The organism is Sinomonas sp. R1AF57 (assembly GCF_002224485.1).
In the GTDB taxonomy this organism is placed as follows: Bacteria; Actinomycetota; Actinomycetes; order Actinomycetales; family Micrococcaceae; genus Sinomonas; species Sinomonas flava.
The window spans coordinates 2,493,990-2,548,842 of the sequence record NZ_CP022463.1 but is presented as its reverse complement, the minus strand read 5'-3'; the positions used below and the strand labels follow the sequence as shown (position 1 = coordinate 2,548,842).

Below are 54,853 nucleotides of genomic sequence, written 5' to 3'. Positions count from 1 at the left end.
CGATGACCAGCGCCTCGAGTTCAGGCAGGCAGGAGAGCGCATGCAGCACAACGTCGGCCACGGAGGCGAACCGGCTCCCAAAATCGCCGGTGACCCAGGACTGCCGGTGCACCACGGCCCGCTCCGACACGAGACGCCCGTCCGTCCGGAGCAGATGCACGCGCTCAGGCCTCTGCAGAACCCAGAGGCCGTGGCCCTCGGCTGCGGAGACACAGGTCAGGAGGGAATTGGTCGTCAGGCATCGCACGAGCAGCGGATCGGCTCCGGGAAGCATGACGACGCCCCTCGCCGGCCGCTCGACCGTCCCCTTCGCGATGGCCGCCTGCAGCTGACGCCGACCGATCCCAGCCGCGAAGAGCTCCCCCGTCCGGGCAACACCGTTCCTCGCGCTCAGCTCTTGGGTCAGATCCGCCATGCCTCATCGTGGCCAGCCCTGACCTGGGACTGAAGCTTCGGCTTCTCCTATGTGGACGGTCGGCCCCAGATGGCCCTCTGTGGAGGAGTAATCGGTGTCGTCCACGCGAGCAGCCGTCCCCGTCTGGCGACGTCGGTTCCCGTACGTTCCTCCCCAGTTCTTGGCGGCCGGGTCGCTCAGAGCGGACGGCATCCCCAGTGACCGTGAGGGTTGCTGCTGAAAGCTGGGGAGGAACTGCGCGAAAGCTGGGGACGACCGCCCGCGCGGCGTCGCGCGCGGTGGGGCCTAGGCAGCCCGATCGCTGGAGCTAACGGCCCTCGTCTCCAGCCCGGCCACCGGTGCCGAGGTCCTCACTGACCGCGTCCACCATGGCGTCCTCATCGGGCACCACACCGTGGTTGATGAAGATTCCGCCGAACTTGGCGATCAAGGCCCGGTAGACGTCGACCCGGCGCTGGTCCACGTCGGGGATCGGCGCCGAGCTGTACTTGAACACGAGCTGCGAGCTGGGATTGAGGAACAGCGTCAAGCCCTTGCCTTCCTGGCCGGCGGCAAGCCACATCGGCTTCCCATCCAGGAGGCGTTCGAGGACCGCCCCCTGCACCTGCCTGAGCTCGACGTCGTCGATGGCGTCGAGGGTGAAGCCCAGCCCGTACTCGATCGATCCCATGATTCCCCGCTTCGTCTCCGGTGTGGCCCGGCCCATACTACGGAGGAGCCGGCGCCCCTACTAGGTCTCGAGCAGGCGGGAGGCGCGCTCCACGTACGCGTGCTTCTCGTCCCGCCCGAGCGAGTACGGCGTCCCCACGAGCGCGTCCCGCAGCATGTCACCGAACTTGCCGTACCCGGCGTCGCTGTAGGTCTTGCCGGGGACGTGCTTGCGCACGAGGGAGCCGGCGGTGGCAAGGGGCATCCGCGTCGCCGCATCCACGGCGGCGGACATCGGGCCGCTGAGGAAGAGCCGGCGGACGGCTCGGAGATACGCGGCGCGCTCGGCGGACGACGGCGGCGTGGTCGCCTTCGCGGGCGCCGTCGCCTTCGGCTGGGGTGCTTCAGCGACCGGTGGTTGCGCCTGAGATGCCGCGACTGGGGGGGTGACTTCGGCAGCCTTGGCTGGCGCGGGACGATCGACTGTCAGCCCGCAGTGCTGCTCCACGAAGTTGCCGAGGGTCGCGGACCCGAAGTCCTTGAAGGTCGTTCCAGGCCACTTCTGCCGCAGGTGCACACCCAGGGGCCGGCGTTGACGGCCTCCCCGACGCGCATGCCGGGGTTGGCCTTCACGGCGGCCTTGATCTCGTCCCGGTACTGGGCGAGGGTCCTCGGTGGCAGAGATCCAGTGCCCATCGAGTTCCCTCTGTATGACGCGCGTAGGCACACAGTAGTCCTCCAGCGACCGCGGCGGCTGGCCCGCCGAGCGCACCGTGTACCATGGGCGGATTTAACTTCCGGCCCGCACTGGCGTACAGTTGTGTGTTGGCTGTCGGCCCAGCTATGCCCTTTTGAGGGCTGGGGCCGGTCCAGTCGTCAACCATACACGTCCGCCGGGGGCCCAGCGCGCCCAGCGGCACTGACAGTTAGCGGAGGCTATGGCCAAGAAGGACGGTGTCATCGAGATCGAGGGCGTCGTGACTGAAGCGCTGCCCAACGCGATGTTCCGCGTTGAGCTGACGAACAAGCACGTCGTACTCGCTCATATCTCTGGGAAGATGCGCCAGCACTACATCCGCATCCTCCCTGAGGATCGCGTGGTGGTGGAACTCAGCCCGTACGACCTGACCCGCGGCCGGATCGTCTACCGCTACAAGTAAGCAGCGCGCCCGGGGGCACCCGGGCGTTCATGCTGACCACCTGCTATCAACACGCAAAGGAACGCCATGAAGGTCAAGCCGAGCGTCAAGCAGATCTGCGACAAGTGCAAGGTGATCCGCCGTAACGGCCGGGTCATGGTGATCTGCGAGAACCCGCGCCACAAGCAGCGCCAGGGCTGATTCTCCCGGGACGGGACCCCGTAACGAACGGGACGGGACCCCGCAACGAGGATCAGGCCGGGCGACGCCCACGCAACAACTGAAGAAGGCAGCACAAGCTGCGCTGGGACGACATACAGGGCCCGGACAGCTAACCCCCGGCCCGGAGGCTGGGGCCGCTACAGCAAGAGCGGGTGTACTGCCTACCACCTCCGGAATACACAAGGAGAACCGCCACTATGGCTCGTCTCGCTGGCGTTGACATTCCCCGCGAAAAGCGGCTGGAAATCGCGCTTACCTACATCTACGGCGTGGGCCGCACCCGTGCGAAGGAGACGCTCGCTGCCACTGGCATCAGCGCCGACGTTCGTGTGAAGGACCTGACGGACGCCGAGCTGGTCCAGCTCCGCGACTACATCGAGGGCAACTACAAGGTTGAGGGTGACCTCCGCCGCGAGGTGGCCGCCGACATCCGCCGCAAGGTCGAGATCGGCAGCTACGAGGGTCTTCGCCACCGCAGGGGCCTCCCGGTCCGCGGTCAGCGCACCAAGACCAACGCTCGTACCCGCAAGGGTCCGAAGCGCACCGTCGCCGGCAAGAAGAAGGCCGGCCGCTGATAGCGGCCAGGTCACCCAGGACTTAGGTAGGAGATAGCACATGCCCCCAAAGACTCGTGCGACGTCGGTCCGCAAGCCGCGCCGCAAGGACAAGAAGAACATCGCGCTCGGTCAGGCGCACATCAAGAGCACCTTCAACAACACCATCGTGTCCATCACGGACCCGTCCGGTGCTGTGATCTCGTGGGCTTCCGCCGGTGAGGTCGGCTTCAAGGGCTCCCGCAAGTCCACCCCGTACGCCGCGCAGCAGGCCGCCGAGTCCGCCGCGAAGCGTGCCCAGGAGCACGGCCTCCGCAAGGTCGACGTGTTCGTGAAGGGTCCGGGCTCCGGCCGCGAGACCGCGATCCGCGCCCTGCAGGCCGCTGGCCTCGAGGTCGGGTCCATTCAGGACGTCACCCCGTCCGCCCACAACGGCTGCCGCCCGCCGAAGCGCCGCCGCGTCTAACAAGGTTGCCGGGGCCGGCGTGCCCGCTCGAGGCGAGCAGTCGCCGTCGTGCGTCGTCAAGGCGCACGACGGCGGCGACCCGCCTCACGTGGGCACGCCCGGCTTCATTACTTAGTTCAGACCCTTATCCATCTGTGTTGCGTCATATAGCGGATGCTTCCTGAAAGGAAAACCACGTGCTCATTGCACAGCGCCCCACCCTGTCTGAAGAAGTAGTATCCGAGAACCGCTCCCGCTTCGTCATCGAGCCGCTGGAGCCGGGCTTCGGCTACACCCTCGGCAACTCGCTGCGCCGCACCCTGCTGTCCTCGATTCCGGGGGCGGCGGTCACCAGCATCCGGATTGACGGCGTGCTGCACGAATTCACCACGGTTCAGGGGGTCAAGGAGGATGTCACCGAGATCATCCTGAACCTCAAGAGCCTGTCCATCTCCTCCGACCAGGACGAGCCTGTCGTCGCCTACCTGCGCAAGCAGGGCCCGGGCGTCGTGACGGCGGCGGACATCGCTCCGCCGGCGGGCGTGGAGATCCACAACCCGGATCTGCACATCGCCACCCTGAACTCCAAGGGCAAGTTCGAGCTCGAGCTGACCATCGAGCGCGGCCGCGGCTACGTGTCCGCGGCGCAGAACAAGTCCGCGGACGCGGAGATCGGCCGCATCCCGGTCGACTCGATCTACTCGCCCGTGCTGAAGGTGACCTTCCGCGTCGAGGCGACCCGTGTTGAGCAGCGCACCGACTTCGACAAGCTCATTGTCGACGTCGAGACGAAGCCGGCCATCAAGCCGCGCGACGCCGTTGCCTCCGCCGGCACCACCCTGGTGGAGCTGTTCGGCCTCGCCCGCGAGCTGAACACCGCCGCCGAGGGCATCGAGATCGGCCCGTCCCCGACGGACGCCGCTCTCGCCGCGGACATGGCGCTGCCGATCGAGGACCTGGACCTGACCGTGCGCTCGTACAACTGCCTCAAGCGCGAGGGCATCCACACCGTGGGTGAGCTCGTGGCCCGCTCCGAGGCGGACCTGATGGACATCCGGAACTTCGGCGCCAAGTCCATCGACGAGGTCAAGGCCAAGCTCCTCGAGCTGGGCCTGTCCCTCAAGGACTCGCCTCCCGGGTTCGACCTCGCCGCTCGCGCTGCAGCGATCGACGAGGACGAGGCGCCGTACGGCGACGACGAGCTCTAAGAACATCCTGCCTGCGGCCGGCTAGCGCCGGCAGCGGTTCCCACGAGGAGATAGAACAATGCCTGCACCCACCAAGGGTCCGCGTCTGGGCGGTGGCCCGGCGCACGAGCGCCTCATGCTCAACAACATGGCCGCTGCGCTCTTCGAGCACAAGCGGATCACCACGACCGTGACGAAGGCCAAGCGCCTCCGCCCGGTCGCCGAGCGCCTCATCACGTTCGCGAAGCGCGGCGACCTCGCCTCGCGCCGTCGTGTCCAGGCGGCCATCTCGGCCCGCACGAACACCAACAAGGGCATCATCCACGAGCTCTTCACCGAGATCGCCCCGCAGCTCGCGGAGCGCAACGGTGGCTACACCCGCATCACCAAGATCGGCAACCGCAAGGGCGACAACGCTCCCATGGCTGTCATCGAGCTCGTGCTCGAGCCGGTCTCGGCGAAGCAGGCTGTGGTGAAGGAAGCCGAGAAGGCGACCTCGAAGGCTGCGCCGGCCGCCGAGGCTCCGGCCGAGACCCCGGCCGAGGCCGAGGTCGTCGAGGAGACCCAGGCCGAGGAGACCCCGGCTGAGGCCGAGGCCGCTGAGGCTCCCGAGGCTGAGGCCGCTGAGGCCCCCGCCGAGGAGAAGAAGGCCGACGACGCCAAGTAAGGCGCGCTGAGCACGCCCCTTGGGCGCGCCTCACCCCGTCACGCGAAGGCCCCCGTTCCCGCAAGGGATGGGGGCCTTCGCCGTGCCACGGGGCCGTTCGGGAGGGCAGTGGCTCTCTGGCGGAGCCGCCCTACCCCGCGGCGGCCGGGATCCTGAACGTGAATGTGCTGCCGGCTCCGGGCGTGCTCACGCACGCGAGCTCGCCGCCGTGGCGCTCGGCGATGGTCTTGGTGATCGCGAGGCCCAGCCCGACCCCGGGGATGTGGGCCCGGCGGGCGTCGTCGCTGCGGAAGAAGCGCTCGAAGACCATCGGGCGGTCCTCGGGGCGGATGCCCATGCCCGTGTCTGCCACGCCGATGGTGATCCACCCGTCCTCGGCGCGGGCGCTGAGCGTGACGGTGCCGCCCGAGGGTGAGTACTTGATGGCGTTGGAGAGCAGGTTGTCCACGGCCTGGCCCACCCGGAAGGGATCGGCGCGGGCGGGGAGGGGCTGGTCGACGTCGAGGTCGATCGCGATGTCCGCCCTGGCCGCCGCCGGCAGTGCCGACTCGGCGCGCTCCCTGACCACCTGGCCGACGTCGACCCGGGAGGGCGAGAGGGGGAGGAGCTCGGCGGAGGACGTGAGCAGGTCGGAGGCGATCCGCAGGAGCCGCTCGGCGCCCGCCTGGGCCAGGCCGATCCGGCGGCCGAGGCCGGCGGGAAGGTCCGGCGCCTCGAGGGCGAGGTCGAGGTGCCCCAGCACCGCCGTCAGCGGGGTCCGGAACTCGTGGGCGACGGTCCGCACGAGATCGGTCTTCGCCTCGACATCCTCGAGCAGCTGGGTCACGTCGCCGAACGCGAGGACGGCGCCGCCGCCGTCGCCCTCGAGCGGACGCGCTCGGACGGAGAGCGCGCGGGCGCGTCCTGCGGCCCCGAGCCACATGACCTCGCCGTCGATGTGCTCCCCGGCGGCGGCACGCGCGATGGGCTGATGGTCGGGGGGAACCGGAGTGCGGCCGTCGCGCTCGCGCAGCGGGAGCCGGTCCAGCGACGTGGGCGCGCCCTCGGAGGCGAGGCCCGCGTCGTCGAGCATCTGCCGGAAGCGCCGGTTGCACCGGGCGGTGGCACCGTCGGGCGAGACGGCGACGATGCCGATCTCGGCCGTGTCGAGGATGCCGGTCAGGAGCCGCTCCGACTCCTCGGCGCGCTCGAGGAGCCGGTGCAGGTGCCCCTGCGCCGCGCGGAGCTGGCGCTCCTGCACCCGCAGGCCCGCCCCGGCGATCCGGATCGCGACGGCCGTGGCGAGCATGATGAGGGGCAGGGAGGCGAAGACCGTCCACTCGCTGGGCGAGGGCGAGGGGAGCGCGTTGAGGAGCGTGGGCAGGACGATGGCCAGCGGGCCGACCGCGCACAGGACGAGGACCCAGCCGGACGCGAGCGTCGAGGCGGCGATCCAGATGACGGGGAACGCCGCCAGGGATCCGAGCCCGGTGACTTCTGCTCCGCCGCCGTTGCGCAGGAACCAGAGGGAGACGAAGTCCACGATGGGAATTGCCAGCGGCGCGTTCTCCCCGAGGCGCCACCACGGCACGGCGAAGCACAGCACGGCGAGGACGAGCTGGAGGAGGAGTCCGAGGAGGAAGCCCGGCCGCAGGCGCATCTCGGACGAGGCCGGCCCGGCTGTGAAGACCACCGCGAGGGCGAGGACCAGGGGCAGCTGGGACAGCACGACCCGCGAACGCGGGCCCAGCTCCTGCAGGAGGCGCGCGGCACGCCGCACCAGCAGCTGGTCACTGACAGTCACGGAGTCTCCTACCCTTGTCGCAGATTGTCACGGTGTTTTGAGAACTGCGTCATGGGAAATATGGAATGAGTCATCTCAAAAGACAAAAATAGGCATATTGTCAAGGCATGTCGAGAGGGGCCATCGTGGACGAACTGGGGACGGCCCTCGTCGTCGAGGACGACGACGACGTGCGGCAGCTGCTGCAGGAGGTCCTCGCGCAGGCGGGGTTCGACGTCGTGGCCGCCTCGTCGGGACGTGAAGGGGCTGCGCTTGCCCGCGACCGGGCTCCCGTGGTGGTGACGCTCGACGTCAACCTGCCCGACATCGACGGGTTCGAGGTGCTCCGGCGCATCCGGTCGACGACCGACGCCTACGTCGTCATGCTCACGGCCCGCGCCGAGGAGATGGACACGCTCCTGGCCCTCCAGTCCGGCGCGGACGACTACATGACCAAGCCCTTCAGGCCGCGGGAGCTCCGTGCGAGGCTCGCCGCGATGCTGCGCCGGCCGAGGGTGGGTCAGCCGCAGCCCGCCGCTCCGGCCGATGCTGCCACGCCGGCCATCCCCCAGCCAGCTGCCCGGCCAGCCGCGCAGACAGCCGGGAGTGCCCCGCCGGCGTCGCCCGAAGCGGCCACCCGCCCCCCGCAGCTCCTAGCGCACAACGGGCTGGACCTCGATCCGACCACGCGTACCGCCTCCCTCGAGGGGGAGCCTCTGGACCTCACGCGCAGCGAGTTCGAGCTCCTGCGGGCGCTGCTCAAGGCGGGCGGCAGGGTGCTGACGCGCGCTGACCTGGTCCGGATCGCCCGCGGGGACAGGTTCAGGATGGACGCCTACGTCAGCGAGGCGGACGAGCGCGCCGTCGAGGTCCACATCGGGAACCTGCGGCGGAAGCTCGGCGACGATCCGCGCGCCCCGCGCTGGCTCGTGACCGTCCGGGGCGTCGGCTACCGCCTGGCGCGGTCCCGCCAGCAGCAGTGAGGCGTCACAGGGCGAATTGAGGCGTCACCAGGGATGGTGGCCCGACTCGCTCTGCGCCGACAGGACGTGCGCCGTCTCTTCGCCGCAGTGCTCGACGTCCTCGACGTACGGCGCAGCCCCGGCCAGCCCCCGGGTGCGCAGGCTTGTCTCGAGCTGTGCAGCGAGCTCCTCGAGCCGGCGGGCTCCCACCATGGCGGAGGAGACCCGCATGCTCAGGACGGCTTCCATGGCCCCGTCGGCGTCGTCGTGCGCGAGGGCACGCGCGAGGGCTGTGCGGCGGCGCGGCCACATCCCGGCGAACTCGCGGGCGAAGGAAGCCGCGGCGGGCGCCCCCACGTCCTCCGCGAGCTCCCTGAGAACCCGGGGATCCAGGAGGGGGCTGCCGGGTGGGGGGTGCTTATGGTCGCCCTCGGACACGGTCATGAGTGACTCCTTGAAGTGCATCCGAGACCTACCTTGAGAATATGGCAATTGTATTGATAACGGCAGGCCCGAGAATGGCGATGAACAGCACCGGGAAGATGAAGAACAGCAGGGGGAAGAGGACCTTCACGGGCAGCTTCATCGCCTGCTGCTCGGCACGCTGACGGCGCCGCAGCCGCAGCGACTTGGCCTGGACGCGCAGCACGCGTCCGATCGCGATGCCGTACTCGTCGGCCTGGATGACGGCCTGGACGAAGCTGCGCACTTCCGGGACCGTGGTCCGCTCGGCCAGGCCCAGGTATGCGTCTCGCCGGTTCCGGCCGACCTGCATGTCCTGCAGGGTCCGCACGAATTCCTCGGCCACGGGCCCCTTGCCCGTGCCTCCGGCCCGGGCGAGCGCGGCCTCGAAGCCGAGGCCCGCCTCGACCGAGATGAGGAGCTGGTCCATGATGTTGGGCAGCTCGCGCTGGATGACCTTCTGGCGCTCGGTCCCGCGGCTGTAGAGCAGGAGGTCCGGGACGAAGTAGCCGAGCACGAGGAGGAAGAGCGCGAGGAGGCGCAGGATCGGCGCGGGGCCGACGCTCATCATGAGGCCGCCGGCGGCAGCGCCGGCCAGGGCGAGTGCCGGCTTCGCCGCGAGCACACGGCCGAGCGGAAGGGATGCAGGACGGCCCGCGAGGGCCAGCATCCGGTCGAGCCGGCGGATGTAGGAGGCCGGCGTGAGGCGGCGGGTGATCCCCTCGAGCAGCTGGGCGCCGCCCGCGGCACCTGTCTGGCCCGCGGGGGAGGCGGCGATCCCGCGGGTCAGGTTCGCGCGCACTGCGCGGGCGCCGCCCCGGTCTGCCGAGAGCGCCCACCAGCTGACGGCGGCGGCGGGGACTGCCACGAGGAGGGCAGCGGTCACGATGATCATGGGAGTGTCCTAGAACCGGATCGAGATGAGCTTGCGCAGCCACAGGCCGCCGATGGTCATGAGCACGGCCGACGCTGCGATCATGCCCCAGCCCAGCGGAGTCGTGAACAGGGGAGTCATGTAGGCGGGGTTGACGACCATGAGCATGGCGATGATGCCCACGGGCAGCGCCATGAGGATGTAGGCGGAGAACTTCCCCTCGGCGGCGAGGGCGGCGACGTGCCCCTTGATCTCGGCGCGCTCGCGGATGGTCTCGTTGACCTGGTCGAGCACCTCCGCGAGGTTCCCGCCGACCTGCCGGTTGATCTGGATCGCCTGGGCCACCCATACGAAGTCCTCGTTGGCCATCCGCTCGGAGGTCTCCTGGAGGCACTCGAGGAGGTCACGGCCGAGGGAGGCGTCCCGGACCACGCGGCGCATCTCGTTCCCGGAGGGCTCGGGGCTCTCCGCCGCTGCGGCGTCGATCGCGCGCAGGATGCTGTGGCCCGCGCGCAGGCTTCCCGAGAGCAGGTCGATCAGAGAGTCGAGCTGGTTGCCGAACGCCTTGCGCCGCTTGGCGATGCGCTGGCTGACGAGGAGGCGGGGAGCGGCAAGCGCGATCACCGCGAGCAGCAGCCCGAGGGGCAGGCTGCCCACGACGGCGCCCACGGCCACGGCGGCGAGCGCGGCAGAGCCGACCATGACGGCGAGCTCGGCCTGGCCGATCCGCAGCCCGGCGAGCTCGAGCTTCTCGGGGGAGACCAGCCGGAAGCCGCTGCGGCTGAACCAGCCCTGGAGCGTGGCCGTGGCCCCGGTGGCGGTGCGCGAGAGCAGCGAGCTCTTGGCGGCCTCCGGGCGCCTGCGGGAGAGCGGAAGGCTCGCCTCGCCGGGACGTGCGGCGAGGACCGCGAGGACGAGCCCCGCCACGAGCACGAGGGCGGCGCCGGCCATCACCATGACGCCCCCTGCCCCACGGGCATGCCGCCGAACACGCTCGAGCGGACGTGGATGCCGAGGTCCTCGAAGCGCTCCAGGAAGCGGGGGCGGACCCCGGTCGGGATCGGCTTGCCCAGGAACCTGCCGTTGGCGTCCACGCCGGCGGCGAAGTCGAACACGAACGCGTCCTGCAGGGTCACCACGTCGCCCTCCATGCCCTGCACCTCGGTGATGTGCGTGATCCGGCGGGAGCCGTCCCGGAGGCGGGAGATCTGGACGATGAGGTCCACGGCGGAGGCGATCTGCTCGCGGATGGCGCGCAGCGGCAGGTCCATGCCGGCCATGAGCACGAGGGTCTCGAGGCGCGCGATCGCATCGCGCGGCGAGTTCGAGTGCACGGTCGAGAGAGAGCCGTCGTGGCCGGTGTTCATCGCCTGGAGCATGTCGAGGGACTCGCCGCCGCGGACCTCGCCGACCACGATGCGGTCGGGCCGCATGCGGAGGGAGTTCTTCACGAGGTCGCGGATGGTGACCTCGCCCTTGCCCTCCGTGTTGGACGGGCGGCTCTCGAGGCGCACCACGTGGTCCTGCTGGATCTGGAGCTCGACGGCGTCCTCGATCGTGACGATCCGGTCCCCGGCGGGGATGAAGGAGGAGAGCACATTGAGCAGGGTCGTCTTGCCGGTGCCGGTGCCGCCGGAGACGATGATGTTCAGCTTCGCCTCGACGCACGCGCGCAGGAGCTCGGCCATGTCCGGGGTGAACGTGCCGAAGCCGATGAGGTCCTTCACGGTGAGCGGGACCTTGCCGAACTTCCGGATGGTCAGGGACGAGCCGCCCACGGCGAGCGGCGGGATCACGGCGTTGACGCGGGAGCCGTCCTCGAGGCGGGCGTCGACCAGGGGCGAGGACTCGTCGATGCGGCGGCCCACGCGGGAGACGATCCGCTCGATCACGGTGCGCAGCTGCGCCTCCGAGGAGAACCGCAGCGGGGAGAGGGTCAGGCGGCCCTTCTGCTCGATGTAGATCTGGTCGTGGCGGTTGACCATGATCTCGGTGACCGTGTCGTCGTCGAGCAGGCGCTGGAGCGGGCCGTACCCGAGCACGTCGTCCTCGACGTCGCGCAGGAGCCGGGCACGCTCGGGCGTGCTGAGGGGGACGTGCTCCTCGTCGATGACATGGACGAGCTCCTCGCGGGCGGCGGCCCGGAGCTCCTTCTCGGTCGCGCCCGTGTCGGAGAACCGGGCCCCCATCCGCTCGAACAGGGCGCTCGCGGCGCGCTGCTTGATGCCGGCGAGAGCGTCGGCCGGCGTCGCGGCGTCGTGCGCGGGGGCGGCCGGCGGCTCGAGGACGGCCACGGACGACGCCGGCGCTGGCGCCGCCGCCGGGGCGACGGCACCTGCGGGCGCGCCGCCGAGCGGGCGGACGGTGCCGGGGGCGCCGGCGGAGGCAAGGCGTTCGGAGAGCTTCACGAGAGGACAACCCGTCGGTGTGAGCGCCGAGCGGCGCGGGACTTGTCGGAGGGGGAGAGGCGTTCGACCACGTGGCCGAGCGCGGCCGTGGCCTTGTCGCCGCGGCGCGGGGCCTGCAGGACCGGGATGCCGCGGTTCGTCGAGTAGGCGACGGCGCGGGAGCGGGGCACGCTCACGTCGACCGGCAGGCCGAGGGTCACCTCGATGTCCTTGACGGAGAGCCCGACGTTCGGATCCGCCATGTTCAGCACGAGGTGCCGCGATTCAGGCATGAGGCCCAGGTGTGCCAGAACCTCGAGGCTCGAGCGCAGGCCGCGCACGCCGGGGACGTCCATGCCGGTCACCCACACGGCGTCGGTGCAGGCCTCGAGGCCGGCGAGGGTGCACTCGCCGAGGCCTGGGGCGGTGTCGAGGACCACGTAGTCGAACTGCTCGGCGAGCTGTCCGATGAGGTGGGCCACCTGTTCGGGGGTCACCGAGTCGGCCTCGGCGGGGGTGCGCGGGGCGCACAGGGCGTAGAAGCCGCCGGCGTGGAGAGTCAGGAACGCCTTGAGCACGAGGGAGTCCCGCGCCGCGGCCGGGGTCACGGCGTCGGTGAGGGTGTGCTCGGGCTCGAGGTCCAGGCCCGAGGCCACGTCGCCGAACTGCAGGTCGAGGTCCACGACGACGACCCGCAGCGGCGCGGCCTTGCCCAGCCCGACGGCGATGTTGGTCGCGAGCGTCGTCTTGCCGACGCCGCCCTTGGGCGAGAAGACGCCGATGATGCGTCCGCGCGGCGCGGTGCTCGCCGGCCCGGCTGCGGCCGTCGAGCGGCCGCGGCTCTCGGAGGCCTGGGCGCCGCGCTGGAGCACGACGCGCAGCTGCTCCGGGTCGATGCCGGGGGATACGACGTCGCGCACGCCGGCCCGCATGGCCTGGAGGGTGAGCTCGGCGTCGGCCTCGGCGGCCAGCAGGATCGTCACGCTGGGGAAGCTGATGTCCATGACCGTTGCGAAGCGCAGGGCGCCCTCGAGCGCGATGCCCGGGCCGAGGACGAGCACGTCGGGCAGGGCGCCCCCCAGCGCCGCGAAGAGGTCCTCGGGCTGTCCCGGGAGCTCGTCGGTGGCGAACGTGCTGATGCTGCCCGGCAGGTGGCCCTCCGCGGCCGTGCCCATGCGCAGGGCGAAGTCGGTGTCGGGGGAGAGGAGGACGAAGAGGCTCACTGGTAGACCTTTCCGCGGTCGACGGGGCCGGAGTTGGAGTCGGCGGCGGTCTTGGGCTCCTTGCTGAGCCAGACCTTGCCGAACTCGTTGGCGAAGACGATCTTCGTGGCCTGGACGTCGGTCACCGCGACGGTCAGCGTGAGCGCGCCGGCTGCGGGCTTGCCCGAGTCCGAGCTCTCGGAGGACTGCGCGCCGTCGACCGCTGTGAGCAGGACCTTGTGCAGCGTGAGGTCGGTCGACTCGGGGCCCTGACTGGCGGGGACGGCGCCCTTGTCGAACGAGAGGAACATCCCGACCGTGTCCCCGGCCTGGAGGTGGCCGCCGACGGCGCGCGCCGGGTCGAGCTGGAAGGAGACCTCCTGGAAACCGGCGGGGACCGGGACCGTGCCGGGCCGCACGAGCGACGCCGGGCTCGCGAGCCGGCCCGCGAGGAGCTGCTCGCCGGGGGCGAGTTCAGTCGTCGTGACCTTGCCGGAGGTGCCCTCGAGCGAGGTCAGCGCGGTGGGCGCGACGGCATCCGCGGGGAGGGTGCGCAGCTCCAGCGATCCGGCGAGCTGGTCCGCGGCGGTGCCCTGGGCGACGGGCTTCGCGACGACGAGCACCTGGGTGGGCTGCAGGCCCGCCATGGCGCGGCTGTCCGCGCCGTTGGCGTAGGAGATGACGAGGACGACGCCGATGATGGCCGCGACGAGCGCGGCGGCGCCGGCGAGGAGTCGTGACTTCATGCGGGGCTCCCGGGTCTACTGGCTGAGGCGCACGATGGTGGCGCCGAAGGTGGTGGATGGGCCGACCTCGTACTTGTTGTCGAGGGCGACATAGGTGACGAAGCGGCCGATGATCCCCTTGCAGTTGTTGCTGCAGGTGAGCGAAGCGTCGCCGCCGGGGGCCGTGTTGTTGTAGTAGTTCGGCACGTTTCCGCCGAAGTTCCAGCCCTTGACGCTGAAGGCCGCGAATCCGGCGAGCGTGTACACGGCGCCCTTGCCGGTCCCGGTGACTGCGGTGAACACGGGCAGGAGCACGACGACGCGCTGGCCGGCCTGGAGGGCTGCGATCCACCCCTTCAGGAGGGAGTCGCAGTAGTCGGGCCCGCTGGCGCCGGGCTGGCTGCCGCCGATGGAGGCGGAGACGTTGATCGAGGCGCCGCACTGGTTCGGGTTTTGCTGGAGCCAGCCGAAGCCCCCGGGGACCACCTGGCTTGGCTGGCCGGGGGTGCCGTAGGTGCAGGCGGGGTTCACGCCTGAGCCGAAGGACTGGATGAGCTGCAGGCTGCCGTCGATCGCCTTTCCTTGCAGCTGGCACACGGAGAAGGCGAGCGGGAAGGCCGCAAGCCCGGTGCTGGGGCTGCCCCAGGAGGCCTGGGCTCGGGCCCCGACGACCGCGCTGTTGATGCCCATGACCCGGGCGAAGTACAGCGCCACCCACCCCGGCTGGGAGCCGGGCTCGAGCGGCTGGGTCGTCGCGGTCACGGTCCGGGAGGTCCCGTTGACCGTGAGCGAGGCGATGCCGCCCCGGCCGAGGGCCGTGTTCGACTGCGCGAGGGAGGACGCCAGGGAGGACGTGCTCGAGCAGAGCGGGTCCGTGAGCGAGGCCGCGCACTTCTGCGCGACGGCGATCGCGGCCGCGTCCGCACCGTTCTGCAGCTCGCCGCGTTTGGCGTAGAGCATGCCGCCGTCCACCGCGAGGGCCGCGAAGCCGAGCAGCACGACCATGAGGATCGCCGTGACGACGGCGACGGCCCCGCGCTCGCGGTGAGCCGCGGCGTCGTGCGTCCGGGACGGCCGGGTCTGGGTCAGCCGCCGCACAGCATGACCCCCTTGCCCTGGAGGGGGAAGCTGCCGAAGAACCCGGTGCCAGTGAACGTGTAGTTCACGGTGAAGGTCACCTGGGTGCCGGCGGTGCAGGTGGAGGGGGAGACGGCGAAGGACGAGGCCGGGATCGAGCCGAGGTCGGACGCCGTGTTCTGCGCCGCGGTGATCGCCGCGGAGGTGCTGTTCTGCAGGACCATGACGCGTGCCCCTGAGCGGGCCGCGTAGGTGAGGGTCTGCTGGGCGTTGAACAGCCGGCCGTAGTCGACGATGCCGAGGAGGAGCAGGATGAGCACCGGCAGCACGAGCGCGAACTCGACGGCGGCGGCTCCGCGCTCGCGGTCCTGGCTGGACATCTCTCTCCTTCCGGCGGCTGTGTTCGGGGCGGGGTGGGTGGGTCGGACATGGGCCGTCCCGGGCCGGTGTGCGACCCGGGCCCGGGACGGTTCCGCGTCGGTCAGCCTGCGGTGGTGGGGGCCTTCGCCGGCATCTTGCCGTTGATCGTGGTGAAGGCGTCGTTGAGGCTGCCGCCGAGGGTGGCGACGGCGGCGATGATCACGACCGCGATGAGGGCGACCATGATGCCGTACTCGACGGCGGTGGCACCCTTCTCGCCCGAGAGGACGCGCTCCTTGAGCTTGAGGCCGGCGGTGTGCAGGGTGGCGATGATGGAAAGCATTCTGTGCTCCTGAGGGGGTGTGGTGTGGTTGTCGGCTGGTTCCGATCACCAGCTCCACCATCGAAGTTACGGACCCGGGATGGCCCTGGCAGCTGATCTGGGGTGAAGCTCGGGGAACCCTTGGGAAGCGGGCGGAACCTGTGCTTTCGGTGCGGTGTTCCTGCGGGAATCCTTAGACTTGGGGGCATGATTCCTGAGCCCGACGCCGTGCGCGTGCGCCTCGATCTCGCGTACGACGGCGGGCCGTTCAGCGGGTGGGCCGTGCAGCCCGGGCTCCTCACGGCCCAGGGCGCGCTCGAGGAGGCGCTCGCCCTGATCCTGCGGCGGCCGGTGCGCGTCGTCGTGGCGGGCCGGACCGACGCGGGGGTCCACGCGCGCGGGCAGGTAGTGCACCTGGACCTCGCCCCCGGGGAGTGGGAGGGACTGGCGCGGAGGTCGCCGGACGCCCCGGAGGGCGTGCTTGTGCGCAGGCTCCGGGGGGCGCTGAGCCGGGTCCTCGGGGCGGAGACCGGCGCGCTCGAGGTGCGCTCCGCCGTCGTGCCTCCGCCGGGGTTCGACGCGCGGTTCTCCGCGCTGTGGAGGCGGTACTCGTACCGGATCGCGGACCGGCCGGAGCACTGGGACCCGGTGCTGCGCGGAATCACGCTGTGGCACAGGGCGCCGCTGGACGTGGGACGCATGAACGGGGCCGCGGCGCAGCTGCTGGGGCTGCAGGACTTCCTCGCGTTCTGCAAGCCGCGCGAGGGGTCCACGACCGTGCGGGAGCTGCAGGAGTTCTCCTTCGAGCGGACGCACGACGGCGTGGTGCTCGCCCACGTGCGCGCGGACGCCTTCTGCCACAACATGGTCAGGGCCCTTGTCGGGTCGGCGTTGCGGGTAGGGGAGGGGCTCGAGCGGACCGAGTGGCTGCACGAGCGGATGCTCGCGCGGGTGCGGGACGCGAAGACGCGGCTCGCGCCGGCGCACCCGCTTGTGCTCGAGGAGGTCGGGTACCCCGAGACGGCCGAGGAGATGGCGGCCCGGGCCGAGCAGACGCGGGCGCTGCGGGACGAGATCGCGGGGTGATCTCCTCCCAGGATGTCGGAGGCCTCCGCTATGGTCGGTGGAAGGGGCGAGGGAGCCTCTGGAATTGGGGGGAACGATGGAGGCGAAGGCTTCAGCGCGGTACGCGGCGCTGGTTCGATGGGCAGAGGCAGCCGCGGAGGCCGGGCACGAGGTGCCCGCCGTCGAAGTATTGGAAGTACTGGCTGTGACACGGTCGTTCGATGCGCCCGAGGCGCAGCACGCTGCCGTGGGGCCATGGGCAGAGACAATCCGTTGGATCATGATGCAGGCCTCGATGGGTGTGGTGGACCCGTACTCGCAGCTCCCGCCCGAGCTGGCCGTCCCTGCCGCAGCGTCCCCCTCCGGGACGCCGGACGCGGCGGACGGCGTGGGAGCGCTGCCCGAACCGGAGCCGTCGGCCGACGAGGGAGCGATCGGCTCGGCCGCCATTCTCGGAGAGGACGGAGCCGAGCCCGGTGAAGCCGAACCCGGCGGGAAGGCGCCCGCTGCGAGGCCCCGCCTGAAGGTGCCCCGCTGGGAGGAAGCGGCGCGCGAGCAGACCCTCGCGGCGGTCCGGAAGTTCGCAGAGCCGCTGCGGGCGCTGTTGGAGCGCGACGCGAACGAAGGCGACACCCGCCTCCTGATCACCGACCTGCTCTGCGAAGGCCTGGGGTACGACAAGTACGCCGACCTGACGACGGAGTACATGGTCCGCCAGGACTTCGCGGACTACGGCGTACGCATCGACCGGCAGCTCGTGGCGTTCATCGAGGTCAAGCGCATCAGCCAGAAGCTCAACGAGCGCCACCTCCGGCAGGTGCAGATGTACGCCGTGAACGAGGGCATCGAATGGATGGTCCTGACCAACGGGCAGATCTGGCAGGTCTACCACCTCACCGGCGGGCTTCCCGTCGTGGTGGATCTCGTCTTCGAAGTGGACCTGCTCGGACCCGAGCCGGACGAGAGCAAGGCCTCCCGGCTGTTCTACCTGCACCACGATTCCCTCAAGCGTCGCCAGATCGAGGAGGTCTGGCGGCACAGCGCGGCCACGGCTCCCGAGCTGCTGCTCGAGGTCATCCTCTCGGAGCCGGTGCTGGACCTCGTCCGGCGTGAGGTGAGGAAGAGGACGGGGACCGCGACAAGCACCGACGTCCTGCGGCAGGTCATCCGGACCGACCTGGCCCAGCCGAAGCTGCTCGACAGGATCTCCTTATAGCCGTTCCCGGCGATGGCCGGATGCGGCCGGGCGCAGGACGGTTCCTGAGTACAGGCTCCCCGGCCACAGGTGGTGGCCGGGGAGAATTCTTTTGGATTCGAGTACAAAGTCCTCATCACAGCGCACCCTCCCGGCTGTCACAGTGGGACCACTGGATCAGCGGAAGGATGGGGGCAGGGCAATGGTGGGCGTTGATGATCTAGTGCGAGTCTGGACGCTGACGGGCACTCCGATGGGCGCTGAGCGCCTCGGCCGGTACGCGCGGGCTCTGGTTGCCGAGCGTCCTATTGGCCCCTACCGGGCCTTGGACGACGACCAGGAGGATCTGGCGATCCTCTCCCTGGTCCGTGTGGACCGCCCGCATGCGACCATCGAGGACCTCCACCAGATGCCCCCGCTGGCCCTGTCGGGCTACCACCAGATGATCCACGATCTGGCGCGCGAGGGACTCGGGCCGGTCCCGGCCGGTCGCTGAGGAACGCTCAGGCCACCGGACGGCCCAGCCACTGCGGCTCGATCACGCGCCGCTGGACCCTAGAGGCCCCGACCCAGAACTCCGTGGCGGCCACGTAGTACTCCTTCCGCCAGAGCACCTGCACCTCCACGGCGTCGCGGGTCCAGGCGAGGGCGAAGCCCGCGGTGCGGGTCTCCCCGCCGTCGTCGGTGGGGACGTCCACCCAGACCGGGCGCGCCTTCAGGGCGCGGGTGATGTTCCCTGAGGGCGACGGGGAGGGGACGGGCCGCGGAACGCGGCGGCTCGGCATGGTCGCGGTGTGCATGGACGCATTGTGCGCCCGGGGTCCGACAGTGGGAACGGCTGCCGGTGCGGCACCGGGCCTAGCGTCCGGCGCCCTCGGCAACCTCGGCCAGGGACTCAAGCTGGACGATCGCGGCGAGGGCATCCCGCGCCTTGGCGCAGGCGCCTGCGGCGGCGAAGCTCGTGTGGGCCTCGTGGAACAGCTCCAGTGCCTCGCCGGGGGAGTCGAGGTGCTGGGCGATGGTCGCATGCAGCATCGACGCGTCCCCCGCGGCCCGGAGTCCGAGGTCTGCGCGGCGGCGGCGTCCGTGGTCGAGCCGGAGGGCTGCGTCGTAGATCTTGCCCTCGAGGTAGAGCCAGTGGGCGCGGTTCAGGTCGGCCAGGGCGCGGTCGCGGTCGGTGCCGCCCGCAATGGCGAGTGCGATCTCTGCGTGCTCGATCATGCCCTGCGTGTCGGCGTCGGCGACCCCGGCGGAGAGACGCGCGGAGGCGGCGTCGAGGTTGAACTGCGCCCAGAGCCGCATGTCCTCGAGCGGGAGCAGGAGCTCGGATGCCTGGCGGTGCTGGTTTCTCCCCGCCTGGTTGTCGCCGGTGAGGAAGGCGGTGTTCCCGATGCTCCAGTGCGCTTCGCCCGCGGCCTGGGGAGGCAGCTCGGTGATGAGGGGCTCGAGCTCGGCGCAGCGTGCTCGCGCCTCGTCGAGCCGTCCCGCCTCCGTCAGGGCCGCGACAAGTTCCCGCAGCGCCCTGCCACGGTCTGCCGCGTCGGCGGAGGCGCGCGAGGCGACGGTGACGGCGTCGGAGGAGTGCTCGATCGCCGTCGTGAGTTCGCCGAGTGCCCTGAACACCTGGGCGAGGAGGATCTGGACCGCGGCGCTTTCCCGGCCGGCGTCGGAATCCAGGAGGAGGAGCTGCAGGACGTCCCTCGCCTCGCTGAAGCGTCCCTCGGCTGCGAGGGACTCGGACTGGAGGACGGTCATCTCGAGCCAGAGCCGCTGGTCGCCGGAGTCGAGGGCGAGACGGGCGGCGGACTGGGCGTACAGGGCGCAGTCGGCGTAGTCGCGGACGTCCCAGGCCGCCTCGGCAAGCAGCGAGGGCAGGAGCTGCTGGACGGGCGCCAGCTCGCCGGCGAGGCTCTGGACGAGACGGTCGGTGGGCTCCTGCTGCCCGGCCTCCAGCAGGGAAAGCTGCTTGGGGGTGCAGAGGCCGCGGCTGAGCTGGTCAACGCTCAGTGCCAGCCGGCGCCGTTCAGCTGAGAGCCTTTGGCCGAATCGGAGACCCATGGCTGCCTTCCTGTCTGGTCGAGGGTGTGGAGTGCTGCAGTCCGCAGAGGATGCGCAGCTGGTCCATCAGCTCGCTGCGCTCCGTGGGGCCCGGGGCAATCGGACGCCTGGGAACGACGGCGAGTGGTGCTGGAAGCCGTGCTGGGGACGACGGGAGGCGGAGGACGAGGTCCTGGACGCCAGTCCGTTCGATCACCGTGCAGTGTGACGCCGGCGTCGGCCCGCACGAGCCGGGCCGTTGCCCGGGCACGCTTCCCATGAAGTCATGGGAGTATGCCCGAGCAATCGTCGGCACCTTCACGGCCCCAGCCGCCATGTGGTGTGTCACAAGGTCAAGCATGGAGGTAGAACGAGCGTTCTGTCTACATGACACGAAGCTGAATATGTTATGGCGTCTTTTGTAACATCCCTCGCAGGGTCGGAAGGGCTCGCGTCGCAGTGTGTCGCGGAAGCCGTGCAGGGTCAGGAGGCCAGGTCCTGCCCCTGCGGATGTGGTTCAGCGGCACGGTGCTGGCGCATCAGCAGCTCGGCGAGCCGGCGCCCGTGCTCGGCGGCATCCGGGTCCCCTTCGCGGTCTGCGACGATCGACCCCTGGATGATGGCGTGGCAGGACCAGGCAAACCCTTCGGGGTCGTGGAGGCCGGCGGCGGCCGCTGCTTCTTGAAGTCCCATCCTCGTCTGCGAGAGGTAGGCGGCGCTCGCCTGCCCGAGTGGGTGCTCGGGCCCCATCTCGATGAGGACCTGGAGGAGCCCGACGACTTCGGGCGAGCGCTGCCGGAACCATCCGTCGAACACGTCGAAGACGGTCAGCACCAGGTTCTCGAGGTCGTCGCGGTGATTGAGGGCGGCGCTGATGGCGGCCTGGCGCTCTGTGAAGCGGTGCCCGAGGTAGGCGAGGACGAGGTCGTCCTTGGAGCGGAAGTGCCGGTAGAAGGTCGAGATGGCGACTCCCGAGGCAGCGATGAGGTCGTCTACGCCGACCCCTCGGACGCCCTGGCGGGAGAAGAGCTCATAGGCGGTGTTGATGATGTGGTCCCGCACGCCGCTAGCGCCAGTGGGACGATGCCGGGGGCCAGGGATGTGCGGGTCCACTCTCGAATCATAGGCCTAACGTGTGTGCAAAATGCTAGGCCAGCGTCGACACGAGTGACGCGCGCAGGTCCGGCCGGGCACGCCAGTCGCCGAACGAGTATGCGAGGGTGTCCCCGACGCGTTCCAGCGCCTGCCCGACTGTGGCGAGGTGCGCGCCGTCGGCCGAGATCCTGGCGCAGGGCGCGGCGCTCTGGGGGTGGACGAGCACTAGGGGTATGACTTCGATGTCTGGGCCGAGGAGCGCCCGGAACTCGTCGGCCGCGGAGTGGAGGGTGCTCGACTGGCTCGGACGACGCTGCGCTTCGAGGAGGAAGACGATGTTGCCGCGCACGACGGCGTGGTCCGCGCTCGCGGGGGCGGCCCCGCCGAGGCGGAGCGAGTGGAAGATTTCGGTGCCCGGGATCGACAGGAGCGACTCGAGGAGGGCGGCGACGGTGGCGGTCTCCGGCGTCGCATCGCCCAGGATCCGCTCAGCACGTGCGCATCGGGAAGCCGCCGTCACGTTCCGGCGTCGCGCGCGGACGGCCGTTACTCCCAAGCTCGCGAGGCAGGCGGGGACGACAGCGAGGACAAGCCAGCCAAGAGCCAGCTCTACAAGCGGGTCGATGACGCCGAGGACTGTCAGGAGGACCGAAACGACGACTGCGGCACCCGCCAGAGCGAGCAACGCGCCACCGCGAAACACCGCCTTACGGGCGATTCGTCGGTTCCGGCGGCGAGTGCCGACGGGCACGGCGGGGAGCCCACCGAATTCCCGGTACCAGGCCCATTGCGTGGGGTCGAGCGCGGACGCGGCCGTCGGAGATCTGCCGTTCATGGTGGTTCCTGGTTCAGGTCTGGGGGTGAGCGCAGGACGGGTGGTAGGAGCCTCCTCCCGGTTCTGGGTGCCGGGAGGAGGCTCCGGTCTGTGGGGCCTCTCGAGGAGGTCAGTGAGCGAACATCTTGACGATGTTCAAGAAGGCAGGTCCCATCACGACTATGAAGAGGGCCGGGAGGATCGTGAGCATCAGCGGGAAGAGGATCTTTACAGGGATCTTCATGGCGTGTTCTTCAGCACGCTGGCGCCTCTTTGTGCGCATTTCCTTCGCCTGTGCTCGGAGGACATTGGCGATCGCGATACCGTACTGGTCCGCTTGGACCACGGCCCTGATGAAAGACCGCAGGTCGGCAAACGGAGCGCGTTCGGCGAGGGCGAGAAATGCTTCGCGTCGCGGACGCCCGATCTGGATGTCCTGCAGCGTGCGAATGAATTCATCGGCCAGCGGTCCTGATCCGTTTTCGGCTGCACGGCCCATGGCCGCTTCGAACCCGACTCCAGCCTCAACCGAAATGAGCATCTGATCGAGCATGTTCGGCATAGCCCGCTGCATGTCCTCCCGCCGCTTGATGGCGGTGTTGTAGAGCAGGATGTCCGGGAGGAAGTAGCCGAGCGCGATGAGTGCAAGGCCGACCAACAGAACCCAGGCGGCACTGTTGCTGAGGTACATCCATACGGTTAGCGCGAAGGTCGTCAGACCTAGCACTGGCTTGGCGATGAGGACGCGATCCAGCGGCCAGGCGCGCGGTCGGCCAGCCTCGGCGAGGCGGCGGTCCAGCTTTGCCGCGTAGCCGACAGGGGTCACCTTGCGGGACAGCGCTGCAAGCTGCTCGGGCACAGTCCACGTTGAATGCCGCGGACCCGCCTTGATGAGTCCAAGATTGGCTTCGACAGCCTTCCTACTGGTGCGGTCAGTCGCGACCACGGTCCACGTGAGGAAGGTGAGCGGTAGGACGATGGCCGAAATGGCCACGAAAGCGAGAGGTGCCATGGAGATCTCCTCAGTACTTCGGCTTGATGAGCCGACTCAGCCAGAATGAACCGACGGATAGGAGAAGTGCGACAGCGCCCAACATCATCCACCCTGCGAACGTTGTGAAGAACACCTGCGCGTAGATCGGGTTGATTACTGTCAGGAGCAGGATGAACGCGATCGGCAGGAGTACGAGCACGAGCGCCGACATTTTGCCCTCGGCGCTCAGCGCCTTCACCTGCCGAGCGAGTTGGGCCCGCTCCCGGATGGTCTCTGTCACGTTCTCGAGGACCTCCGCGAGATTGCCACCTACCTCGCGCTGCGTCTCGACGGCCTGCGCCGTCCATAGGAAGTCCGGGCTCTTGGTTCGCACCGCCACATCGGCCAGTGCTTCCAGGAGATCACGCCCGATCCGAGTCTCATTGACCACGCGGCGCAGTTCTTCGCTCATCGGCGCTTCGCTGTCGTCGGCCGCCCCATCCAGCGCGCGGAGAAGACTGTGACCGGCCCGAAGGTTGCCTGCAATGGTCTGGAGCGTGTCGGGCAGTTGATCACCAAATGTGGCTTGGCGCTTCGAGATCTTCATACTGAGCCAGATCAGCGGGGCGAAACCCCCAAGGAGGGCGAGGAGCACGGCAAGCCCCACGCCGCCGAGCAGGAAGCCGATCAGCCCCGCCGCCACAGCCGAGGATCCACAGATGACAAGGAATTCCCCTGTACTGATCCGGAGGCCCGCCTGCTCGAATCGGTCGGCGGTCAGAAGCTGCAGGTCCCGCCCTCTTAGGCGCTGGTTGATTGCACCCACGGCGCTGTTGGTCAGTCTAGACAGCGCCGAATCTCCGGCGGAAGCGATAGGCCGCCTTCGCGCGGGTGCAACAACGCGTTCAGCGCGGACCCAGGTGAAGATGGCGAGCCCAAGACCGCCGTAGACCGTCAGCAGGCCAACAATCAGCACGTAAGGACTGTCCATGGTTCAGTTCCTCCCGACACCGAAAATGGCCGGGTTGATGTGTATGCCCAGATCACGGAAGTGGTCGGTGAAGCGGGGCCGGATCCCCGTCGAAATGGGCGTGCCCAAGAAGCGTCCGTTGGCATCGAGCCCTGCCGCATAGTCGAATACGAACGCGTCCTGGAGGGTTACGACGTCTCCCTCCATGCCCTGGACTTCGGTGACGTGTGTGACGCGCCGGGTGCCGTCCCGAAGGCGGGTCAGGTGCACGATGACGTTTACTGCTGAAGCGATCTGCTCTCGAATCGCTCGTAGGGGCAGGTCCATTCCGGCCATGAGCACGAGGGTTTCGAGGCGTGCGATGGCGTCGCGGGGCGAGTTGGCATGGACCGTCGAGAGGGATCCATCGTGTCCGGTGTTCATGGCCTGGAGCATGTCTAGTGTCTCGCCGCCGCGGACCTCCCCGACCACGATGCGATCCGGACGCATGCGGAGTGAGTTGCGGACGAGGTCGCGGATCGTGATGGCGCCTGTGCCCTCGATGTTCGGAGGACGGCTTTCGAGCCGGGAGCTCTACCGCGTCCTCGATCGTCACGATCCGCTCGTTGTGCGGGATGAAGGAGGAAAGGACATTGAGCAAAGTGGTCTTGCCCGTTCCTGTACCGCCCGAGACGATCACGTTAAGTCGCGATTGGACGCAGGCCCGCAGCAGGTCAGCCATGTCTGGGGTCAGCGTGCCGAGTTCAATCAGTCTGTTGACGCTCAATGCCTCGCGCGAGAACTTCCGGATCGTCAGGGCGGCGCCGTTGACGGCGAGCGGCGGGATGATCGCGTTCACTCGGGACCCGTCCGAAAGCCGGGCGTCGACCAGAGGCGACGACTCGTCGATGCGTCGGCCCACTCTGGAGACAATGCGTTCGATGACCCGACGGAGCTGCTCCTCCGACGCGAACATCGTTTCTGTTGGGAAGAGCTGGCCGTGCCGTTCGATATAGACTTGGTCGGCACGGTTCACCATGACTTCGGTAACGCTCGGGTCGTCGACGTACCGCTGGATCGGGCCCAGACCGAGTACGTCGTCCATCACTTCATCGATTAGCCGGCCGCGCTCGTTCGAGGTGAGGGGCACCTGCTGCTCTGAGACGACAGCGCGCAACTCGCCCTCGACGTAGTCGTGCAGATCGGACTCGCTCAAGGAGGAGTCCGCAATGCGCCCTCCGACTCGCTCGAACAGCTCCGTGGTGACCCGTTCCTTGAGGGATCTTAGAGCTTCGCTCGCTCGCACGTCGCGGTCCGATGCCAGATCGTGGACCGCGAGGCGTGCCTCCGCATCGGCCGCAGCCTTCGCCTTGACTCGTTCATTGAGGGTAGCTGTGCCATGGGTCGCGGCGTCGAGCGCTTCTATCGGCGCAGCACCGGCTGCCGGGAATGGCCCCAGGCTTGCGGTCTTCACAACCGACGGTGAAGTGTCGGCGGTCAGGCCCCGAGCAGTATTCAGACGTTCGGAGAGGCTCACTGGAACACCGTCCTACGGTGCAGTTGCTTGTGCTCGCGCGTGTCCCACTGCGGCTGGAAGCGCTCGACCAGTCGACGCAGACCCTTGACTGCTGGGTCGCGCAGTCCGTCCTGAAGAGCGGGGACTCCACGGTTGGTCGAGAGAGGAAGGACACGTGACCGGGGCAGGACTATATCGACGGGAACCCCGAGAGTCGCCTCCACGTCCTGGAGGGTGATTCCCGACTTGCGGTCGGCCATATTGACGACGACGTGGCGATGCTCCGGGAGCATGTTGAGCTCATCCAGAATCTCCAGCCCGGACTTGAGGCCCCGCACGCTCGGGATGTCCATCCCGCAGACCCAGACGACATCGCTCGCCTGATCGAGCGTCGCGAGGACGTGCTCGCCGAGGCCAGGAGACGTGTCGATGACGACGTACTGGAACTCAGCAGACAGTCGGGCAATCAGTTCGCCCACGCTGTCCGAGGAAATTCTGTCGGCCTCCGCTGGATTCTTCGGAGCGCAGAGCGCGTAGATGTTCGTCGGATGAGGCGAGAGGTACGTCTTGAGCGAAAGGGCGTCCATGGGACCGTTGGCGGCGTCGGCAATCGTGCGCTCGGGATTCAGCATGAGCCCAGACGCAACATCTCCGAACTGCAGGTCGAGATCGACGATGACGACCGACATCGGCGCTATTCTTCCGAGGCCTACGGCGATGTTCGTCGCGATTGTCGTCTTCCCGACTCCGCCCTTAGGCGACATCACGGCTATGACGCGCCCATGACCGGACCGAGTCTCCTCGTCCTCAGAGGGAGACGCCGCCATGCGGGAGGTTGCGGCCAAAGCGGCCTGCTCAAGGTGTGCTCGCAACGACTCGGCGTTCGCAGAGGGGGTGATAATGTCCCGGATGCCGGAGCGCATTGCGCTGATGGCGAGGTCCGGGGTCGGTTCGGCAGCGTAGACGATGCTCACGTAGGGGTACCGGACATCAACTGCGGCCGAGAAGCCCATGACGTCATCAGGCCGCAGGTCGGGCCCCAGGACGAGGACCTCGACTGGCTCACCGACGAGCTGGCCGAAGACGTCGTCGATGCTCGCCGGTAGGAAGTTCGCTTGGAATGACTGGAGCGATCCCGGAAGCCCGGCCGAGGCGAGGCGCACTCGATGCTCAAACTCGGCGTCAGCGGTGATCAGTGCAAAGCGGCTCATCGCAGCACCTTCGATCGATCGAGGAGGCCCGCGTCGGCTTCCTGGGCTGGAGCGCCCTGCTTGGTGAGGTAGATGGTGCCGAATTCGGCGGTGAAGACGATACGAGCCGCGTCAGCGGGGGAACGGGCCAAGGTCACGAGGTACTCGCCGCCGCTCGAGCTCTTGGCGGCGCCTCCGGTTCCCTGAGAAGCAGGGCTCGAGGCGTTGTTCTCCGCCGTCGCCCCGGTGGAGGTCTGGACGGCGGTGACAAGGACCTTATTGAAGGAGAACTGGGTCTGGGCCGGCGCGCTGTCGTCCTTCGGCATCGAGAGGAGGACACCCACCGTGTCCCCCGCTGCGATAGCGCCCCCGATCACGCGTTCGATGGGAAGCCGCACGGTGACTTCCTGCAGACCTGCTGGGACGTCGACGCGGCCTGGTGCGGCAAGGGCGCTGGGTTCCGCGAAGCGATTAGCGATGAGCTGTTCCCCAGGCTCAAGCGCTACTGCCGCGACCTTCCCTTGGATCGCGCCGAGATCAGTGACGGCGTCCTGCGGAATGACAGCCTTCGGCACGGGTTTCTTGGCGACGCTTGCGCTGACGCTCCCGGCGGAGGTTCCAGCCGGGATCTGCTTCTGGACGATGAACACATCCTGTGTTTCCGTGCCGGCGAGGGCACGTGCGTCAGAGCCGCTGACGTACATGAAGAGAAGAACGGTGCCGATGATTGCGATAATCAGTGCGGCCACGCCTCCCAGTAGGCGGGTCCTCACGGGTGCTCCTTCATTGTTACTTGACTAGGCCGATGGTGGTTGTGTAGAGATTATGACTTGGGTCAACTGTCGTCTCCGACTGTTGACCCGCAGTTTCGTATTTTACGAACTTCCCGATAATGCAACGCTCGCTTCCCGAGCACTGTAGACTCGCCGGAATAGATGCTGGCTGGTAGGTCCGGGGATCATTTCCGGCCCCTGCAAACATCCATCCGTAGATCTGAAATGTTGCAAATCCTCTGATTGTGAAGGTTCCCCCTGCCCCATTTCCTGATGCTGCCGCAAAGACCGGAAGTGTGACTTTGACCCAACCATCTTTCGAGATGGCTGCCTTCCACTGCTGCAGAATCGTATCGCACCCATTAACTGAGTTTCCAGGATCCGAACCTGCGGTCCACGACCCTGTAATGGAGGCCTTGCAGTCGCCCGACTGGGAAAGCCAACCAAAGCCGCCGGATAAAGGTGAAACTGCTCCGTCGTAGCACTGCCCGTCGGTTCCTTTGCCCCCACTGGTCTTCTTATAAGTGAACTTCTGGAGCTTTCCCGTATCCACACTGTTTGATAAATCAAAGCATTTGTCCGACAGGGCAAGTGGAAATGTGGTGTGCGGAGCTGGGTAACCCCAGACCGCTGTCGCCGACGTGGTCACTCTGGCGGAGGTTTCACCGAGGACTCCGCCGAAGAGGAGATTGAGGTCGCCGTTTCGGCGGGTATTGACCGTGGCATGCCCGGCGACCGTGAGGTCGACCGGGCCATCCCGCATCCCGGAGGTATCAAGCGTGTTTGCTAGCGCGTACTGATCGGCGAGAGAGTTTGCCTTTGCCAGGGTGCAGTCGGTCGGCACCTTCGAGCAGAGCTGTGCGACGGCCAAGGCCGAGGCATCGGCGCCATTCTGGAGCTGGGCCTTGGTCGAGGCGATGCGTCCGATATCGACCGCCAGTGCGGCGAAGCCGACGAGGACCACCATGAGAAGTGCCACCACGATGGCCACGGCCCCGCGTTGATCGGAATGCGTCTTGCGTGTCAGCCGCCGCATCGCATAGCTCCCGTCCCGGTAACCGTGACTTGAGGATTGAGGCCGAACCATGAGCCAGAGATGGTGTTGAAGGTCGTGGTCACTGTGGCCGTGACCTGGCTGGGCGCGGTGCAGGTGCTTGGTACCACCACTGCCAACGTCAGGTTTGGAGCTACCGCCTTCGCGGCCGCAACCGCATCATCGTGTTTCGTTGAAGTGGTCGAGACGGCGAGCGTGCGCGCGGCCTCGCGGGCGGCATTGGTGACCAGCACCTGCGCATTGTAGATGCGTCCAAATTCCACAATGCCGAGGACGAGGCCCAGGAGGAGGGGGAGAACGAGGGCGAATTCGACTGCTACGGCGCCCAGATCATTTCCACACCTCTTTGGTGTCAAAATTCTACAGGTTCTCGCCCTGGCCACCATTCCCCCTTAAAGAATTGGAACACCGTTAAGAGACCGCGGCGCTGGGATGCTGCGCCTTCTGGCTGCACCCCAGCGCCACGTCGAACTACCCCGCCTTGGGGGCGATGCCGCCGGCAGTGAGACCGTCGACAACCTTCTGGAAGGCTTCTTGGATCTGACCGCCAAGAATGGCCACCACTGCGATGATGACGGCAGCGATGAGAGCCACGAGGAGGCCGTACTCCACGGCCGTGGCTCCCTTCTCCTTCTCGCTGTTGGTGATGTCGTTCCAAAACATCTGGAGGGTGACCAGGAGCTTGTCCATGACATTTCCTAACTACTGAGTGCGAATGTGGATCCAAGGCGACGACCCCCCACATTGAGCGCCGTCGAGATCCACGCCGTCAGTCTTCAATGCCGGCGCAACTGATCGCCACACTCGGTCGGTACTTGTTTTTGTTTGTTTTGATAACCCCCGGGACTACTCGGTCCGGCGGCTGAGTACTCGGTTCCGGGCCGCCGGCGGCCGGCGAGGAGGCGAGCGTGCCCCGGGAGCCGGCCGGGCGGCGTCGTGCGCGCGTGCGAGACTGGATGAGGCGGGCAGTCGCCCAGCCGCCGCCCCGCTTTTGACCCGCCGCGCCGCGCCGGGCTATCCTTGATAGTCGTTGTGCGTGTCTCGACTCGATGGTGCGCGCCGCGGGAGTGTCCAGTTGCAGGACGCCGGCTCCCGAGGCGCATTCGAGTGTCACGGGATGACTGGTCTGGGAGCCCTCACCTCTGGTCCGGTAGCGCACCGAAGAACGGGATGTATCTCACCGGCATCCCACCAGACCAAGAAACGAAGGCAACAACTGTGCGTACGTACACTCCGAAGCCCGGCGACGCCGACCGTCAGTGGCACGTCATCGACGCCACCGACGTCGTTCTGGGTCGTCTTGCCAGCCAGACCGCAACGCTGCTGCGCGGGAAGCACAAGCCGACCTTTGCGTCCCACATGGACATGGGCGATTTCGTCATCATCATCAACGCTGAGAAGGTCGCCCTCACCGGCGCCAAGCTCCAGCAGAAGCGCGCCTACCGCCACTCGGGCTTCCCGGGCGGCCTGACCTCCGTCACCTACGCGGAGCTCCTTGAGAAGAACCCGGTCCGCGCCGTGGAGAAGGCCGTGAAGGGCATGCTCCCGCACAACAAGCTGGCCGCCCAGCAGCTGTCCAAGCTCAAGGTCTACGCGGGCCCGAACCACCCGCACGCTGCCCAGCAGCCCAAGACCTTCGAGATCACCCAGGTTGCCCAGTAGTCCTGGCCACTAGTCAAGAATTCATCAAGGAGAACACTGTGGCTCAGAACGAAGAGCTTGCCCCGGCCGAGGCCGAGGAGAACCTGACCAGCTACACGTCCGAGAGCGCCCCCGCCGGCGCCGAGGCCCCGAAGCGCGAGCGCCCGGCGCTCACCGTATCCGGTGCCGCTGTCGGCCGCCGCAAGGAGGCCGTGGCCCGCGTCCGCGTCGTCCCCGGCTCCGGCCAGTGGACCATCAACGGCCGCACGCTCGAGAACTACTTCCCGAACAAGCTGCACCAGCAGGAGGTGAACGACCCGTTCAAGCTCCTCGACCTCGAGGGCGCCTACGACGTGATCGTCCGCATCCACGGCGGTGGCCCCTCCGGCCAGGCCGGCGCTGTGCGCCTCGGTGTCTCGCGCGCTCTCAACGAGATCGACGTCGAGAACAACCGTCCGGCCCTGAAGAAGGCCGGCTTCCTGACCCGCGACGCCCGCGTGGTCGAGCGCAAGAAGGCCGGTCTCAAGAAGGCCCGCCGCGCTCCGCAGTACTCGAAGCGCTGATTCGGCTGGTTGGGCGGGGTTTCGACCTCGCTCAACCGCCATTCGGAAGGCCCGTCCCGCACGTTGCGGGGCGGGCCTTTCCGCGTCCCCGGACGGGCCCCCAACCGGCCGGAATTCGCCAAACAGGTGTTTTTGAGTACACGGTGTCAGGAACAAGTGGTGCGCGGGGCGAAGCGGCGCGCTAGGTTCGCGGCGGGGCCGCAGGCAGCGGCGCCGATCCGTCGAAAAAAATCTTTGGGGGACCCCGTCATGACCCGTTCTCGACATCTTTGCCGGCCCGCCCTCGCCTCCGCGGCGACCGCAGCGCTCGCCCTGGGGCTCGCCGTCCCGGCCCACGCCGACACTCTGTTGGCCGACGGCGACGCGCTCACCGACGGCACCGACGTCGCCCTCGGAACCATCGCCTGCGACCAGTCAATCCCGTTCAGCACGCTCCTCTCCGCGGTGCGACAGGGCGCTCTCGGGACGGCGCCGGTGTACGCCGACGGCACCACCGTGAGCTTTGACGCGAGCGTGCTCAGCTGGCCCGCCGGCATGACGGTCGACTTCCCGACCGCCTGGCCCGAGCTGACCCTGCCCCCGGACTGGACCGCCCGCCCCGACGGCACCCGCAGCGACTCCGCGGAATTCCAGATGGCCCTGCGCTCCACGGTGAACGGGCCGGGGGAGACCACCATCCGCTGGTGGGCTGGCGGCACCTCAGCGACGCCGGGGGAAGCCCCCGTGGTCCTCAACGCGGAGACGCGGGTGACTTGGGAGACCGCTGGGTGCCGCGACGCCGACACCGCCCCGACCGCGCCCGGCACCCCATCCATCTCCGCCCGCGTCACGGGCGGGTCGCTCACGCTTTCGTGGTCGCCCTCCACCGACGCCGAGGGCGACCCGCTCACGTACACCGTCGAGACCCGCGACCGCGACGACCTCGAGTGGAAGACCGTCATCACCGGCCTCACCTCGACCACCCTCACTCTGGCCGCTCCGGAGGAGGGGACGCGCAGCTACCGGGTCACCGCCGTCGAAGCGGGCACGGCGGCGCCCGTGCTCTCGAGCGTCCCGAGCGCGCCGAGCGCGACGGTGGTCGTCGACCGCGGGGCGCCCAACGCGCCGTCGTACACCACGAGCCGCAGCCCCGAGTACACGGCACCCGACGGGACCAGCTGGTGGCGCGACTCCGTAGGCGTGGTCTTCGCCAGCGCCGGCGACCCGGCCCTGCCCGACGGCTCCGCCGGCAGCGGGGTCACGAGCGTCACCGGCAGCGCCACCGTGGCCGCGGCTGGCCCGTTCCGACTCACGGGCGTCGCCCGGGACGCGGCGCTGAACAAGAACCACACGATTGTCTCGGGGGCGGTTGACGGTGCGGCGCCCACCGTCGCGCTCGACTGCCCGGCTGAGGCGGTGGCCGGCTCGGCGGCGTCGGGGACCTGGACTGCCTCGGACGAGGCGGGCGGGTCCGGCGTGGCGGGCGCCTCGTCCGGGTCCCTCAGCCTCGCGACCGACGCCGTGGGCGCGCGGACGGCGACCCTCGCGGCCGGTGCGGCGAGCGACCGGGTGGGGCACGCGACGTCGTCCGCGTCCTGCTCCTACCGCGTGGTGTACCCGTTCGCGGGCTTCTTCCGCAGCGTGGACACGGACAGGGTCAACGTGGCCAGGGCCGGCCGGGACGTGGCGCTGAGCTTCAGCCTCGGCGGGGACCGCGGCCTCGGGGTGCTCGACGGCGCGCCCACCTTCACCGTGACCGGCGGCGCGCTGGCGGGGGAGGCGATCGACCAGAGCGGAAAGCTCCCCGGCGCCGGCCTGACCTACGACGCCGCGAGCGGCCAGTACACGTACCTGTGGAAGACCGACCGGGCGTGGGCCGGGAAGAGCGGGACCGTAGCGGTGCGGCTTGCCGACGGGACGGTCCACACGGCGGTGTTCTCCTTCACCAAGTAGTGCCAGCCGGTACTGCCGTTTCCATGACAGATGTTTTCGAGTACTCGGTTTGCAAAACAAGTGGTGCGGGGCTGGTGGGAGCCGCATAGCGTTTGTAACGCGTCCAGAGTCGGGCGCAATGCCAACGATGAAGGGGACACATCGTGCATTCGCGCTTCGGCGCCACCGCCAGCCCCCTCGGCTTGCGGGATCTCAACCTTCTGCTATTGCCACCTCGGCGTCTCAGGTCTCGGTTGGTGTCCCTTCGCACCCACTCGGAGGAATCATGAACTACTCGCTTACCCGCACCATCCGGCTCAGGCGGGCCCTCGCGGCCGCCGTCCTGGTCCCGGGCATCACGGGAGCGCTGCTCACCGTCGGGCTGCCCGCGCAGGCCGACGGGCCTGCGGGCACGCAGGGCGTCTGCAACGGTGTGGTCAACCAGCTGGCGCACCGGGGCGCGATCCAAGAGAACCTGCTCAAGGCCGCGACGAAGCGGAACGCTGACGCCATCGCAGTGCTTCAGGCCAAGAGGGCGGATCTGCAGAAGGAAGCGGACACACTCAACACGGAGATCGCTGGCCTCAACGCAACGATCAAGCAGGCTGACGACGACCTTGCGGCGCTCGAGAAGCAGATCACGACAGCGCAGGCGACCGTCGACTCTCTGAAGGCGCAGCAGACCGCCACCCAGGAGGAGATTGATGCCGCGGAGTCTGCGATCGCGACGCTCCAGGCCCGGCAGGCGGATGTGACTGCGCAGCTCGCGCCTCTCCGGGACAAGCTTGCCGCAGCGGAGGCGGCGAGCGCGGACCTCAAGAGTCAGGCCAGCAGCACTCAGGCAGCACTCGACGCCAAGAATCAGGAGATCGCCGCGGCAAACATCGAGCTGGCCGCGCTGCAGACGGCTGCTGGTGATGCCCAGACTGCACTCGACTCCAAGCAGGCGCAGATCAACTCGGCTGCGGGCGAACTCGCGAACCTCGAGGCGGCCGAACAGACGGCCGCGGACAATGTGAAGGCCGCGCAGAGCGCAGTCGACGCTGCGACGGCCGAGCTGACCCGGCTCCAGGGAATCGCAACCACCGCGCAGTCCACGCTCGACGCTCAGATCAAGGCGGTGGCCGACGCCAAGGCAGACCTCGCGGCAAAGCAGAAGACGGCGGCCGATGCCGCGGCCGCCGTCGAGGTCAAGAAGGCTCAGATCGCCCAGGCCCAGACGGACCTCGCCGGGCTGCAGGCGACGGCGCAGCAGGCCGCCGGAGCCCTCGCAGCCAAGAAGGCTCAGATCGCCCAGGCCCAGATCGACCTGGCCTCGCTGCAGGCCACGGCCAAGCAGGCCGCTGACGCCGTCGACGCCAACACGAAGGCAATCGCCGACGCCAAGGCGTCGATCGCCAGCCTCCAGTCCCAGCTCGCCGCCGCGCAGCAGGCGGTGACGGCTAAGCAGGCTGAACTCACCGCGGCCCAGAACACCCTCGCGTCCCTGCAGCAGCAGAAGACGAGCCTGGAGACCGATATCGCCGCCCAGCAGGCCATCATCGACTCCTACCCAGAGTCTTCGAACGCCAAGGCCAAGCGCGATGCCGTGGCTAAGCTCGCGGACGATCAAGCACGGCTCGTCCCAGTGAACAACCAGATCACAACGATAAACGGTCAGATCGCCGCCCTGCAGGGCAATCTCACGGCCCTCCAGGCGAACGTGAACACGCTGAACGCGCAGCTGCTCTCCGCCCAGCAGAACAGCAGCGCGCTCCAGCAGCAGGCGGCGCCACTCCAGGCAGCGCTCGCGAGCGCCAACGACGCTGTGACGACCAAGCAGGCTGAACTCACCACGCTCCAAGGCCAGCTGCCCGCGCTGCAGTCCGCCGTGGACACCGCCAACACCGCCGTCGGGGCAAAGCAGGCGGAGCTTCAGGGCCTCCAGTCTGACCTTGGCACCCTGCAGAGTGCCGCGGCTGCTGCTCAGGCCGCCGTGGACGCGCAGGCTGCGATCGTCAAGGGTCTGAACGACGCTCTGCCGGGCTTGATCGAGAACCGCGACGTGGCCCTCGCAGAAGTTGCGGCCCAGCAGGACAAGCTGACCCAACTCCAGAGCACACTCACCTCAGCGAAGGATGCCTTGAACGCCGCCCAGCAGGCTGTGACGGACAAGCAGGCAGAGCTCAAGTCCCTCCAGGACCAGCTGCCGGCGCTTCAGGCAGCTGTGGATCAGGCGAATGCCGCGGTGGACGCGAAGCAGGGCGAACTCGTCCTGCTCAGTGCCGCCAGTGACACGCTGGTCGCGAAGCTCCAGGACCTGAACACGCAGATTAAAGCCGCCGAGCAGGAAGTCCTGCGGTTGCAGGACCAGGTGAACCCGTTGCTGACCACGCTGGATGGGCTCAACAAGCAGGTCTCGGACAACGAGAAGCAACTTGCTGCGCTGCAGCTGCAGTTGACCAACCTCGACAAGCAGGTCACTGCGGCGCAGGCAGTCCTTGATGATCTCAAGGCGCAGAAGGGCAAGAAGGCCGACGCCATCAAGGCCCAGACAGCTGTCGTGAAGGACCTCCAGACGCAGGTCGGGGCCGTCCAGGCCCAGATCACCGCGATCGACGGCACCATCGCCAACGGCGGCTGCCTCGTTCCCGGCAAGTAGCTCAACCGGAGTTGGGGGACGCCCGGGTGCCAGTCGGCACCCGGGCGTTCGTCGTCGTCGCCCGCGGCGTTACCCTTCATCCATGGGACCGAACCCCGAGGATCCGCGCCTCTCCGTCACCGAGGACTACGCCGCAGAGCTGGACGAGCTCCGCGAGATCGGCAAGGTCGACCACAAGGTCACGCCCAGCGCCGACCCGCACGCGTGGCGCCACGGCTACCCATACACCGAGAAGCTCTCCCGGCCCGCCTACGAGCGGCAGAAGCGCGCCCTGCAGATCGAGCTCCTCAAGCTCCAGCTCTGGGTCAAGGAGTCCGGCCAGAAGGTCCTGATCCTCTTCGAGGGCCGGGACGCGGCCGGTAAGGGCGGGGCGATCAAGCGGTTCAACGAGCACCTCAACCCCCGCGGGGCGCGGATCGTCGCCCTCGAGAAGCCCACCGACGAAGAGCGCACCCAGTGGTACTTCCAGCGGTACGTCGGCCACCTGCCCAGCGGCGGGGAGATCGTCATGTTCGACCGCTCCTGGTACAACCGTGCCGGCGTCGAGCGCGTGATGGGCTACTGCAGCCCCAGCGAGTACCACGAGTTCATGCGCGAGGCCCCGGAATTCGAGCGGATGCTCGTCAACTCCGGCATCCGGCTGCACAAGCTGTGGTTCTCCGTGGGCCGCGAGGAGCAGCTCAACCGCTTCGCCTCGCGCGAGACGGACCCGGTCAAGCAGTGGAAGCTCTCGCCCACGGACATGGCCAGCCTCGACAAGTGGGACGCCTACACCGAGGCCAAGGAGGCCATGTTCTTCTACACGGACACCGGGGACGCGCCCTGGACCGTCATCAAGAGCAACGACAAGAAGCGCGCCCGCCTCGAGGCCATGCGCTACGTGCTCCACGTGACGCCCTATGACAAGAAGGACCTCAAGGTCGCCCACGCCCCCGACCCGCTCATCGTAGGGCCCGCCGCCGAGGTCCTCGAGGAGGGCGAGACCTACGCGGCGCGGTTCCCGGTGCTGCGGGACTGAGGCTCCGGCGTCGGCCTCAACCGCCGGGGCGGGTTTCGACTTCGCTCAACCGCCGTAGACTAGGCCCTTGTGACTAGGCTCTTCGGTACCGACGGCGTCCGCGGACTGGCCAATGGCCTTCTCGACGCCCAGCTCGCCCTCAAGCTCTCCCAGGCGGCCGCCGTCGTCCTCGGACACCGGCAGGTGGCCGACGGCGCCCGGCCCCGCGCCGTCGTCGCCCGCGACCCCCGCGCCTCCGGCGAGTTCATCTCCGCCGCCGTCGAGGCGGGCCTCGCGAGCGCGGGCGTGGACGTGTTCAACGCCGGCGTGCTCCCCACCCCGGCTGCCGCCTACTTGGTCGCGGACCTCGGCGCCGACTTCGGCGTCATGATCTCCGCCAGCCACAACCCGGCCCCGGACAACGGCATCAAGTTCTTCGCCCGCGGCGGCCACAAGCTCCCCGACGAGACCGAGGACCAGATCGAGGCCCTCCTCTCCGAGGAGCCCGTCCGTCCCACCGGCGCCGGCGTCGGCCGCATCCAGCGCTTCGCGGACGCCGAGGACCGCTACATCGTCCACCTCCTCACCACGCTCCCGCACCGCCTCGACGGCCTCACCGTAGTCCTCGACTGCGCGAACGGCGCCGCGTCCGGCTGCTCCCCGCAGGTCTTCAAGGACGCCGGCGCGAACGTCATCGTCATCGGTGCCGAGCCGGACGGCCTCAACATCAACGACGGCGTCGGCTCCACCCACCTCGAGCAGCTCCAGGCCGCCGTCATCGCCCACGGCGCCGACCTCGGCATCGCGCACGACGGCGACGCCGACCGCTGCCTCGCCGTCGACCACGAGGGCACCGTCGTGGACGGCGACCAGATCATGGCCATCCTCGGCCTGGCCCTCAAGGACGACGGGAAGCTGCGCGACAACGTCCTCGTGGCGACGGTCATGAGCAACCTCGGCCTGAAGATCGCCCTCCGCGACGCCGGCGTCGCCATCCGCGAGACCGCCGTCGGGGACCGCTACGTCCTCGAGGAGATGCGCGCGCACGGGTACTCGCTCGGCGGCGAGCAGTCCGGCCACGTCATCTTCTCCGACTACGCCACCACCGGCGACGGCGTCCTCACCGGCCTCCAGCTCGCCGCCCAGGTGGCCCGCACCGGCCGGCCGCTCAAGGACCTCGCCGCCGTCATGACCCGCTATCCGCAGGTGCTCATCAACGTCAAGGGCGTGGACAAGGCGCGCGTGAGCGCGGACGACGGCGTCGCGGCGGCCGTCGCTGCCGCCGAGGCCGAGCTGGGGGAGACCGGGCGGGTTCTGCTGCGTCCCTCCGGCACCGAGCCCGTGGTGCGCGTCATGGTCGAGGCCGCCGACGAGGCAACCGCCCAGGCCATCGCCGAACGGCTCGCGGGAGTGGTCGAGAGCCAGCTCGCCCTGGCATAGGCCTCCCGCCGCACGTCCGGGAGCTGGCCCTTGCCGCGGCCGCTCCCCGGCTGGACCATGGGCTTGGCCCTGATCCGGGCCGTCCCGCTGAGCTGAGGAGTCTCCGTGGCCAAGTTCCTGATCCTGTACCGTTCGCCCCGCACTGCCCGTGAGCAGATGGCCAACACCGACTCTGCGGCGGCCGCCGCCGGCATGGACGCGTGGAACGCGTGGGGCGAGCGGGCCGCCGCTGCGCTCGTGGACATGGGCTCGCCGGTGCAGAGCGTCGCGGGCCCCGGCGGCGGCGATCCGATCGGCGGCTTCTCCATCATGCAGGGCGGCTCCCTCGGCGAAGTCCAGGGCCTCCTGGAGGGCCACCCGCACACCGAGTCCGGCGGCACCATCGAGGTCCTCGAGTTCCTGGCCATGCCAGGGGTGGAGAGCACTGAGGGCTGAGGCCTCGCAGGACCGCGCTCGCGCCGGGGGTCCGTCCGTTCCTGCTCAGTTTGGGGCTGGCTGGAGGGTGCTGGCGCGGCGTGTCATGCGCCGACACGCCGCCCGAGAACCCCAGCCTGAGCAGAACGGTACGCTCGCCTCATGCGCCCGCCGCCACCCGCCGTCGTCCGCGCCGTCCAAGGGCTCAGCGCCGCCCTCGAACGGGCTGCGGCCGCGCTCAAACCCGCCCAGGCCCGGTTCCTCGAGGTCAGCGGGGGAGTCGCGGCGGTCGCACTGATGCGCGCGGCCGTGAAGACCCGCCTCGTCGAGCCGCTGGCCGCCGGGCGGAAGACAGCGCAGCAGGTCGCCGCGGAGCTGGGCCTGCACGCGGACACCGTCCACCGCGTCCTTCGCGGCCTCGCCGTCTACGGACTCGTGAGGCTCGACGCCGGCGGCCGCTTCACGCTCACGCGCACCGGAAGGCTCCTGCTCGAGGACAGCCCACACTCCATGACCGGCTGGATCCGCTACGTGACCTCGGACGCGGTCCTCGCCGGCTGGCTCCGGCTCCCCGAGACCCTCGCCGACGGCAAGCCGGCCTTCAACGAGGCCACCGGCACCACCCTCTGGGAGCACATGGCGTCGCATCCCGACGAGGAGGCGGGCTTCGCCCGCACCATGCACGAGCTCACGCTCCTCGCTGCCCCGCTCATCGTCGCCGCCTACCCGTGGCCCGAGCATGGCACGGTGTGCGACGTGGGCGGCGGCATCGGCTCGATGCTCGCCGAGGTGCTCCGGGCGCGTCCGACGCTCGACGGCGTGCTGGTCGACCAGGCAGGGCCCCTCGCCGTCTCGCGGGACTACCTCGCCGCACGGGGAGTGGGGGAGCGGGTGCGGGCTGTCCAGGGTGACCTGTTCGAGGGCTTCGAGGCCCGGGCGGACCTGTACCTCCTCAAGGACGTCCTGCACGACTGGGACGACGACCAGTGCCGGCAGATCCTCCGCAACGTCCGCGCGGCCGCAGCGCCCGGTGCGAGGGTTCTCGTGCTGGAGTGGCTCCAGGAGCCGAATGTCGCGGCGTTCCCGGTCTCGGTCTCGGACCTCATGATGCTCGCCCAGACCGAGGGCCGCCAGCGGTCCGCCGCGGAGCACCAGGCACTGGGAGCGGCTGCGGGCTTCGAGCCGGGCCGGGTCACCGATACGGGCGTCTACGGGGTCGTCGAGCTCGTCGCCGTGTAGGTCGGGCGCCTTAAGCGGTGGCTCGCGGAGGGTCCCCCGGCGGCGGAGGGTTCCGGTTGTGCGGTGACGGGTCAGATGCGGTCTCACGCGTCACCGCGCAGACGGCCCATGCCTTCCCCCAGCGGTCAGCGGGCCGCCGTGGTCCACCGTTCCGTGGCATCGACGGCGGGGCGCCGGAACAGCCCGAGCGCCACGAGCAGGAGCCCCACCTCCGCCGCGCCCCAGGCGAAGTAGATGGCCTGCAGCGGGCTGAAGGGGATGACGATCATCTGCACGAAGATCCAGATCAGTAGCCCGTAGCCCGCCACCGCCGTCGCCAGGGCAGCGCCCCGCGCCCTCCGCAGCAGCATCGCCGCCGCAGTGATCTGCGTGCCGCCGATCACCAGTGCGAGCAGCAGGCCCGGGACCAGGTAGGACGAGAACGGGCTGCCCACCAGCATCGTCTCGGGCGGCGTGGCCCAGTCGACCCTGCTCACGGACAGGGACCCCCACACCAGCGTCGCGCCGCCGGCCAGCGCGGTGACGCCGCCGAGGGCGGTCAGGACGCCGAGCGTGATCCGCGTCCACGGAATCATGGTTCGCCTCCTCGTGGAGATCCCCCGCACGTTGATCTGCCGCCAGAGTGCCGCGCCGAGGCGAGCCGGTCAACACTCGGTGAGGCGCGGCGTCGTGCGCTATTCCGCGGCGGGTGGGTGGCGAGCATACTTGCGGCAGGAGATTAGGGCTCCGGCTGGGGATTCGCACTCTGCTTCCGTCCGGGAGGACAGCATGGCCCACTTTCCGCTCCTGGCTGCGATCAGCCGGCTCCGTCCCGAGATCTGGGATGCGATCATCCCGCACGGCCCCGTGAACGGGCGCAGGGTCGAGTCGGTGGCGCTCAACCCGCAGCCCCTGCCGCCAAAGGATCCGCACGACATCGCCGTCGGCGCCGTCAGCATGGCGAACCGGGTGGTGCACCTCGCCATCGAGGCGCAGCTGCGCGGCGAGAATCCCGCGGGCTGGGTGAGCGAGCTCGTCGAGGACTGGTGCGGCACCCCGTGGCCGCGCCGCTGGCCGTGGCCGTGGCCCGGACCGCGGCCGGACGAGGGGCCGTTCCCGGAACCGTGGCGGATCCAGGAGGCGCGGATCGTCGGGGCGATCGTCTTCGCCTCGGCGGCGTCCCGGCTCGGCGAGAGCGACCTCCGCGGCGCCTTCCGAGACGGGGCCGAACGCCTTGCCGAGGCGGGGCTCTCCGGGTGAGGGCCGCGTCCTAGCGGTCGCGGAGGGCGAGGGGGCCGTTGGCGCGACGGCGGTACAGGCCCACGCCCGAGATCGAGGTCAGGAGGAAGCCGACCGCCAGGAGGACCGGGGTCGGGCTGATGAGGTGCGATGGCGAGGAGGCGTCGGAGGGGGAGTCGTCCGCGGCTTCGGCACGGGACGCGTCCTCAGGCGGGCCGGAGGCGGCGCCCGCGGGTGACATCGAGGCGGACAGCGTGGGGAGGACGACCGCCGCGGCGTCCGTCGAGGCGGGGAACAGGGGAGTGGTCCCGTCCGGGGCCTCGTCGGCCGGCGCCGGGTGCGAGGCAGGCGCGGCGGGGCCTTGGGGCTGTGCCGCCGGCGCTCGTCCGACCGCTGCTTGTCCAACCGGAGCCTGACCGCCCGAGGCCGGGCTGGCAGGACTCTGGGAGCCGGCGGCCGTGCCCGGGGAGGCCGTGCCGGCGCTGGCGGCTGGCGCGGGCGCAGGCTGAGCGGGCGCGGGCTGGGGAGCGGGCTGGGGAGCGGGAGCGGACGGCGAGGTGGGCTGCGGTGCCGGGGACGTCGCCGTCGTGCTTGAGGGCGACGGCGAGGGGGCCGGCGACGACGAGACGAGCGGGCTGACGTGGTCGGCGCAGAGGGTCACCGGCAGCAGCTTGGTTCCGCAGGCGGGGCCGTCCGCGGCGACCGCGGAGGGGAGACTCGCACCTGTGACCGAGGCTGCAAGGGCTACTCCGGCGGTCAGTGACGCAATCATGGGCGTCGAGCCTACAGGCGGACCCTCAACGCGCGCTGAATGCCGGCACCCGGGGCGCGGGTGCCGGCGTCCAGCCTGCCAGCGCTAGTTCTGGCGGGTCTTGAGCGAGTCGCGGATCTCGGTGAGGAGGGCGATCTGCGGGTCGACCTTCTCGCCAGCCTCCTCGTCCTTGATGCCGAGCTTGCGGTTGCGGCGCGCGATCATGTGGTTCATCGGGACGATGATGACGAAGTAGATCGAGGCCGCGATCAGGAGGAAATTCACGATCGCGGTCAGGAGCACGCCGAACTTGATCGGCCCGACCGCGAGGAAGTTGTCGAAGTTGGGCTGGCCGACGAGAACGGAGATGGCGGGCATCAGGACGTTCTTGACCAGAGCGTCCACCACGGCGCCGAACGCGGCGCCCATGATGACGGCGACGGCAAGGTCGAGGACGTTGCCCTTCATGATGAACTCTTTGAATCCACTCAGCATGCGCCCACAGTAGACCTGCCGCCGCCGGACCAGAATGAACGAGCGGTTAAATCCTTCCGCGCCGCTGCGGTGCGGCCGAGGTGCCCGAAGTCCCATCGACGACCTCGCGGCGGGACGTGACGGGACTCGTCCTCCGGAAGCGACACAATGGGTCTGAGATAAGCCTGCACTGGGGAGGGCAACGAGTGGGGAATGCACTGGACGTGCTGCTTCTGGGCCGGGCGCGGTTCCACGAGCTGGGCATGAGGGGCCGTGTCATCCTGAGCCAGATTCCATTGAACCTGACGATGCTGCTGGTCTGCCTCGTCGCGGCGGTCGCGGGTCCGGAGGAGCTTGGGGACCCTCGCTTCGTGGCTGGCCAAGGTATGGCGTTGGCCCTGTTCGCGGCCTGCGTTGCCTTGCCGTGGGCCAAGCTTCCGTACGGGCTGTTCCTCGTCATCCCGTTCCTGGACTTCGTCCCTATCGGGTTTGTCGCTTCCTCTGCCTCGGATACTCTCTCGGGTCTTGGACTCCTAGGCGTCTTCCCGGTCATGTGGATCGCAGGCTCCGGCTTTCGGCCGAGGATCTTCGTCCCCCTCGCCGGGGCCGCGGCCTTGCTCACGATATGGGCTCCAGTCCTCCTCTCTGGCGCGGCGACCCCGCACTCGCTGGTTGCGCGCGTAGTTGGGCCGTTCATCCTCCTCGCGATCGGGGTGGGTACCTCCGTGATGACCCTCAGTGCGATGGCGCAGCAGGCGCGGGTGCAGGAACTGCTCGAGAGGACCGAGACCCGTGAGCAGCTACTGGATACCGTGCTGGAGACCGCCGACGTCGGAATCCTGGTCCTCGACGGCGAGGGCAAGGGGATGTTGGCAAACGAGAGGCATGCAGAGGTGTACTCCGCTGCCACGCCGGCTGAGGGGGCTCCCCTCGATGCAGAGCCCGGCATGCTGGCCTACCGGGAAGGGCCTGACGGGACGGTGCGGTGGGAGGAGCGGGGGCTTGAACGAGTGCTGAGCGGCACTCATGTCGAGAGCGAGCTGTACAGGCTGGGGAAGGGTCCTGGGGCCCGGGTCGTCTCAATCAGCGCTCGGAGCTTCCACAATCACGCCGGTCGGCTCGGCGGGACAGTGGTCGCCACGTCGGATGTCACTGATGTAGTCTCGGCCGTTCGCGCGAGAGACCGCTTCCTCTCCACCATGTCGCACGAATTCCGGACCCCCTTGGGGAACATCCTCGGCTACGCCGAGATGGTCCTGGAGGACTCAGGGCTGAGCGATTCCTCCCGGTCCGACCTCGAGGTGATCGTGCGCAACGCCAACCACGTCAACCAGATGGTCGAAGACATCCTTGCAGCCTCAGTGACCGGTGAGGACGCCTCGGCGATCCGCCTGCCCGTCGACTTGGCGGAGCTGGTCCGCGCAGCCTCCGATTCCTCGCGGGCGGAAGCCAGCCGGAAGGGAATATCGCTCACAGCCACGGCCTCCGCGGTGCTCCCTGTGCTGGCGGACCGGACCGGCCTGGTGCGGGTGCTGGACAATCTGGTCTCCAATGCTCTGAAGTATTCGGCTTCGGGCACGGCAGTACGCCTGACCGCTTTGAGGGAAGGGCCGTGGGCAGTGTGCCGGGTTGAGGACGCCGGAATAGGCATCGCTGCCGACGAGATGGAGCACGTCTTCACACGTTTCGGCCGTAGCAGCGCGGCCCTCGACTCCGAGGTGCCCGGGACGGGGCTAGGGCTCGCGCTCGCGAAGGAGGTTGTCGAGCAGCACGGCGGCACCATCGAGTGCACGAGCCGCGTCGGTGTGGGAAGCACGTTCACCGTCCGACTCCCGCTCAGGAGCGAAGGCCCAGGATCCAACCCGCCTCGGCGCCCGGCTGCAGAGCACGGTCAGCATGCGTAGGACTGGGTCAGAGGCGAGCCGATCCAGGACCCGACTCTGGCTTGTACGCTCACCGTGTAGGCCCTGCTGCCGCCGGGGACAAAGGTCTGGGTCAGAACCGCCGTTTGCTGGGTGGTGGTGGTCGAGCTGGCGGTGCCGTCTGACGCCGTGAGGGTCAGCGTGTATGAGGTGGCACGGAGAACGGTCGCGTAGCTGCTGACCGTCGCCTTGACCTCTCTGGCGGAAGCGCTGCAGACGACCTTCGCAGCGAGGGAGGCAGGCGCGGGGATCGAATATGTCGAGGCAGCGAGCGGCGCGGCGGAACCTGCAGTGAACGCCGCCTGGGCGGCTGCAGGAGCCAGGGAGAGAAGCACGGCGGCGGCTGGCGCAACGACAAGTGGCACGAGACGCCGGACGAGGGCACGGCTCTCCCCGACACGGCGCGTGTACGGTGCCTTCGTCATCCTGATCCTCCTTCCAACTCTGCATGATCGAACCCGCAGTCAAATGCTTCTACCCGGCGATCAAGCCCGCCCCGCGCGAATGCTCAAGGTTGGCTCAACTGCGGCGCAGAACTCACCCGCGCCGACGTGAATCGGCGCCGTCGCTCTGGAAGACTGCAGCCTATGGGGGAGAACATGCAGCCATTGCGGGAGAACGTGCCAGAACGCCGGGCCGTCGTCGTCGAAGACGACGCCGACATGCGCACCCTCCTGGTCAGGACCCTGCAGCGGCACGGCTTCGTCGTGGCCGAAGCCGCCACCGGAGCCGGCGGCCTGGAGCATGTCCGCAAGCATTCTCCCGACCTCATCACCCTCGACCTGAACCTGCCCGACCTCGAGGGTACAGAGGTGTGCCGCCGCCTCAGGCAGTTCTCGGACGCCTACGTCATCATGATCACCGGGCGAGCGGACGAGATCGACGAGCTGACTGGTCTCCAGATCGGCGCTGACGACTACATCAGCAAGCCGTTCAGCCCGAGGACGGTCCAAGCCCGCGTCGAGGCCATGTTCAGGCGTCCGCGGCGAGAAAGCGCCGCCGTCCGCACCGCCCCCGTCGGGGGCGGCACGCTCGATTCAGAATCCCCGCACCTCGCCCATGGCCCGCTGCTGGTCGATCCCGAGGCCAGGCTCGTGTTCCTCGATGGGAACGAGCTGACCCTGACACGCACCGAGTTCGATCTGCTGGCGCTCATGGTCGCTTCCCCCCGCCGAGTCTGGACCCGGGAAATGCTGCTGCGCTCCGTCTGGGGCGACGAATGGGCTTCCGACGAGCACCTCGTGGAGGTCCATGTGGGCAATCTGCGGCGGAAGCTAGGGGACAGTGGCAGGAGTCCTCGATTCATCCGCACCGTGCGAGGAGTCGGGTACGGCATGGTTGCCCCCGTCGTCTGAGCCGGCCACGCCGCTTGCCTCAGAAGGGACGGAGGAGCGCCTCAAGCGCCGCTTTCAACTTCACCGCGTCGTCACGCAGTCCCGGAGACCATCCCCTCGCCTCTCCCATGCGCCCTGCGCGGACTTCCTGATCAGCCAGCCGGGCATCGTGCTCGAGCTGGAGGGCACCGACCGCACCCGAGGAGGCCGCGAGGCTCACCAGGGCGATGTGCGCTGCCTCCTGGTCATCCTTCTGGAGTGCGGCCGTGATGGCCCCGAGCCGGGCGGGTAGCAGTTGGAGGAACTTCCCAGCGAAGTCGAGCACGTCGTCCCAGGAGTCGAGATCGCGGGCCAGCGCCTCGAGTCGGCCAAGTTCGATGATGGGCAGCACGCCAGTCATGCCCTCCCTTCCGCACCCACAGTGGCATGTCCGTCTTCCTGCTCGACGGCGGCGCGCGGGCGCCATATCGAGGCCAGGACGATCACCAGCAGCACGGCCGGCGCACCGTACAGCAGCACCGGCCGCACGACCGGGGAGCGGAGGGCCCTGATGGCGTCGCCGAGATGCGGGATCACCGCCGCCGTCGTGTACACGGTGTCGTCCGTGATGACTGCCGTCCAGGGGTCCTTGCCGTTGTTTGCGTCGCCCTTGGTCGTGATGACGGTGGCTCCCGTGGCGTTGCGGCTGAGGCTCGCGACCCGGTGGGTTTCGACCCGTTGGTCCTCGACTGGGATGCGGTAAGTGATGATGTCGCCGACTTTCAGCGCAGAGGCCGGCGTCTCCACACTCACCACGACATCGCCCGGGTTGATGAGGGGAGCCATCGATCCTGTCAGCATGGTCGAGGTCTGGTAGCCGAGGAACCGCGGGCCGACGGCGAGGAACACGAAGGCTGCGGCGGCCACAGCGAGGACGAGTCCCAGCACGAGGCGCACCAGAGCTCGAAGCACCGTCGCGGCGGTGTGTGTGGCAATCATGCGTGGCCTTCCCCGGGGTTCTGGCTGGAACTGCTTCCGTTACTGGTTGGTGCCGCTGCGCTGAGTCCCGGTGAAGAGGAGGTTCAGCTTGCTGGTGAGGCCCTGGAAGCTGTTGTCCGCTGCCGTGGGCAGCGACAGGGTCACCCGAAGGTGATCTGTTCCGGACTTCGTGAGCGAGGCCAGATTCGCCAGAGCCACGTCCGAGCCGAGGACGGCACGAGTGGCCAAGACCGAGGTCGTGGACCCGGAACAGGTGTAGGTGTAGGCGGGCGCGGTGCCGCTCTCAGTCCAAGGGGCGGAGCAGTTGTCGATCGCTATCTGGAGGCCATTCGCCGGGTCGGTGTCGAGCTTCGACGAGGTTGTCGCGGTGGTCGTCAGAGCCACCCGGGCCAGGTTCTGGTCTCCCGCATTGGAGAGCGTGACAGCCCGTTGAATCGTGTCACCGGGAACGATTCCGGTCGCGGCGACGCTCAGTCTGTTGTCCGCACCCGCCGCTCCGAGGGCGATGGTGACCGAGCCCGAGGACACCGAGGTGTCCGCGGAGGTCGTGGACGTGAAAGCGCCGTACGTGCCAAGGCCAGCAATGCTCGCTGTGACTCCCAGGAGGGCGGCCGAGGCCAGGAGCTTCCCTGAAGTGGACTTGAGGCTGAGATCCATTGTCGTTTCCTCTCTTCAGCCGGGCACGAGCCCGGCTCAACGCGGTCGATGCCAACCGTCACCGGCTGGCATCGACTACTCTCCCGGTCCGGGTTCAAGCCCATCCCGGGTCTGAAGACAAGAAAACTTCAAGATTGAATCAAGCCCGTGCTATTGGGCAGCGCCGCTACGGCCGGAGCAGCACCTTGGTGTACCCGTCCTCGCGCGCGTCGAACTTGGCGTACGCGTCCACGGCCTCGTCGAGCGGCACCTCGTGGGAGACAATCCACGACGGCTCTGCGCGGCCGGCCGTGATGAGGTCCCGGAGCTCGCGGTTGTACCTCTTCACGGGGCACTGGCCGCCGGCGAGGCTGATGCCCTTCGTGAACGCCTGGCCGTACTCGAACGGGATGCGGCCCTCCTTCGCCAGGCTGTTCGCGGCGCCGGGATCCTCGGGCACGTAGACGCCCACGACGCCGATGTGCCCGGTCGCGCGCACGACGCCGACGAGGTTGTCGAGCACCATCTCGGGGTGCTCCTCGCCTGCCGGGTCGTGGGCCTGGTAGCCCACGGCCTCGACGCCGCAGTCGACGCCGAACCCTCCGGTGGCGTCCATGATCGCCTCCGTCGGGTCCGCGTCGGCGAAGTTGACCGGGGTCGCGCCGATCGTCTCCGCGAGCTTCAGCCGGTCGGGCTCCTTGTCCACGACGAACACCCTGGCCGCGCCCTTGAGCATCGAGCTGTAGGCCGCCATGAGGCCGACGGGCCCGGCGCCGAACACGGCCACGGTCTTCCCCGGCGCCACCATGGCCATCTCGGCGCCGTGGTACCCGGTGGGGAAGATGTCCGAGAGCATCGCGTAGTCCCGCTCGTGCTCGGTGCCCTCGGGGAGCCTGAGCAGGTTGAAGTCCGCCCACGGGACCCGCAGCAGCTCGGCCTGGCCGCCCCAGTAGGGGCCCATGTTCGGGTAGCCGTAGCCCGCGCCGGGCTGCCCGGAGGGGTTGGCGCGCAGGCACGCGGAGGTCCACCCGTCGTTGCAGTTGCGGCAGGTGCCGCACGCGAGGTTGAACGGCACGGACACCCGGTCGCCGACCTTGATCCGGTTGACGGCGGCGCCCACCTCCTCGACGATGCCCATGTTCTCGTGGCCCAGGACCATGCCCGGGTCCAGGGCAGCGCGCCCCTCGTAGGGGTGCAGGTCCGAGCCGCAGATGTTCGCGGTGGTGATGCGGATGACGGCGTCGAGCGGCTCCTCGATCCGCGCATCGTCGACCTCTTCCACTGCCAGTTCCCGGGGTGCCTTGAAGACGACAGCCTTCATGAGGACTCCTCCTGCCTAGGTTGCGGGTATGTCCCGGCCCCCTCCCCGGCACGGCCAGCACCAAACAAAGGCTGGCCCGGCTCCTGGTCCGCGGCCCGGTGTCAGCCCCGGCCGCTGATGAGCCGCTGGGGCGGGGCGTCGAAGCTGCCGTGGTCGTAGTACTTCGCCACCTGCTGCATGTAGCCGGCCCACTGCGGCCCGGCGATGTACGCGCCGTCGACCACGGGGTAGAACTTCCCGTTGACCGTGATGTCGCGGCCCATCCGGACCGAGGGGCCGTTGAGCGCCTCGCCGAAGAACGACGCCGTCGCGAGCCCCTGCGTGTAGCCCACCACCCACGTCTGGCTGTTCTCGTTGTTGGTGCCCGTCTTGGCGGCGTCGGGAACCCCGAGCTTCTGCGGGATCAGGAGGCCCGAGCCCTTGGTGAGGACGTCCTGGAGCACGTTCGTGGCGGCCTTGGCCACGTCGGGGTTCATCGCGCCCGGGGTGCACTGCTGGGACTGGCCGCCGATCCGCTTGCCCTGGTTGTCGTCCACCTCGGTGATGGCGATCGGGGCGCAGTACGTGCCGTTGGCGGCGAAGGTCGCGAAGGCGTTGGCCATGGTCATGGGCGCCACGTTCTCGCCGCCGAGCAGGTTCCCGAGGGTCGAGAGGTCGAGCTTGTGGTCCCTGCCGTCTCCCTGGTGCATGCCGAGCGCATCGGCGGCGCGCTGGATGTCGCAGAAGTCGTTCAGCCCGGCGGCGGAGGCGAACGTGGCCGTGTTGATCGAGTTGTAAATGCCTTGGCGCACGGTCATGGGGCGGTAGTAGCCGTCCTCGTCGTTCTGAAGGTCGGTGGAGCCGGACACCGTGCTGTCGAAGACGCCATGGACCGGGCCGCACGTCGACTTCCACGGGAAGTTCGAGCCGTAACGGCGCCGCGAGGCGTCCACCGTCTGGTCCGTCCCCTTCCCCTCCATGAGCCACGCGGCGAGGGTCACGGGCTTCATCGTGGACCCGGGCTGGTAGCCGCCGGCGCCGCCGAGGTCGTTGCCGTTGGAGTCGGCGGAGTCCACGTTGAAGTTGTAGGACGTGACGAAGCCCGAGCCCTGGCCCTCGGCCATGCGGCTGTTCTGGGCCATCGCGACGACCTTCCCCGTGCCCGGCTGAACCGTGACTAGCGAGGCACCCCACTTGTCCGGGTTGGTCCCCGTGGTCGAGTCGACCTGCTTCTGGGCGGGGCCCTGCAGGCGCGGGTCGAGGGTGGTCTTGATCGTCAGGCCGCCGAGCATGACCTTGTTCAGGCGGGCGGTCGGGTCCGCGCCGTATGCCGGGTCGTTGAGGATCTGGTGGAGGACGTAGTCGCAGAAGTACGGGGCCTGCGCGGCGGAGGCGCAGCCCTGGCGCGGCGGGTTCAGCTTGAGCTGGATGGGGGCGGCGACGGCGTCGTCGTGCTGGCGCTGGTCGATGTAGCCGTGAGCGAGCATCGCGTCGAGGACGAGGTCCCGCCGATCCTTGGCCCGGTCCGGGTGCTGCGACGGGTCGTAGTAGGCCGGCCCGTTGACCAGGCCGGCGAGGAGCGCGGCCTGCGGCAGGGTGAGATCCTTGGCGTCGAGGGAGAAGAAGTACTGGCTCGCGGCCTGGACCCCGTAGGCGTTTCCGTTGAAGGGCACCACGTTGAGGTAGCCCTGGAGGATCTGGTGCTTGGAGAACTTCTTCTCGAGCGCGATGGAGAGCTGCATCTCCCGCAGCTTGTCGCTGACGCCCTTCTGTCCGTTGAGCACGATGTCCGCGCTCTGCCCCTGGGCCACGAGCTGCTCGTTGAGCACGTTGGTCACGTACTGCTGCGTCAGGGTCGAGGCGCCCTGGCGGCCGCCCGTCAGGTCCGTGGCGAGCGCCCGCAGGATCCCGATGGGGTCCACGCCGCCGTGCTCGTAGAACCTGTAGTCCTCGATCGCCACGATGGCGTTCTTGATGTTCGGGGACATCTTGTCGAGCGGGACGTCGGTGCGGTTCTCGGTGAAGAGGTTCGCGATCACGGAGCCGTCCGCCGCGAGGACCTTGGTCGCCTGCCCCGGAGGGGTGCTCGTGAGCTCGCTCGGGGCCGCCGCCAGAGCCTCCGTGGCACCGGTCGCGGCGCCGCCGGTGAGTGCCAGGGCCGGGGACATGAGCCCGGCCACGAGCACCCCGCACAAGGCGCTCACGGCGAAGAACGCGAGGACCCTGCCGAGGGCGGTCGTGGTGTCGAAAAGCTTCTTGCTGCCAGAGGACATGGGGAGTACCCTATGCGACCCGCCTAGGTAGATCCTGTGCGGAAGCTGGACCCCCGGTGGTTGAGCGGAGCCGAAACCCATGGTGGACGGTGGTTGAGCGGAGCGGAAACCCACGGGCGACGGTGGTTGAGCGGAGCGCAGCGGAGTCGAAACCCAACTGCGGACGGTGGTTGAGCGGAGTCGAAACCCACGGGCGACGGTGGTTGAGCGAAGCGCAGCGGAGTCGAAACCCATCACCAGCTCCTGTGGATAACCCTCCGGACGAGTAAGCCCCCGGTTAGCTTTGGCTCCATGGCTTTCACCTACATTCTGGAGTGCGCCGATGGCAGCTACTACGTGGGCAGCACGACCGACTTGGAACGCCGGGTCGCGCAGCACGCCGCCGGTGAGGGTGCTGCGTACACACGACGGCGCCGGCCGGTGAAGCTCGCGTGGTCGATGCAGATGGACAGCATCGCCGAGGCCTACTACCTCGAGAAGAAGCTCCAGGGTTGGAGCCGCGCCAAGCGAAGATGCGTCGTTGAGGGTCGCTACGCAGACCTGAAGTCGAACATGAAGGAGTGAGCGGGTTCTTCGGCCGCGCGGTTTCGACTCCGCTTCGCTCCGCTCAACCCCCGGGTTTCCGCTCAACCCCCGGGTTTCGGCTCGGCCGCCGGGGTTTCGGCTCCGCTCAACCACCGGGGTTTCGGCTCCGCTCAACCACCGGGGTCCGCTCAACCACCGGGGTTTCGACTCCGCTTCGCTCCGCTCGGCCGCCGGGGTTTCGACTCCGCTTCGCTCCGCTCAACCACAGGGTCCGCTCAACCACCGGGGTCCGCTCGGCCGCCGGGCTGCGCTCAACCGCCGTAGGCCGGGGCGGCCGGGAGCCCGAGGTACTCCTCGAGGGTCGCGACCCCGCGGCGATGCATGTGCGTGGCCGCCTCGACGCCGATGTACCGCAGGTGCCACGGCTCGTAGTAGTAGCCGGTCGTCTCGTGGTACCACCACGGGTACCGCACGATGAACCCGTACTCGTGCGCATGCGCTGCGACCCACAGCGCGGCCTTCGTGTCCTTGAAGCACGGCTGCAGGGAGCATGCCCCCGAGCGGTCCCCGATGTCGAACGCGAAGCCTGTCTGGTGCTCCGAGTAGCCGGGGCGGGCCGAGGCGACGTCGGCCGCCTCCTGACCCTGCCGCGCGACCCACCCGTTGTACGTCGCCACCTGCGTCGCGTACGAGCGGTACCCGCTCAGCAGCGTCATCGGCGCGCCATCGGCCGTCGCGGCGGCGAACATCTGCTCCGCGGCATGGGCCGTCACCGGGTTCAGGAGCTCCTGCTGCCCCGACGCCGTGACCACGTTGGGGACGACCAGCTCCGGCGCGAAGTCGATCGGGGCCAGCGGGCGCCGCTTGTTCACGACCACGAGCGGGTTCGCCGGGTCAGTGGATACGGCCGGTGCGGACGACGGCGCCGCCGCGGCTGCCGCCGTCGGGCTCGGATAGGTGGGGACGCCGCTGGGAGAGGGAGACGGGGCAGCGTTTGGGGGTTTCGACTCCGCTTCGCTGCGCTCAACCGCCGTTGACTCCGCTTCGCTGCGCTCAACCGCCGTGGTCGACTCCGCTTCGCTGCGCTCAACCGCCGGGGTCCGCTCAACCGCCGTGGTCTGCGAGCACGCGCTCAGGCCCAGCGCGAGGGCGGCGAGGGCTGCGGAGGCGACCCAGCGGCGTCGTGCGCGGGAGCCCGATCTGCTGGGCGCGGCCACCGCCGCTAGACCTTCCGCAGGAGCATGCGGCGGATCGAGTGGTCCTGGTCCTTCGTGAGCACGAGCTGGGCGCGGCCGCGCGTGGGGAGGACGTTCTGGACCAGGTTCGGCTCGTTGATCCGCTTCCAGATGCTGCGCGCGGTGGTGACGGCCTCCTCGTCGGAGAGTGAGGCGTAGCGGTGGAAGTAGCTCTCCGGCTGCGCGAACGCGCCGGAGCGGAGCTTGAGGAAGCGCTCCACGTACCACTTCTCGATGTAGCTCGTCTTCGCGTCCACGTAGACGGAGAAGTCGAAGAAGTCGCTCAGGGCCAGGCCGGTGGTCCCGTCGTGGCGCTGGCGGGCGGGAGCGAGGACGTTGAGGCCCTCCACGATGAGCACGTCGGGCCGCCGGACCACGACCTCCCGGCCGGGCACGATGTCATAGGTGAGGTGCGAGTACCAGGGAGCCCGGACCTCCTCGGCGCCGGACTTGATCTCGGCGACGAAGCGCAGGAGCCCGCGGCGGTCGTACGACTCGGGGAAGCCCTTCCGCTCGAGCAGCCCGCGGCGCGTCAGCTCCGAGAGCGGGTACAGGAAGCCGTCCGTGGTGACGAGCTGCACGTCCGGGGTGGAGGGCCAGCGGCGCAGCATCTCCCGCAGCACGCGGGCGATCGTGGACTTGCCCACGGCCACCGAGCCGGCCACGCCGATCACGAACGGAGTGCGCTGCGTGCGCTCGCCGAGGAACGTCTGGGTCGCGGTGTGCAGCTGCCCGGACGCCTCGACGTAGAGGGAGAGCAGGCGGGAGAGCGGGAGGTACACGTCGCGCACCTCGCGCATGTCCAGGGGGTCGCCGAGGCCCCTGATCCGCTCGATGTCCTCCTGGTTGAGGGGCTGTTCCACCCGGTCCGACAGACGGGCCCATGTGGCACGGTCTAGCTCGACGAAAGGCGTCGCGCCGTCGCCACTGAACTCGCTTCTCTGCAGACTCACTCATGTGATTCTGCCAACTGGCGGCGCAGGTGCGAAATACGGAAGGGGACGGGCGCCCCGGTAGGATGGAGCGCATGTGTGGAATCGTCGGCTACGTGGGCCGCGCCCAGTCGCGCCCCGATGCAAGTCACAGTGCCCTTGATGTCGTGATCGAAGGCCTGCGCCGCCTCGAGTACCGCGGCTACGACTCTGCCGGCGTCGCGGTGGTCGCAGACGGGGGGATCGAGTCCCGGAAGAAGGCCGGGAAGCTGAAGAACCTCGAGAACGAGCTCGGCGCGCACCCGCTGCCCGAGAGCCTCACCGGGATCGGGCACACCCGCTGGGCCACCCACGGCGGCCCGACCGATGCCAACGCGCACCCGCATCTGGCCGACGGCGGCAAGCTCGCCGTCATCCACAACGGCATCATCGAGAACTACGCCACCCTCAAGGCCGAGCTGGCCGCGAAGGGCGTGGCGTTCGCCTCGGAGACGGACACCGAGGTCGCCGCCGCGCTGATCGGGGACCTGTACCGCGGCGCGGCCGACGGCGACATCACCCGCGCGATGCAGCTCGCCTGCCAGCGGCTCGAGGGCGCGTTCACGCTCCTGGCCGTCCACGCGGACCAGCCCGGCGTCGTCGTCGCGGCGCGGCGGAACTCGCCGCTCGTCGTCGGCCTCGGCGAGGGGGAGAACTTCCTCGGCTCCGACGTCTCCGGCTTCATCGACTACACCCGCCGCGCCGTGGAGCTCGGCCAGGACCAGATCGTGACGATCACCCCGGACTCGTTCGAGGTCACCGACTTCTTCGGCGCGCCCGCGCACGGCAAGGAGTTCGAGGTCTCGTGGGACGCGGCCTCCGCCGAGAAGGGCGGCTTCCCGTCCTTCATGGAGAAGGAGATCCACGACCAGCCGGCCGCCGTAGCGGACACCCTGCTGGGCCGCTCCGACACCTCGGGCCGCCTCATCCTCGACGAGCTGCGCATCGACCCGGCCGAGCTGAAGAAGGTCAACAAGATCATCGTGCTCGCGTGCGGCACGGCCGCATACGCGGGCCTCGTGGCGAAGTACGCGATCGAGAACTGGTGCCGCATCCCCACCGAGGTCGAGCTCGCGCACGAGTTCCGCTACCGCGACCCGATCGTGGACTCGAACACGCTCGTCGTGTCCATCTCGCAGTCCGGCGAGACCATGGACACGCTCATGGCCGTCCGGTATGCCCGCGAGCAGGGCGCCAAGACCGTCTCCATCTGCAACACCAACGGGTCCACGATCCCCCGCGAGTCCGACGCCGTGCTGTACACGCACGCCGGGCCCGAGATCGCCGTCGCCTCGACCAAGGCGTTCCTGGCCCAGATCACCGCCGCGTACCTGCTCGGGCTCTACCTGGCACAGCTGCGCGGGAACATCTTCTCCGGCCAGATCAAGGACGTCCTCGCGGACCTGAACAAGATCCCCGAGAAGATCCAGACCGTCCTGGACAACGCGGGCCCGCTGCGCGAACTCGCCCGCAGCATGAAGGACGCGACGTCCGTGCTGTTCCTGGGCCGCCACGTCGGCTACCCGGTGGCGCTCGAGGGCGCGCTCAAGCTCAAGGAGATCGCGTACATCCACGCCGAGGGCTTCGCCGCCGGCGAGCTCAAGCACGGGCCGATCGCCCTGATCGACGAGGGCCAGCCGGTCTTCGTGGTGGTGCCGTCCCCGCGCGGCCGCGAGTCGCTGCACTCGAAGGTGGTCTCCAACATCCAGGAGATCCGCGCCCGCGGCGCCCGCACCTTCGTCATCGCGGAGGAGGGCGACGAGGCCGTGCGCGACTACGCCGAGCACGTCTTCTACGTCCCCGAGACGCCCGTGCTGCTCATGCCGCTGCTCACCACCGTGCCGCTGCAGATCTTCGCCGCCGAGCTCGCCTCCGCGAAGGGCTACGACGTGGACCAGCCGCGCAACCTCGCGAAGTCGGTCACGGTCGAGTAGCCCCGGCCGCCCCTCCTCGTTTCGGGCACAGATCATGCGCCCAAAACGCCCGTTCGGGTACAGGCAATTCGCGAATACGAGCTGTGAAGTCTCGGGACTGAATGGACACTTCTGTCTCAGGAGATCGTGGACGGTGTGTCTCACGAGTGTGTGGACACTTCACCGCTCAGATCACGGCATGAGCATCCATGAGCCTGATCTGAAGGTCCGTATGCGTGTGGCCCAGTGGCCCGATGACGCCCCGCGCGGAGCGGTGGCGCAGTTCTGCCGCAGGCACGGTGTCTCACGGGCCTGGTTCTACAAGGTCCTCGCCAAGGCCCGGGCCGAGGGGACGTGGGCCGCCACCGAAGTCGGGTCGAACCGTCCGCTGACCAGCCCGTGCCGG

General features: G+C 68.9%; 58 protein-coding genes and 4 pseudogenes (1 of these 62 running past the window's edge). 24 read left to right on the top strand and 38 right to left on the bottom strand.

The annotated features are described in order from the left end of the window. The 4 genes and pseudogenes from CGQ25_RS11740 to CGQ25_RS11730 form a co-directional block, all read right to left on the bottom strand. Window positions 1–274, bottom strand: the beginning of a protein-coding gene (locus CGQ25_RS11740) for an endonuclease domain-containing protein (protein WP_255405288.1). Its footprint begins 431 nt before the window's first position; the window shows 274 of its 705 coding nt (coding positions 1–274); the start codon lies at window positions 272–274; the stop codon falls past the left edge of the window. A 3-nt stretch (window positions 275–277) separates the two neighbouring features. Next, window positions 278–415: pseudogene (locus CGQ25_RS18715) on the bottom strand (type IV toxin-antitoxin system AbiEi family antitoxin domain-containing protein); the annotation flags it as partial. A 307-nt stretch (window positions 416–722) separates the two neighbouring features. Then, on the bottom strand, window positions 723–1,085 hold the full coding sequence (locus CGQ25_RS11735) for a hypothetical protein (protein WP_208709903.1): 363 nt from the start codon (window positions 1,083–1,085) through the stop codon (window positions 723–725). 60 nt (window positions 1,086–1,145) lie between these two features. Beyond that, the gene (locus CGQ25_RS11730; protein WP_208709901.1) at window positions 1,146–1,640 is read right to left on the bottom strand and encodes a hypothetical protein; all 495 of its coding nucleotides are present in this window, start codon (window positions 1,638–1,640) and stop codon (window positions 1,146–1,148) included. A gap of 361 nt (window positions 1,641–2,001) precedes the next feature. Here CGQ25_RS11730 and infA point away from each other — a divergent pair, with 361 nt between their 5' ends. From infA to rplQ, 6 genes are all read left to right on the top strand, one after another. Further along, entirely contained in the window at window positions 2,002–2,223 is a 222-nt protein-coding gene (infA, locus tag CGQ25_RS11725; RefSeq protein WP_011775571.1) for a translation initiation factor IF-1, read from the top strand. Window positions 2,224–2,289: 66 nt separating this feature from the next. Next, window positions 2,290–2,403, top strand: coding sequence for a 50S ribosomal protein L36 (gene rpmJ / locus CGQ25_RS11720; RefSeq protein WP_011775570.1), 114 nt, complete (start codon window positions 2,290–2,292; stop codon window positions 2,401–2,403). 218 nt (window positions 2,404–2,621) lie between these two features. Further along, entirely contained in the window at window positions 2,622–2,999 is a 378-nt protein-coding gene (gene rpsM, locus CGQ25_RS11715) for a 30S ribosomal protein S13 (protein ID WP_066499470.1), read from the top strand. 40 nt (window positions 3,000–3,039) lie between these two features. Further along, entirely contained in the window at window positions 3,040–3,444 is a 405-nt protein-coding gene (gene rpsK / locus CGQ25_RS11710; RefSeq protein ID WP_043120112.1) for a 30S ribosomal protein S11, read from the top strand. A 176-nt stretch (window positions 3,445–3,620) separates the two neighbouring features. Beyond that, a complete protein-coding gene (locus CGQ25_RS11705) occupies window positions 3,621–4,631 on the top strand; it encodes a DNA-directed RNA polymerase subunit alpha (protein ID WP_208709899.1) in 1,011 nt (336 codons plus the stop codon). Window positions 4,632–4,689: 58 nt separating this feature from the next. Next, complete coding sequence (gene rplQ / locus CGQ25_RS11700) at window positions 4,690–5,277, top strand: 50S ribosomal protein L17 (RefSeq protein WP_208709897.1); 588 nt, start codon at window positions 4,690–4,692, stop codon at window positions 5,275–5,277. 130 nt (window positions 5,278–5,407) lie between these two features. Here rplQ and CGQ25_RS11695 read toward each other — a convergent pair whose 3' ends face one another. Then, window positions 5,408–7,060 carry a cell wall metabolism sensor histidine kinase WalK gene (locus CGQ25_RS11695; RefSeq protein WP_208709895.1) on the bottom strand — a complete coding sequence of 551 codons (1,653 nt, stop codon included), beginning with the start codon at window positions 7,058–7,060 and terminating at the stop codon, window positions 5,408–5,410. Between the two features lie 107 nt (window positions 7,061–7,167). Between CGQ25_RS11695 and CGQ25_RS11690 the strand changes: the two genes are divergently transcribed. Next, a complete protein-coding gene (locus CGQ25_RS11690) occupies window positions 7,168–8,022 on the top strand; it encodes a response regulator transcription factor (RefSeq protein WP_255405287.1) in 855 nt (284 codons plus the stop codon). 24 nt (window positions 8,023–8,046) lie between these two features. Here CGQ25_RS11690 and CGQ25_RS11685 read toward each other — a convergent pair whose 3' ends face one another. The 9 genes from CGQ25_RS11685 to CGQ25_RS11645 form a co-directional block, all read right to left on the bottom strand. Further along, entirely contained in the window at window positions 8,047–8,445 is a 399-nt protein-coding gene (locus tag CGQ25_RS11685) for an Hpt domain-containing protein (RefSeq protein ID WP_208709893.1), read from the bottom strand. A gap of 28 nt (window positions 8,446–8,473) precedes the next feature. After that, window positions 8,474–9,358, bottom strand: a complete 885-nt coding sequence (locus CGQ25_RS11680; protein WP_208709891.1) for a type II secretion system F family protein — start codon at window positions 9,356–9,358, stop codon at window positions 8,474–8,476. 9 nt (window positions 9,359–9,367) lie between these two features. After that, on the bottom strand, window positions 9,368–10,294 hold the full coding sequence (locus tag CGQ25_RS11675) for a type II secretion system F family protein (RefSeq protein ID WP_208709889.1): 927 nt from the start codon (window positions 10,292–10,294) through the stop codon (window positions 9,368–9,370). Continuing rightward, complete coding sequence (locus CGQ25_RS11670) at window positions 10,288–11,745, bottom strand: CpaF family protein (protein WP_208709887.1); 1,458 nt, start codon at window positions 11,743–11,745, stop codon at window positions 10,288–10,290. Before CGQ25_RS11670 ends, CGQ25_RS11675 begins: the two co-directional genes overlap by 7 nt. Further along, a complete protein-coding gene (locus tag CGQ25_RS11665; RefSeq protein WP_208709885.1) occupies window positions 11,742–12,947 on the bottom strand; it encodes an AAA family ATPase in 1,206 nt (401 codons plus the stop codon). Before CGQ25_RS11665 ends, CGQ25_RS11670 begins: the two co-directional genes overlap by 4 nt. Then, window positions 12,944–13,672 carry a Flp pilus assembly protein CpaB gene (locus CGQ25_RS11660; protein WP_208709883.1) on the bottom strand — a complete coding sequence of 243 codons (729 nt, stop codon included), beginning with the start codon at window positions 13,670–13,672 and terminating at the stop codon, window positions 12,944–12,946. The genes CGQ25_RS11665 and CGQ25_RS11660 overlap by 4 nt, the downstream gene beginning before the upstream one ends. 15 nt (window positions 13,673–13,687) lie before the next feature. Beyond that, window positions 13,688–14,749, bottom strand: a complete 1,062-nt coding sequence (locus tag CGQ25_RS11655) for a pilus assembly protein TadG-related protein (RefSeq protein ID WP_255405284.1) — start codon at window positions 14,747–14,749, stop codon at window positions 13,688–13,690. Then, window positions 14,737–15,108, bottom strand: coding sequence for a TadE/TadG family type IV pilus assembly protein (locus tag CGQ25_RS11650; RefSeq protein ID WP_208709881.1), 372 nt, complete (start codon window positions 15,106–15,108; stop codon window positions 14,737–14,739). Before CGQ25_RS11650 ends, CGQ25_RS11655 begins: the two co-directional genes overlap by 13 nt. A gap of 101 nt (window positions 15,109–15,209) precedes the next feature. Beyond that, window positions 15,210–15,431, bottom strand: a complete 222-nt coding sequence (locus tag CGQ25_RS11645; protein ID WP_208709879.1) for a Flp family type IVb pilin — start codon at window positions 15,429–15,431, stop codon at window positions 15,210–15,212. Window positions 15,432–15,617: 186 nt separating this feature from the next. On the opposite strand from CGQ25_RS11645, the gene CGQ25_RS11640 reads away from it, so the two are divergent. From CGQ25_RS11640 to CGQ25_RS11630, 3 genes are all read left to right on the top strand, one after another. Next, entirely contained in the window at window positions 15,618–16,496 is an 879-nt protein-coding gene (locus tag CGQ25_RS11640; protein ID WP_208709878.1) for a tRNA pseudouridine(38-40) synthase TruA, read from the top strand. 259 nt (window positions 16,497–16,755) lie between these two features. Next, the gene (locus CGQ25_RS11635; protein ID WP_208709876.1) at window positions 16,756–17,691 is read left to right on the top strand and encodes a type I restriction enzyme HsdR N-terminal domain-containing protein; all 936 of its coding nucleotides are present in this window, start codon (window positions 16,756–16,758) and stop codon (window positions 17,689–17,691) included. Between the two features lie 304 nt (window positions 17,692–17,995). Further along, entirely contained in the window at window positions 17,996–18,166 is a 171-nt protein-coding gene (locus tag CGQ25_RS11630; protein WP_208709874.1) for a hypothetical protein, read from the top strand. A 7-nt stretch (window positions 18,167–18,173) separates the two neighbouring features. Here CGQ25_RS11630 and CGQ25_RS11625 read toward each other — a convergent pair whose 3' ends face one another. The 13 genes and pseudogenes from CGQ25_RS11625 to CGQ25_RS11570 form a co-directional block, all read right to left on the bottom strand. After that, window positions 18,174–18,470 carry a hypothetical protein gene (locus tag CGQ25_RS11625; protein ID WP_208709872.1) on the bottom strand — a complete coding sequence of 99 codons (297 nt, stop codon included), beginning with the start codon at window positions 18,468–18,470 and terminating at the stop codon, window positions 18,174–18,176. 58 nt (window positions 18,471–18,528) lie between these two features. After that, window positions 18,529–19,728: a hypothetical protein gene (locus CGQ25_RS11620; protein ID WP_208709870.1), complete on the bottom strand. Its 1,200-nt coding sequence runs from the start codon at window positions 19,726–19,728 to the stop codon at window positions 18,529–18,531. Window positions 19,729–20,190: 462 nt separating this feature from the next. Then, window positions 20,191–20,769: a TetR/AcrR family transcriptional regulator gene (locus CGQ25_RS11615; protein WP_255405271.1), complete on the bottom strand. Its 579-nt coding sequence runs from the start codon at window positions 20,767–20,769 to the stop codon at window positions 20,191–20,193. 85 nt (window positions 20,770–20,854) lie between these two features. Then, window positions 20,855–21,487: a hypothetical protein gene (locus tag CGQ25_RS11610; protein ID WP_208709868.1), complete on the bottom strand. Its 633-nt coding sequence runs from the start codon at window positions 21,485–21,487 to the stop codon at window positions 20,855–20,857. Between the two features lie 259 nt (window positions 21,488–21,746). Further along, entirely contained in the window at window positions 21,747–22,628 is an 882-nt protein-coding gene (locus tag CGQ25_RS11605) for a type II secretion system F family protein (RefSeq protein WP_208709866.1), read from the bottom strand. A 10-nt stretch (window positions 22,629–22,638) separates the two neighbouring features. Further along, window positions 22,639–23,580 carry a type II secretion system F family protein gene (locus tag CGQ25_RS11600; protein ID WP_208709864.1) on the bottom strand — a complete coding sequence of 314 codons (942 nt, stop codon included), beginning with the start codon at window positions 23,578–23,580 and terminating at the stop codon, window positions 22,639–22,641. A gap of 3 nt (window positions 23,581–23,583) precedes the next feature. Beyond that, window positions 23,584–25,075 (bottom strand): annotated as a pseudogene (locus tag CGQ25_RS11595) (CpaF family protein). After that, the gene (locus CGQ25_RS11590; protein ID WP_208709862.1) at window positions 25,072–26,265 is read right to left on the bottom strand and encodes an AAA family ATPase; all 1,194 of its coding nucleotides are present in this window, start codon (window positions 26,263–26,265) and stop codon (window positions 25,072–25,074) included. Before CGQ25_RS11590 ends, CGQ25_RS11595 begins: the two are co-directional and overlap by 4 nt. Further along, entirely contained in the window at window positions 26,262–26,993 is a 732-nt protein-coding gene (locus tag CGQ25_RS11585) for a Flp pilus assembly protein CpaB (RefSeq protein ID WP_255405267.1), read from the bottom strand. The genes CGQ25_RS11590 and CGQ25_RS11585 overlap by 4 nt, the downstream gene beginning before the upstream one ends. 40 nt (window positions 26,994–27,033) lie before the next feature. Further along, entirely contained in the window at window positions 27,034–28,008 is a 975-nt protein-coding gene (locus CGQ25_RS11580) for a pilus assembly protein TadG-related protein (RefSeq protein WP_208709860.1), read from the bottom strand. 32 nt (window positions 28,009–28,040) lie between these two features. After that, a complete protein-coding gene (locus CGQ25_RS18710) occupies window positions 28,041–28,304 on the bottom strand; it encodes a hypothetical protein (protein WP_369802334.1) in 264 nt (87 codons plus the stop codon). Window positions 28,305–28,328: 24 nt separating this feature from the next. Continuing rightward, window positions 28,329–28,457, bottom strand: a pseudogene (locus CGQ25_RS18705) (TadE/TadG family type IV pilus assembly protein); the annotation flags it as partial. Window positions 28,458–28,542: 85 nt separating this feature from the next. Then, the gene (locus tag CGQ25_RS11570; RefSeq protein WP_208709856.1) at window positions 28,543–28,761 is read right to left on the bottom strand and encodes a Flp family type IVb pilin; all 219 of its coding nucleotides are present in this window, start codon (window positions 28,759–28,761) and stop codon (window positions 28,543–28,545) included. A 528-nt stretch (window positions 28,762–29,289) separates the two neighbouring features. On the opposite strand from CGQ25_RS11570, the gene rplM reads away from it, so the two are divergent. The 8 genes from rplM (at window position 29,290) to CGQ25_RS11530 (ending at window position 38,917) form a co-directional block, all read left to right on the top strand. Next, on the top strand, window positions 29,290–29,733 hold the full coding sequence (gene rplM, locus CGQ25_RS11565; RefSeq protein ID WP_208709854.1) for a 50S ribosomal protein L13: 444 nt from the start codon (window positions 29,290–29,292) through the stop codon (window positions 29,731–29,733). Window positions 29,734–29,771: 38 nt separating this feature from the next. Next, the gene (gene rpsI, locus CGQ25_RS11560) at window positions 29,772–30,275 is read left to right on the top strand and encodes a 30S ribosomal protein S9 (protein WP_208709852.1); all 504 of its coding nucleotides are present in this window, start codon (window positions 29,772–29,774) and stop codon (window positions 30,273–30,275) included. Window positions 30,276–30,524: 249 nt separating this feature from the next. Beyond that, window positions 30,525–32,207 (top strand): PxKF domain-containing protein, encoded by a 1,683-nt coding sequence (locus tag CGQ25_RS11555; RefSeq protein WP_208709850.1) that lies wholly within the window; start codon window positions 30,525–30,527, stop codon window positions 32,205–32,207. A 265-nt stretch (window positions 32,208–32,472) separates the two neighbouring features. Continuing rightward, window positions 32,473–34,827, top strand: coding sequence for a chromosome segregation ATPase (locus CGQ25_RS11550; protein WP_208709848.1), 2,355 nt, complete (start codon window positions 32,473–32,475; stop codon window positions 34,825–34,827). Between the two features lie 82 nt (window positions 34,828–34,909). Then, complete coding sequence (gene ppk2, locus CGQ25_RS11545) at window positions 34,910–35,845, top strand: polyphosphate kinase 2 (protein ID WP_208709846.1); 936 nt, start codon at window positions 34,910–34,912, stop codon at window positions 35,843–35,845. 69 nt (window positions 35,846–35,914) lie between these two features. Next, window positions 35,915–37,264 carry a phosphoglucosamine mutase gene (gene glmM / locus CGQ25_RS11540; RefSeq protein WP_208709844.1) on the top strand — a complete coding sequence of 450 codons (1,350 nt, stop codon included), beginning with the start codon at window positions 35,915–35,917 and terminating at the stop codon, window positions 37,262–37,264. A gap of 105 nt (window positions 37,265–37,369) precedes the next feature. Further along, window positions 37,370–37,699 (top strand): hypothetical protein, encoded by a 330-nt coding sequence (locus CGQ25_RS11535; RefSeq protein WP_208709842.1) that lies wholly within the window; start codon window positions 37,370–37,372, stop codon window positions 37,697–37,699. Window positions 37,700–37,840: 141 nt separating this feature from the next. Beyond that, on the top strand, window positions 37,841–38,917 hold the full coding sequence (locus CGQ25_RS11530; protein WP_208709840.1) for a methyltransferase: 1,077 nt from the start codon (window positions 37,841–37,843) through the stop codon (window positions 38,915–38,917). 125 nt (window positions 38,918–39,042) lie between these two features. Here the strand turns inward: CGQ25_RS11530 and CGQ25_RS11525 are convergent, their stop codons facing one another. Then, window positions 39,043–39,492: a hypothetical protein gene (locus CGQ25_RS11525; RefSeq protein WP_208709838.1), complete on the bottom strand. Its 450-nt coding sequence runs from the start codon at window positions 39,490–39,492 to the stop codon at window positions 39,043–39,045. A 193-nt stretch (window positions 39,493–39,685) separates the two neighbouring features. Here CGQ25_RS11525 and CGQ25_RS11520 point away from each other — a divergent pair, with 193 nt between their 5' ends. Beyond that, a complete protein-coding gene (locus tag CGQ25_RS11520) occupies window positions 39,686–40,156 on the top strand; it encodes a hypothetical protein (RefSeq protein ID WP_208709836.1) in 471 nt (156 codons plus the stop codon). Between the two features lie 10 nt (window positions 40,157–40,166). On the opposite strand, the gene CGQ25_RS11515 is transcribed toward CGQ25_RS11520, so the two are convergent. Both CGQ25_RS11515 and mscL read right to left on the bottom strand, forming a co-directional pair. Beyond that, window positions 40,167–40,907 carry a hypothetical protein gene (locus CGQ25_RS11515; RefSeq protein WP_208709833.1) on the bottom strand — a complete coding sequence of 247 codons (741 nt, stop codon included), beginning with the start codon at window positions 40,905–40,907 and terminating at the stop codon, window positions 40,167–40,169. An 84-nt stretch (window positions 40,908–40,991) separates the two neighbouring features. Further along, window positions 40,992–41,381 (bottom strand): large conductance mechanosensitive channel protein MscL, encoded by a 390-nt coding sequence (gene mscL / locus CGQ25_RS11510; RefSeq protein WP_208709831.1) that lies wholly within the window; start codon window positions 41,379–41,381, stop codon window positions 40,992–40,994. 185 nt (window positions 41,382–41,566) lie between these two features. Between mscL and CGQ25_RS11505 the strand changes: the two genes are divergently transcribed. Beyond that, window positions 41,567–43,264: an ATP-binding protein gene (locus CGQ25_RS11505; protein ID WP_208709829.1), complete on the top strand. Its 1,698-nt coding sequence runs from the start codon at window positions 41,567–41,569 to the stop codon at window positions 43,262–43,264. On the opposite strand, the gene CGQ25_RS11500 is transcribed toward CGQ25_RS11505, so the two are convergent. Then, a complete protein-coding gene (locus tag CGQ25_RS11500) occupies window positions 43,252–43,707 on the bottom strand; it encodes a hypothetical protein (RefSeq protein WP_208709827.1) in 456 nt (151 codons plus the stop codon). The genes CGQ25_RS11505 and CGQ25_RS11500 overlap by 13 nt on opposite strands. 162 nt (window positions 43,708–43,869) lie before the next feature. Here CGQ25_RS11500 and CGQ25_RS11495 point away from each other — a divergent pair, with 162 nt between their 5' ends. Beyond that, the gene (locus tag CGQ25_RS11495) at window positions 43,870–44,637 is read left to right on the top strand and encodes a response regulator transcription factor (RefSeq protein WP_255405263.1); all 768 of its coding nucleotides are present in this window, start codon (window positions 43,870–43,872) and stop codon (window positions 44,635–44,637) included. A 19-nt stretch (window positions 44,638–44,656) separates the two neighbouring features. Here CGQ25_RS11495 and CGQ25_RS11490 read toward each other — a convergent pair whose 3' ends face one another. The 5 genes from CGQ25_RS11490 to CGQ25_RS11470 all read right to left on the bottom strand — a co-directional run bounded on the left by CGQ25_RS11490 (window position 44,657) and on the right by CGQ25_RS11470 (window position 49,803). Continuing rightward, a complete protein-coding gene (locus tag CGQ25_RS11490; RefSeq protein WP_208709825.1) occupies window positions 44,657–45,016 on the bottom strand; it encodes a hypothetical protein in 360 nt (119 codons plus the stop codon). After that, window positions 45,013–45,594, bottom strand: coding sequence for a signal peptidase I (locus CGQ25_RS11485; protein WP_208709823.1), 582 nt, complete (start codon window positions 45,592–45,594; stop codon window positions 45,013–45,015). Before CGQ25_RS11485 ends, CGQ25_RS11490 begins: the two co-directional genes overlap by 4 nt. 39 nt (window positions 45,595–45,633) lie before the next feature. Beyond that, on the bottom strand, window positions 45,634–46,251 hold the full coding sequence (locus CGQ25_RS11480) for a TasA family protein (protein ID WP_208709821.1): 618 nt from the start codon (window positions 46,249–46,251) through the stop codon (window positions 45,634–45,636). A 166-nt stretch (window positions 46,252–46,417) separates the two neighbouring features. Then, window positions 46,418–47,551, bottom strand: a complete 1,134-nt coding sequence (locus CGQ25_RS11475) for a glutathione-independent formaldehyde dehydrogenase (RefSeq protein ID WP_208709819.1) — start codon at window positions 47,549–47,551, stop codon at window positions 46,418–46,420. A gap of 101 nt (window positions 47,552–47,652) precedes the next feature. Then, window positions 47,653–49,803: a transglycosylase domain-containing protein gene (locus CGQ25_RS11470; RefSeq protein WP_208709817.1), complete on the bottom strand. Its 2,151-nt coding sequence runs from the start codon at window positions 49,801–49,803 to the stop codon at window positions 47,653–47,655. 291 nt (window positions 49,804–50,094) lie between these two features. Here CGQ25_RS11470 and CGQ25_RS11465 point away from each other — a divergent pair, with 291 nt between their 5' ends. Beyond that, window positions 50,095–50,367 (top strand): GIY-YIG nuclease family protein, encoded by a 273-nt coding sequence (locus tag CGQ25_RS11465; protein WP_208709815.1) that lies wholly within the window; start codon window positions 50,095–50,097, stop codon window positions 50,365–50,367. A gap of 272 nt (window positions 50,368–50,639) precedes the next feature. On the opposite strand, the gene CGQ25_RS11460 is transcribed toward CGQ25_RS11465, so the two are convergent. Together CGQ25_RS11460 and coaA are read right to left on the bottom strand one after the other, a co-directional pair. Beyond that, window positions 50,640–51,545, bottom strand: coding sequence for a D-alanyl-D-alanine carboxypeptidase family protein (locus CGQ25_RS11460; RefSeq protein ID WP_255405262.1), 906 nt, complete (start codon window positions 51,543–51,545; stop codon window positions 50,640–50,642). A 5-nt stretch (window positions 51,546–51,550) separates the two neighbouring features. Beyond that, complete coding sequence (gene coaA, locus CGQ25_RS11455; protein WP_208709813.1) at window positions 51,551–52,516, bottom strand: type I pantothenate kinase; 966 nt, start codon at window positions 52,514–52,516, stop codon at window positions 51,551–51,553. Between the two features lie 74 nt (window positions 52,517–52,590). On the opposite strand from coaA, the gene glmS reads away from it, so the two are divergent. Continuing rightward, window positions 52,591–54,468 carry a glutamine--fructose-6-phosphate transaminase (isomerizing) gene (gene glmS, locus CGQ25_RS11450; protein ID WP_208709811.1) on the top strand — a complete coding sequence of 626 codons (1,878 nt, stop codon included), beginning with the start codon at window positions 52,591–52,593 and terminating at the stop codon, window positions 54,466–54,468. A gap of 178 nt (window positions 54,469–54,646) precedes the next feature. Beyond that, window positions 54,647–54,853: pseudogene (locus CGQ25_RS11445) on the top strand (IS481 family transposase); the annotation flags it as partial.

What these genes read in the sequence shown, in the direction of transcription:
- CGQ25_RS11735 (WP_208709903.1), bottom strand. Translation starts at nt 1,085, where the DNA reads ATGGGATCGATCGAGTACGGGCTGGGCTTCACCCTCGACGCCATCGAC.
- infA (WP_011775571.1), top strand. Translation starts at nt 2,002, where the DNA reads ATGGCCAAGAAGGACGGTGTCATCGAGATCGAGGGCGTCGTGACTGAA.
- rpmJ (WP_011775570.1), top strand. Translation starts at nt 2,290, where the DNA reads ATGAAGGTCAAGCCGAGCGTCAAGCAGATCTGCGACAAGTGCAAGGTG.
- rpsM (WP_066499470.1), top strand. Translation starts at nt 2,622, where the DNA reads ATGGCTCGTCTCGCTGGCGTTGACATTCCCCGCGAAAAGCGGCTGGAA.
- rpsK (WP_043120112.1), top strand. Translation starts at nt 3,040, where the DNA reads ATGCCCCCAAAGACTCGTGCGACGTCGGTCCGCAAGCCGCGCCGCAAG.
- rplQ (WP_208709897.1), top strand. Translation starts at nt 4,690, where the DNA reads ATGCCTGCACCCACCAAGGGTCCGCGTCTGGGCGGTGGCCCGGCGCAC.
- CGQ25_RS11690 (WP_255405287.1), top strand. Translation starts at nt 7,168, where the DNA reads ATGTCGAGAGGGGCCATCGTGGACGAACTGGGGACGGCCCTCGTCGTC.
- CGQ25_RS11685 (WP_208709893.1), bottom strand. Translation starts at nt 8,445, where the DNA reads ATGACCGTGTCCGAGGGCGACCATAAGCACCCCCCACCCGGCAGCCCC.
- CGQ25_RS11680 (WP_208709891.1), bottom strand. Translation starts at nt 9,358, where the DNA reads ATGATCATCGTGACCGCTGCCCTCCTCGTGGCAGTCCCCGCCGCCGCC.
- CGQ25_RS11675 (WP_208709889.1), bottom strand. Translation starts at nt 10,294, where the DNA reads ATGGTGATGGCCGGCGCCGCCCTCGTGCTCGTGGCGGGGCTCGTCCTC.
- CGQ25_RS11660 (WP_208709883.1), bottom strand. Translation starts at nt 13,672, where the DNA reads ATGAAGTCACGACTCCTCGCCGGCGCCGCCGCGCTCGTCGCGGCCATC.
- CGQ25_RS11650 (WP_208709881.1), bottom strand. Translation starts at nt 15,108, where the DNA reads ATGTCCAGCCAGGACCGCGAGCGCGGAGCCGCCGCCGTCGAGTTCGCG.
- CGQ25_RS11645 (WP_208709879.1), bottom strand. Translation starts at nt 15,431, where the DNA reads ATGCTTTCCATCATCGCCACCCTGCACACCGCCGGCCTCAAGCTCAAG.
- CGQ25_RS11640 (WP_208709878.1), top strand. Translation starts at nt 15,618, where the DNA reads ATGATTCCTGAGCCCGACGCCGTGCGCGTGCGCCTCGATCTCGCGTAC.
- CGQ25_RS11635 (WP_208709876.1), top strand. Translation starts at nt 16,756, where the DNA reads ATGATGCAGGCCTCGATGGGTGTGGTGGACCCGTACTCGCAGCTCCCG.
- CGQ25_RS11625 (WP_208709872.1), bottom strand. Translation starts at nt 18,470, where the DNA reads ATGCACACCGCGACCATGCCGAGCCGCCGCGTTCCGCGGCCCGTCCCC.
- CGQ25_RS11620 (WP_208709870.1), bottom strand. Translation starts at nt 19,728, where the DNA reads ATGGGTCTCCGATTCGGCCAAAGGCTCTCAGCTGAACGGCGCCGGCTG.
- CGQ25_RS11605 (WP_208709866.1), bottom strand. Translation starts at nt 22,628, where the DNA reads ATGGCACCTCTCGCTTTCGTGGCCATTTCGGCCATCGTCCTACCGCTC.
- CGQ25_RS11600 (WP_208709864.1), bottom strand. Translation starts at nt 23,580, where the DNA reads ATGGACAGTCCTTACGTGCTGATTGTTGGCCTGCTGACGGTCTACGGC.
- CGQ25_RS11590 (WP_208709862.1), bottom strand. Translation starts at nt 26,265, where the DNA reads ATGAGCCGCTTTGCACTGATCACCGCTGACGCCGAGTTTGAGCATCGA.
- CGQ25_RS11570 (WP_208709856.1), bottom strand. Translation starts at nt 28,761, where the DNA reads ATGGACAAGCTCCTGGTCACCCTCCAGATGTTTTGGAACGACATCACC.
- CGQ25_RS11555 (WP_208709850.1), top strand. Translation starts at nt 30,525, where the DNA reads ATGACCCGTTCTCGACATCTTTGCCGGCCCGCCCTCGCCTCCGCGGCG.
- CGQ25_RS11550 (WP_208709848.1), top strand. Translation starts at nt 32,473, where the DNA reads ATGAACTACTCGCTTACCCGCACCATCCGGCTCAGGCGGGCCCTCGCG.
- ppk2 (WP_208709846.1), top strand. Translation starts at nt 34,910, where the DNA reads ATGGGACCGAACCCCGAGGATCCGCGCCTCTCCGTCACCGAGGACTAC.
- CGQ25_RS11530 (WP_208709840.1), top strand. Translation starts at nt 37,841, where the DNA reads ATGCGCCCGCCGCCACCCGCCGTCGTCCGCGCCGTCCAAGGGCTCAGC.
- CGQ25_RS11525 (WP_208709838.1), bottom strand. Translation starts at nt 39,492, where the DNA reads ATGATTCCGTGGACGCGGATCACGCTCGGCGTCCTGACCGCCCTCGGC.
- CGQ25_RS11520 (WP_208709836.1), top strand. Translation starts at nt 39,686, where the DNA reads ATGGCCCACTTTCCGCTCCTGGCTGCGATCAGCCGGCTCCGTCCCGAG.
- CGQ25_RS11515 (WP_208709833.1), bottom strand. Translation starts at nt 40,907, where the DNA reads ATGATTGCGTCACTGACCGCCGGAGTAGCCCTTGCAGCCTCGGTCACA.
- mscL (WP_208709831.1), bottom strand. Translation starts at nt 41,381, where the DNA reads ATGCTGAGTGGATTCAAAGAGTTCATCATGAAGGGCAACGTCCTCGAC.
- CGQ25_RS11500 (WP_208709827.1), bottom strand. Translation starts at nt 43,707, where the DNA reads ATGACGAAGGCACCGTACACGCGCCGTGTCGGGGAGAGCCGTGCCCTC.
- CGQ25_RS11495 (WP_255405263.1), top strand. Translation starts at nt 43,870, where the DNA reads ATGGGGGAGAACATGCAGCCATTGCGGGAGAACGTGCCAGAACGCCGG.
- CGQ25_RS11490 (WP_208709825.1), bottom strand. Translation starts at nt 45,016, where the DNA reads ATGACTGGCGTGCTGCCCATCATCGAACTTGGCCGACTCGAGGCGCTG.
- CGQ25_RS11485 (WP_208709823.1), bottom strand. Translation starts at nt 45,594, where the DNA reads ATGATTGCCACACACACCGCCGCGACGGTGCTTCGAGCTCTGGTGCGC.
- CGQ25_RS11480 (WP_208709821.1), bottom strand. Translation starts at nt 46,251, where the DNA reads ATGGATCTCAGCCTCAAGTCCACTTCAGGGAAGCTCCTGGCCTCGGCC.
- CGQ25_RS11475 (WP_208709819.1), bottom strand. Translation starts at nt 47,551, where the DNA reads ATGAAGGCTGTCGTCTTCAAGGCACCCCGGGAACTGGCAGTGGAAGAG.
- CGQ25_RS11470 (WP_208709817.1), bottom strand. Translation starts at nt 49,803, where the DNA reads ATGTCCTCTGGCAGCAAGAAGCTTTTCGACACCACGACCGCCCTCGGC.
- CGQ25_RS11465 (WP_208709815.1), top strand. Translation starts at nt 50,095, where the DNA reads ATGGCTTTCACCTACATTCTGGAGTGCGCCGATGGCAGCTACTACGTG.
- glmS (WP_208709811.1), top strand. Translation starts at nt 52,591, where the DNA reads ATGTGTGGAATCGTCGGCTACGTGGGCCGCGCCCAGTCGCGCCCCGAT.